This is a genomic window from Brachybacterium tyrofermentans (assembly GCF_039526165.1).
Lineage (GTDB): Bacteria > Actinomycetota > Actinomycetes > Actinomycetales > Dermabacteraceae > Brachybacterium > Brachybacterium tyrofermentans.
In genome coordinates this window covers 1-56,384 of record NZ_BAAAIR010000025.1, presented here as the reverse complement: position 1 = coordinate 56,384, position 56,384 = coordinate 1, and the positions used below count along the sequence as shown (strand labels likewise).

Below are 56,384 nucleotides of genomic sequence, written 5' to 3'. Positions count from 1 at the left end.
CAGGAGGGGCTGTCGTCGGGGTCATCGGGATCATCGGGTTCGTCGGGTGAGGGTCGGGGCCTCAGGGGTGGCAGGGGATTCCCCTCAAGGAACTTCTGTAGTGCTTCGTCGCTGTCCGCGCCGTGTGCTCGGTGTCCGGTGCGGCGCTGGTTCTCGAGACGGCGTTGTCCGATGATGCGGTCGCGGGTGGGGCGGGCGGCTTCGATCTCGGCGATCCGGGTCGCGTCGGCGTGGGCGCGCAGGTGCGTGTCCCAGGCCCGGTCCAGCGCAGCAGCCAGGACAGGGGTCAGCAGGTCGTGCTCCTCGTAGGTCGCGGTGCGCAGCTCGCCATCGATCGTCCACTGCGTCCGGGTGGGCTCGATGACCGGCCGACGGGGATCCGGGCGGGGAGGCAATGTGGCGGGTGGGAACCGGGGTGGATCTTCGGGGGTATTCCGGAGCGGTTCAAGCCTGGAACCGGACTCTGGATTGTGACCTGAGTCTGAATCGGTGTCTGTGTCGGGGTCGCGTTCGGGGTCGATCAGGCCCGCGGTTTTGATCGTGTGGTGCAGCCAGCAGAGTCGGTGAAGGTTCGCCAGCGAGGTCGGGCCACCCGAACCGGGGTTGGTGTGGTCGTATTCCTCGATGTGGTCGTCCTCCGACGCCAGCACCGTTGCCCTGGTGCAGCCGGGGGCGGCACACACGGGGTGGCGGAGGCGCAACTGGAGCCGCATCTGTGCGGTGGGGGTGTAGGTGTCGGCGGTGACGGGGAGGTAGGCGCCGGTGGTGGGGTCGGTGAGGATCCGCTGCCAGGTGGCCTGACCCGCGGCCAGGGCGCGGGCCTGTTCGGCGGGGACCGGGATCAGACCGTCGATCACCCCGGGCGCGTCGCTCTCACCCAGCAGCGTCATCGCCGGCACCGTGACCAGCAGCTTGTACGGGGAGGCAGGCTCGGGCACCGGGTCCGTCGTAAGCATCGACTGGGTCAGCACCGCATACCGCAGCGCCGCCAGCGACATCGCTCGGCCGCGTTGACGCAGCACCTCATCGAGATCGAACGGGATCGGGGTGTCGCTGTCCTGGTCGTTCAGGGCTTGGCGCTGGGCTTTCTGGATCGCCTGCGCCGCGACATCGAGACGGTGGGCGAGGGCCTTGATCTCCAGCGTCGGCCCCGTCACCGACAACGTCGCGATACCCCGGGTCGGGTCGGTGATCTCGAGATCCACACGCCGTTCCGATTCCGGGGTGAGAGGGATCGTGCCGGCAGTGACCAGGGTGATCAGCGAGTTCAGGTGGCGGGCGAACTGATCCCGGGAGATCGACGCCAGGTCCCAGCCGGCCACGTGCTCGTCGACGACCCGGACCTGGTCATCGGGCAGCGCCCGTACTTTGCGCAGCAACAACCGGTGGAAATCCTCGGGCAGGTCACCGGTACGCAGGACCTCGAACGTGCCAGGCATGAGCGTCACGGAGCGGTGGGCGTCACGGATCAGGCACTCCGCCCGATGCAGGGATGCCCGCAGACCGGTCGCGACCTTCAACGCCGAGATATCCGCCGAGTCGATGCACCCATCGGACTCCGGGTCCCGAGTCAGGAACGCCGTGAGCAGCTCCTGCTCGCGGGCATACAGCTTGGTGCGCTCACGCATGTTGTCGTGGATCGCCAGTGCCCGCGCCGCCAGTTCGCTCTCGGGCTCGGCCTCGCACGCCTCGATCACCCGCTGCGCGGTCAGCGCCCGCCGCGCACGCACCGGCCACACCGGCACTGGAGGAACTGCACCGGGATCGGAGGCGGCACCAGAAGGACCACCGGAGCGGTTCCCTGGAACGTTGCTCGCAGGCCTATCCTGCCCGCCACCGGACTGTGAATCCTGCTCGAACTCCTCACCCACGACAACCCCTCCTTCCCACCCCTGGAAAACACCGGCCCCACTGCCGACGACGTCACCCCAGCTTATCCCCTAGAAAGCCTTTTCGATAGACCCGAACGGCAATGTGGATCAAATTGTGGATAACCACCCACTGTGGAGGAAAGAATCGTTCCGGAAGGCACTCCGAGGGGATGCCCGAGGGGGGCGGCGGGGTGGATGCAGCACAGGGGCACACCGAAGATCCCACTCGCCGGCTCCCCGAATGGCGCGACCGAATGATGTGGCCGGGCCCAGTTGTCGGACCTACCCTTCAGGCGTCGCGGAGGAATACTGTTCGACAGCACAAGAATGCTGGATCTCGGGCAAATTACTACACCTCCTGACGCTCCGAACTGCACATTGTGGATAGCCACTATCTGTGGAGGAAAGAAGTACATCAGCCACGCAGACCTCTCCGTCCCCATCGGCCTACCCAGCCTCCACTCACCCCGGGAGAAGGGGGTCACGAGGAGCCCGCGAGGGTGCCTGCGGGGTGGTCCGCGGGGAGGTGCTGCCGCCTGGTGCGCCGACTGTCCCACCCCTCCCGCACACTCCGTACGTACGTTCGAAGTCACGACCTGCAGGGCTTGACTCGCCCTTCATGGCCAGGCGTAGAGTTCGAACAGAAGTTCGAGTAGAAGCAGTGCGCAGTTCCCGGCCGGAACGGAGCGGGATGGAGGTGGAACAGTGAGCATGCGTCTGCAGACGGCTTCTCGCGAGGCCGAGCCCGCGAACCGTGAGGATCGCCTCGCGCTGGCCCGCGCCACCCTGGGTGCCGCTGAGCGCAGCGCCTCCCGATGGGGAGGGCGGATCGATCGCACCGCCCTGCGCACCGCGACGACACCGGCAGCACCGACAACGACGACGGAACAGGCAGAGCAGGGCCTCGCCGACGACGGGATGGGTACCAGGGTTCCGGTGCCCGGGCCGCTTGCCGGACTGTTCCCGCGGGGCAGCCTGCGGGCGGGAAGCTCCGTCGCGATCACGGGCGCTGCCAGCACCTCGCTGCTGCTGTCCCTCGCGGTCGCCGCGGCGGGGGAGGACTCCTGGTGCGCGATCGCGGGCATGCCCGATCTGGGGCTGCGCTCCGCGGTCGATGCCGGCCTGGATCCCTGCCGACTCGCGCACGTGCCTGCGCACGGCGAGCAGCGTCCCCAGGTGCTCTCCGCCCTGGCCGATGGCGTGGATGTGCTCGTGCTCGGCCCCGATCTCGATCTCGCCCCCGTGCTGTGGCGCAGCCTGCTGGGTCGCGCCCGCACCGCCGACACCCTGGTCCTCGCCGCAGCCCCGCCCGGGCGCGCCGATCTCACCCTGCGCTCCACGACGCTGCGCTGGACCGGTCTCGGCGCAGGCTCGGGACGGCTGCGCACCCGTCGTCTCGAGGTCCTCGCGAGCGGCCGGGGGATTGCCGGGCAGCGGGAGGTCGAAGTGCTGCTGCCACAGGTCGGCGGCATGATCGCCTCGGCGCCGCAGCAGCGCAGCCGGCACGAGAACCTGGCCGCCCCGCCCCCGGTGCGCCTGCTCGAACCGGTGCGGAGGGCCGGGTGATGACCCTCGACACGAGCACCAGCACCAGCACCAGCACCAGCACCAGCACCAGCACCAGCACCAGCACCAGCACCAACCCTGCCAGCACAGCCACCCGCACGGTCGCCGTGACCGTCCCGGACTGGCCGCTGCTGGCCGCGCTGGACCGGCACCAGCGTCGGCTGGTCGAGGAGAGCCCCGACGGCGAGCCCGCTGCGATCGACCCGGCCGTCGTCCCGGTCATCCTGCTCGACCAGCATCGGGTCACGCACTCGAGCGCCGCCGCCCGGGAGGCGGGCGCGCTGCCCGGCATGAAGCGTCGTGCCGCGCGTGCCGCCTGCCCCGAGGCGCTCGTGCTGGAGGCGGACAGGGAGAACGAATCGGCCCTGTTCGAGCTGGTCGCGGCCGCGGTGGACACGATCGCCGCCGGGGTCGACGTGCTGCGCCCCGGAGTGCTGCTGATGTCGGCCCGCGGGCCGGCCCGCCACCAGGGCGGGGAGGCGCAGCTGGCCGAGCGGATCCTGGACGCGGTCGCCGAGCTCACCGGCTGGGACTGCTCCGTGGGGATCGCCGACGGGCCCTTCGCCGCGCTGCTCGCCTCCCCGCCGGGACGGATCGTGCGGGACGGGCGCAGCGCCGACTACCTCGCCCCGCATCCGATCACGACGCTGCGCAGCGCCCCCGTCGGCCCCGGCTGGGGGCATCGCGGGCAGCCCTCGGCGCGGCGCACCGAACGCCGCCTGGACCTCGCCGAGACCGTCGATCTGCTGCAGCGCCTGGGGATCACCACCCTGGGGGATCTGGCCGCGCTCCCGTCGGCCGCGGTCGCGGACCGCTTCGGTCCCGATGTCTCCACCTTGCACCTGCTGGCCCGCGGCGAGGAGCCCGCCCCGCCTGCCACGCACCATCCCACCCAGCCGATCCTGGCCGAGACCACGCTGGAGACCCCGCTGGTGCGCACCGACCAGGCGGCCTTCATCGCGCGCCCGCTGGCCGAGGAGCTGCACACGATGCTCGTCGCGAACGGCCTGGTGTGCACCCGGCTGCGGATCGTGGCCCGCACCGAGGGCGGCGAGGAGATGGAGCGCACCTGGCGGCACGACGGCGCACTCACGGTGGCCGATGTCGTGGACCGGATCCGCTGGCAGTGCGACGGCTGGATCACCCGCTCACGGCTCGGCGGCCCCTCGACCGGCGCGATCACCCGGATCGGCCTGCACCCGCTGCAGCTCGCCCCGGCGGGGGAGAGCGCCCCGGCCCTGTGGGGGAGCGCCGGGGAGGCCGCCCAACGGGCCTCGCGCGCCTTCGCCCGGGCGCAGGGCCTGGCGGGGGAGGACGCCGTCCAGGTCCCCGTCCGCGTCGGCGGGCGACTGCTGGCCGACGAGATGGTGCTCGTGCCGTGGCGCAGCGAGAAACCGGCCACCCACCCCGGGCCCTGGCCCGGCTCCCTGCCGCGGCCGGTGCCCACCACCGTGTTCCGGGACCCGCCGCCGGTGGCCCTCGAAGACGCCGACGGGAGGCCCGTGGTGGTCACCGCCCGGGGTCTGCTGAGCGCCGCGCCGGCGCGGCTGCTGGTCCTCGCGCCCGGGGCCCCGGTCCTGCAGCGCCTCGGCCTGCGCGCCGGCTCCTCGCATCCGGTGCTCGCCCATGGCGCGCCCACCGTGATCGACGAGCGGTGGTGGACGCCGCAGGGCGCCCGCTCCGCCCGGCTGCAGCTGGTGGTGCGCGGTGCGGGCGATGAGGAGACCGCGGTGCTGGCGCTGTCCCGGACCGGGAGCTGGACGCTGGAGGGGCTCTATGACTGATGATCGTTCGAGGGACGGGAGACGCTGATGGCCGGCTGGTTCCTGGGCCCACCCGCGTGGAAGGACATCGAGGCGATCCTCTCGGACCGTCCCGCCGAGCTGGTCGCCCCGCCGATCGTCATCGAGCACACCGGGAAGGTCGCCGACGACGCCTACCGGCCTGCGCGCACCGTCGACTACGCCGAGCTGCACGCCCATTCGCACTTCAGCTTCCTCGACGGCGCCTCGAGCCCCGAGGACATGGTGGAGCAGGCCGCCCGACTGGGGCTGGGCGCGATCACCCTGGTGGATCACGACGGTCTTCCCGGGGCGGTGCGCTTCGCCCGTGCGGCGGGGGAGGCGGGCATCGCCACCGTGTTCGGGGCCGAGCTCACCCTCGGGCTCGAGCCGGGGGCCGACGCCGCGAGCGCCACCCCGGTCGTCTCCGCGCCCCGCACCGGCATCCCCGACCCCGAGGGGGAGCACCTGCTGGTGCTGGTGCGCGACACGGACGGGTACCGGCAGCTCTCGGCCGCGATCGCCCGCGCCCACCTCGACAGCGGGGAGAAGGCGGTCCCGCGCTATCGGCTCGCGGAGCTCTCCCGGCTCGCCCGCGAGGGGCGCTGGCAGATCCTCACCGGCTGCCGCAAGGGGTCCGTGACCCGGGCGGCGGCCGCGCACCTGGCCGACGGTGACCTCGAGGCCGCCGCCCATGCCGCGGCGGGCGCCATCACCCGCCTGCTGGAGCTGTTCGGGGCCGGGAACGTCGCCGTCGAGCTGGTCGCCGGCGGCGGGGGAGAGGCGGATGAGCTCCACGACGCCCTCGCCCAGGGTGCCCGCCTGGTGCGCGAGGACCACGGCCTGGACGAGATCTCGCTGCCGCTGGTGGCGACGACGAATGCGCACTACGCGCGACCGGCCGACAAGCGCCTGGCCGACACCCATGCCGCGCTGCGCGCCGGGGTGCCCCTGGTCGACGCCGACCCGTACCTGTCCTCCCGGCCCGCGCACCTGCGCAGCGGGGAGGAGATGGCCGAGCTGCTGCCGCGCTATCCCGCCGCGATCGCCGCGGCCGCGCGGCTGGGCCGGGACTGCGCGCTGGACCTGCGCCTGCTCGCCCCGGACCTGCCGCCCTTCCCGGTGCCCACCGGGCACGACGAGGCGAGCTGGCTGGTGGAGCTGGTGGAGATCGAGGGCCGCGAGCGCTACGGGCCGAGGCCCGCCCCGGAGCGGCCCGAGCGGATCCCCGGGGCCTGGGCGCAGATCGACCACGAGCTGAGGGTCATCATCGACCTGCACTTCCCCGGCTACTTCCTCATCGTCCACGAGATCGTCGACTTCTGCGCCGGGGTGGGCATCCTCGCCCAGGGGCGCGGATCGGCCGCGAACAGCGCCGTCTGCTACGCGCTGGGGATCACCGCGGTCGAGCCCGTCGGCCACGATCTGCTGTTCGAACGGTTCCTGGCCCCGGAGCGGGACGGCCCGCCGGACATCGACATCGACATCGCCTCGGACCGGCGCGAGGAGGTCATCCAGCACGTCTACGCCCGCTACGGGCGGGAGAACGCCGCGCAGGTCGCCAACGTCATCACCTACCGGGCGAAGCTCGCGGTGCGCGACGCCGCCCGGGCGCTCGGCTACGACCCCGGCGCGCAGGACGCCTTCTCCAAGCGGATCGAGCGATCCTTCTCCTCGCTCGCCGACGCCGACATCCCCGCCGACGTCGTCGACCTCGCGAAGCAGCTGCGGGATGCCCCGCGCCACCTGGGCATCCATTCCGGTGGCATGGTGCTGTGCGACCGGCCGGTGATCGAGGTGTGCCCGGTGCAGTGGGCGGCGATGGCGGACCGCAGCGTGCTGCAGTGGGACAAGGAGGACTGCGCCGACGCCGGCCTGGTGAAGTTCGACCTGCTGGGGCTGGGGATGCTCACCGCCCTGGACCACGCGCTGCAGATCGTCGCCGAGCATCACGGGCAGCATTTCGAGCTGCGCACCCTGCCGCAGGAGGACGAGGCCGTGTACGACATGCTGTGCGAGGGGGACAGCGTGGGCGTGTTCCAGGTGGAGTCCCGCGCGCAGATCTCCACCCTGCCCCGGCTGCGGCCGCGCGTCTTCTACGACCTGGTGGTGGAGGTCGCGCTGATCCGGCCCGGCCCGATCCAGGGCGGATCCGTGCACCCCTACATCCGCCGCCGGAACAAGGAGGAGGAGGTCACCTTCCTCCACCCGCTGCTGGAGAAGTCCGTGGGCCGCACCCTGGGGATCCCGCTGTTCCAGGAGCAGCTGATGCAGATGGTGGTCGACGTCGCCGACTTCAGCCCTGCCCAGGCGGACCAGCTGCGGCGGGCGATGGGCTCCAAGCGCTCCACCCAGAAGATGCTCGAGCTCTCCGATGCACTGTTCACCGGGATGGCGAACCACGGCATCACAGGGGAGGACGCCGACGCGGTCCACCGCAAGCTGCTCGCCTTCGCCAACTACGGCTTCCCCGAGTCCCACGCTTACTCCTTCGCGTACCTGGTCTATGCGAGCTCGTACCTGAAGTGCCACTATCCGGCGGCGTTCACCGCGGCGCTGCTGCGCGCCCAGCCGATGGGCTTCTACTCGCCGCAGTCGCTCGTCGCCGATGCCCGCCGTCACGGCGTGCTCACCCGCGGGCCCGATGTGCTGCGCAGCAGGGCCCGCTCCGATCTGGAGACCGACGAGGAGCACGCCGGCTACCGAGTGGATCCGCCGCGCGCGCAGGTCCAGGGGGAGGCAGCCGCGCGGGGTCCGGCGATCCGGCTGGGTCTGGACCAGGTGCGGGGGATCAGCACGGAGACGGCCGACGGGATCATCGCCGAGCGCGAGCGGGGCGGTCCCTTCGTCTCGGTCCCGGACCTCGCCCGACGGGTGCGGCTGAGCGCCCGCCAGCTCGAGGCGCTGGCGACGGCCGGGGCGCTGGATGCGCTCGCGTCCTCGCGTCGGCAGGCGCTGTGGGCCGCGGGGGCCGCTGCTCAGGAGTCCCCGGACACGCTGCCTCACCTCGCCGTGGGCGCGCAGGCGCCGACGCTGCCGGGGATGGGCGAGGCGGAGCTCGCGACCGCCGACGCCTGGGCCACCGGGATCACCCTGGACGATCACCCCATGGTGCTGCTGCGCGAGGAGCTCACGGAGGGCGGGGTGCTCTCGATCCAGGGCACCCGGGAGGCGGAGGACTCCAGCCGGATCCGGGTGGGCGGCGTGATCACGCACCGGCAGCGTCCGGCGACCGCCGGGAACGTCACCTTCCTCAGCCTCGAGGACGAGACCGGGATCCTCAACGTGGTGTGCTCACAGGGGTTCTGGGTGCGCCACCGGGCCCTGCTGCGCACCGCCCGGGCGATCGTGCTGCGCGGCATCGTGGAGAACCGCAGCGGGGCGGTGAACCTCGTCGCCGACGACGTCGCGCCCCTGGACCTGGCCGCGGCGGGCCGGTCCAGGGACTTCCAGTGAGCAGGGACTTCCAGCAGATCAGGCGGCCGAGGGCACCGTGCCCGTCGCCCTCCGCTCGGGGGAGAGGTCCGCGCGGCGGGCCGAACGGGAGGCCACCAGGGTCACCACCAGCGAGATCGCCCCCCAGGCGAGGATCGCCAGCAGCGTGCTCGAGGTCGACACGAGCGAGCCGCCGAGAGCCGCGTGCACGAGCCCCTGGGTGACGATCGGCAGCGGCAGCAGGGCGCTGACGGACTGCAGCAGCGGGGGAGCGGTCGCGAGCGGCAGGATGCCCACCAGGGTCACCACCTGCAGCACCATCAGCACGATGGAGATGATGCGGCCGATGCGTTCGCCCAGCACGGTGATCAGCGCCTGGTGCAGGGCGGCGAACATCGCGGCGCCGGCGAGGGCGACCACGCCCACCGTCAGCGGGGACACCGGGGAGATGCCCACGGCGGTGAGCACGGCGAGCACCGCGATGGTCTGCACCACCGCGATGAGCAGTGCGGGGGCCAGGGAGCGCAGCACGACCTGGCCCATCGGCACGGCCCGGTCCAGCAGGCGCCGGGACAGGGCCGGCAGCAGCAGGAAGCTCGCGAAGGCGCCCAGCCACAGCGCGAGCGCCGCGACGAACGGGAAGGTGGCGGTGGAGGCGCCGTTGGCCTCGTTCTGCCGCGTCGCCTCGGTCTCCACCGGGTTCGAGGCCATCTCGGCCATGCGGGTCCGCTCGGACTCGGTGTAGGTGGGGACCCCGTCGGCACCGTCGCGCAGGCCGGTCGCGAGGTCATCGGTGCCGTCGGACAGCTCGGTGGTGCCGGAGGCGAGCTCCTCGCTGCCGTCGGCGAGGTCGCCGGTCCCGGTGGCGAGCTCGTCGCTGCCGTCGGCGAGCTGATCCGCCCCGGAGCCGAGCTCGGTGGCGCCGGCGGCGAGCTGGTCGTTGCCGTCGGCGAGATCGCCCGCGCCGTCGGCCGAGGTGCGGGTGCCGGCGGCCAGGTCGTCGAGCCCGGTGGCGAGGTCCCCGGCGCCGTCGGCGCTGGCCCGGGCGCCGGTGGCGAGGTCGTCGGCCCCGTCGGCGAGCTGGTCGACGCCGTCGGCGTACTGCTGGAGGCCGTCGCGCAGACCGGTCACCCCGGTCACCAGAGAGCCGGCGCCGTCCGCGCTGGCGCGGGCACCGGTGGCGAGCTGATCGGCGCCGGCCACGAGGCCGGGATTCTCGGAGCTGCCGTCGCCCGTGAACGCCGTCTCCACGCCCTCGGCGTAGGTGACCACGCCCTGCGTGCCCTGGACCAGGCCCGGCTGCTCCGGCGTGCCCTGGAGGCCGTCGGCGATCTGCTGGACCCCCTCGGCGGCGGCGCCTGCGCCGTCCCCGACGCCCTGGGCGGTGGGGACCAGGCCCGGGTTCTGGGCGGTGCCGTCGCCGGTGAGCGTGGTGTCCACGCCGTCGACGTAGCCCTGCATCCCGGCGACCTGCTGCTTCAGGGCGAGCGCGGTGGGATCCTCGGGATCCTCCGCGAGCAGGGAATCGGCGGTGGCGTCCATCTGGGCGGCGAGCTCGCGCATGCCGGGGTTCTCGGCGCTGCCGTCCCCCTCGAGGATGCCCTGCAGGCCGTCCGCGTACTGCACGACGCCGTCGGCGCCCTGGACGAGGCCGGGCTGCTCCGCGGTGCCGTCGAGGCCGTCCGCGGCCTGCTGAGCGCCGTCGCCGAGCTCCACCGCGCCGTCGGCCACGCTCTGCGCGGTCGGGACCAGGCCGGGGCTCTGCTCGGTGCCGTCGCCGGAGACGGCGGCTCCGGCCTGGGAGACGCCGTCGGCGAAGTCCTCGACGCCGGTGGCGAGCTGGTCGGAGCCGGCGACCAGGCCGGGGTTCTCGGCCGTGCCGTCGCCCTCGACGCCCGCGGCCAGCTGCTCCGCGCCGTCGAGGAGCCCGGGCTCGGCCTCGGTGCCGGTCATGCCGGTCTGCAGGCCGTCCACGCCGGTGGAGAGGTCCTCGGCGCCGGTGGCGAGCTGGTCGAGACCGGTCGCGAGGTCGCCGCCGCCCGTCGCCGCGTCATCGGTGCCGGTGGCGAGCTGGTCGAGGCCGTCGGCGAGCTGTCGGGAGCCGTCGGCCGACTGCCGGGTGCCGTCGGCGAGGCTCCAGACGCCGCCGGAGAACTCCTCGGCGCCGTCGGCGGCCAGGGTGGCGCCGTCGGCCAGCTCCCGGGTGCCGTCGGCGAGGCCCTGGGTGCCATCCTCGAGCTCCGTGGTGCCCTCGGCGAGCTGGTCGGCGCCGTCAGCGGCGTCGGAGAAGCCGTCGTGGAGGTCGTTGAAGCCCACGTAGAGTCCGTCGAGGTACTGCTTCGCCATCTGCCCGCCGGTGGTCGCGGCCGAGGCGTCGGCGACCGCGGTGCCGACCAGCGCGTTGATCTGTCCGCTCGCGTCGTTGGTGGTGACCTGGAGGATCGCCGGGGTGGCCTCCGTGGTCCCGATGGTGGTGAGCTCGGCGGAGAAGTCCTCCGGGATCACGACCACGGCGGAGTAGGAGCCGTCCGCGAGCCCCTGCTCCGCGTCATCGGCGGAGGTCAGCTGCCAGTCGAAGCCGGTAGTCTCCGGGGCGTCGGTGCCCTCGACGGTGCCGGGCTGGGTGAGGGAGCCGGCCAGCAGGCGGCCGAGCGGCACCGTCTGGGTCTCCCCGTCGGCGTCGGTGATCTCCGCGCCCTCGTCGAGGTTCACCACGGCGGCCGGCACGGTGTCGAGCCGGTCCACACGATCGCTGAGCGCCCACAGTCCGGCGCCGACCACCAGCAGGGGCAGGAGGAGCACCACGAGCAGGGTGCGGGGGTGGGTCAGGCGGGTCATGCGAGGGCTCCTTCGGGAACGGAGGCGGTGGAGCGCTGGACAGCGAGGGCCGAGAGACGGCGGGGGTCGCGCAGGGAGTCCCGGAGCAGGCGCTCGGCGTCGGAGACGTCGGGCCGACGGGAGCCCACGACGAGCGTGGCCCCGCTCTCGAGCAGGGCGTCGAGCCGCTCGACGAGGGTGTCGTCGATGCTGGTGGCGCTGTGGGCGAGATCCTCGAGGCGTTCGACGACGATCACGGCGGTGGACAGACGGCGGCCGGGGATCTCCCGCAGCCGGGCGGCGACGTCGGCCCCGGCGGGGATCCAGTGGGCGCGGCCCTGGATGGCCCCGAGGTCATCCGGGGCGAGCCGGTCGTGCACGGCCAGCAGGCCGGAGTCGGGCTCGAGCCGACCCGCGGCGAGGGCGAGGAAGGCGCCCCGGGCGGCGTCGTCGGCGCAGCGCACCACGAGCAGGGAGCCCGGGGGGATGGACCCCGTGAGCGGGCCGATCGTGCCCTTCTCGCCGACCACGGGAGCGACGGTGTCCTCGAGGCGCAGCGCGTGGGCTCCGTGCTCCTGGGTCCAGTGCCGGTGCTCGAGAACGGCGTGCAGGCCCTCGCCCTCGACATCGACCTTGGGCAGGGCGCGGTCCAGCCAGCCGGGGAGCCACCAGGCATGTGAACCCAGCAGCGCGAGGACCGCCGGGACCAGGGTCATGCGCACCACGAAGGCGTCCACCAGCACGCCGACGGCCAGGCCCACGGCGATCGGCTGCAGCATGAACCAGCCGGAGGTCACGAAGCCGGCGAAGACGGAGACCATGATCAGCGCGGCGGCGACCACCACGGGGGCGCTCGCGGTGAAGCCCTTCTCGATGGACGCGCGCGCGTCCCCGGTGCGGGTGAACTCCTCGCGCATCCGGGAGACGAGGAAGACCTCGTAGTCCATCGCGAGGCCGAAGAGCACACCCATGACCATGATCGGCATGAAGGCGACGACGGGGCCGTTGACGCTCACGGACAGCGGCGCGTTGAACCACCCGTACTCGAACACCATCGCGGTGACGCCGAAGGCGGCCGCCACCGAGAGCAGGTAGCCCAGCGAGGCCTTGATCGGCACCCACACGGAGCGGAACACCATCGCGAGCAGGATCAGGGAGAGGCCGACGACGAAGATGCCGAAGGGAAGAAGGGCCGTCGAGAGCTTGTCGGTCACGTCGATGCCCACCGCGGTGGCGCCGGTGACGGTGACGTCGGAGATCGAGTACTCCTCCTCCCATCCGGCGGCGCTGTCCCGCAGCTCGTGCACGAGGTCCTTGGTGGACTGGTCGGTGGGTCCGCCCTCGGGGATGACGACCACGACGGCCAGGTCGGCGCCCCGGTTCGGGGTCGCCATCTGGATCTCCTTGACGTGGTCCAGGCTTTCCACGTCGGCCTTCAGATCCTCGACCACGCCGAGCGGGTCGGTGGTGTTGATGATGTCGGCGGTCAGCAGCAGGGGACCGTTGTATCCGGGGCCGAACTCCTCGGCGACGAGGTCGTAGGTGTCGCGCGCGGGGGTGCCCGGCTGCTCGGTGCCGAGGTCCGGCAGGGCGAGCTCGAGGTCCTTGATCGGGATCGCGAGGGCGCCGACGCCGAGCACGACGAGCAGGATCGTGAGCGCGGGGACCTTCGTGACCACCCGCACCCAGAGGGTACCGAAGGAGCGCCGACGGGGCTGCTCGGGGTCCGGCTCGGGCAGCACGCCGTCGTTCTGGGCCATCAGGGCGCGGACCTTCCGGGGGCGCAGCCGCTCGCCGAGCACGCCCATGATGGCGGGCAGCATCGTCAGCGCCACGACCACGGAGAGGGCGACCGTCGCGGCGGCCGCGACGCCCATGATGGTGAGGAACGGGATGCCGGTGACGAACAGGCCCACCAGGGCCACGATCACCGTGAGGCCGGCGAAGATGACGGCGCTGCCGGAGGTGGCCAGGGCCCGACCGATGGACTCCCGGACGTCCTCCCCGGCGCTCAGCTGGTCGCGGTGGCGGGACAGGATGAACAGGGCGTAGTCGATGCCGACGGCGAGGCCGAGCATCGCGCCCAGAGCAGTGGTGACCGACGGGATCTCGACCCCGGCGGCGAGCGCCATCACGGCGAGCATGGAGATGCCGACGCCGACGAGCGCGGTGACGATCGGGATGACGGCGGGGACGAAGGAGCGGAAGACGATCGCGAGGATCAGCAGGGCGATGACGATGCCGACGACCTCGCCGGCGCCGAAGGGCACCTCGGAGCTCTGCAGCACCTGGCCGCCGATGTCTGCGCTCAGGTCAGCGCCGTCGGCAGAGTCGGCGGCGTCGACGAGCCCCTCGATCTCCTCGAGGGAGCCCTCGGGGAAGGTGCCGACCTGACCGTCCATCTGGAACTGGGCGATGATCGCCGAGTCGTCGTCGCTGCGGGTGCCGGGGGAGACGTCGTCGAAGGGGGAGGGGGCCGCGGCCACTCCGTCCACGTCGGCGATCTGCGCCATGAGGTCCTCGATCTCGTCGCGGTGCTCGCCGATCTCGGCACCGTCCTCGGATCCCAGGACGACCTGGCCGGAGGCACCGCCCATCTCGGGGAAGCGGTTGGCGAGGTTGTCGATGCCACGCTGCCCCTCGGTGCCGGGGATCTCGATGTCCGACGAGAACGTGCCGCCGAGCCCCACGGCGAGGGCGCCGAGGGCGATCAGCAGGATCATCCAGAGAGCGATGATCTTCCAGCGCAGGGAGGCCATGAGCAGACCGAGTCGGTACAGGGACGAGGACACGCGACCTCCAGGGCGGGCACAGCGGATGAGCGGCGAATGGTCGGGTCACGGACCATGAGAGACGATGCACTCGCGTATCCACGACGATCCCGTATTCGATACAACAGTGTATCGATGGCATACTGTGGAGTCACGCGAGGGCAAGACACGATGACGGGGAGCCGTGAGATCTTGACCACCCCACCGCCCTGACCGACGCCTGAGCCACCGAGGAACCATGACCGATCTGTTCGAGCCGCTGCCCGAGTCCGCGAGCACCCGGCGCAAGGAGAACACCCGTACCAAGCTGGTCCGGGCCTCGCTCGACGTCTTCGTCGAGAAGGGGATCGACGGCGTGACCGTCGACGACCTGGTGCGGGCGGCCGGGTTCACCCGGGGAGCCTTCTACTCGAACTTCTCCACCAAGGAGGAGGTCTTCTCGGCGCTGTTCGCCTCCGTCACCGAGGAGATGCTCGAGATCGCGAACACCTCCGTGGCCTCCGCGCTCGCGGCGGCCCACGCCGAGGGGAGCACGCCGGGAAGCCTCTCCGAGATCGACGACGCGACGATCATGGTCGCGGTGTTCGAGGGCATCCGACCGTTCGGCCGCCAGTGGTACCTCCTCTACTCCGACGCTATCGCGCGCTCCCTGCGCGACGAGGCGATGCGGGCCGAGCTGGCCGTGCAGCGGGAGCGCCTGCGCGACCAGATCGGCAAGCTCCTCAGCACCCGTATGGAGGAGAACGGCGACCGCCCCCTCCTGCCGCCCGAGGATCTCGCCCAGCTGCTCGTGGGAGTCTTCGTCGACCTCATGGTGCGCGAGCAGATGGACGGTCGCGACATCACCGAGCTCGCCGCGACGACGATCCTGGGCACGCTGCGCGCCTTCGTGGAGCCGCGCGCGCACTGATCGCGCGAGACACGCACGGGACCTGCGCCGCCGACGCGACCCTTCCGTCGGGCTTGTCCGTTTTGCCGCGACACGCCGCATTGGATAGGTGTCGACCCACGGAGAAAGGCGTCTCTGCGTACGGTGTGCGTGGTGTGGCGTCCGTCGCACTGTGCTTCCCTCTTCCCCAGGAGACACGTATGCGTCCCTACCGTGCACGCCATCTCGCCCCTCCTCCCGCCCCCGAATCGACTCCAGGCACCGCATCCGGTGCGTCGCGCCGTTCCGTCCTGCGCGGGGGTGTCCTCGGTGCCGCGGCACTGAGCACCGGCGCCGCCGCCCTCGCCACCCCGGCGGCCAACGCCGCGGGCCTCTACGGCCAGGACGTCTCCGGCTGGCAGGGAGAGATCGACTGGTCCGCCCAGGCCGAGCTCGGCTCCCGCTTCGCCTATGTGAAGGCCACCGAGGGTCGGTCCTACCGCAGCCCCGCCTTCAACCACCAGTACAGCGGCGCCGGCGGCGCCGGCCTGGTCCGCGGCGGCTACCACTTCGCCCGCCCCGACTCCGGCGGCCCCGAGGAGCAGGTCGACTTCTTCCTCAACAACGGCGGGGGATGGTCCGACGACGGCATCACGCTGCCGGGCATGGTCGACTTCGAGGCCTACTCCGGACTGCCTCGCGACTACGGGCTGAGCCAGCAGGAGATGCGGAACTGGATCATGGCGTTCTCCACTCGCTACCGGGACAGCGTCGGGCGTCGGCCCGTCCTCTACACGAACCTCCACTGGTGGAACGACGTGGTGGGGGACTGGACCCCGGTCAACTCCCCGCTGTTCCTCGCGTCCTACAGCAGCAGCGCGCCGACCACCCTGCCGGGCCGCTGGTGGGCCTACGAGATGTGGCAGTACTCGGATTCGGGTCCCTTCGCCGGTGACTCGAACCTCTGGCACGGCTCCGAGTCCCAGTTCGAGAGCTTCGTCTCCGACGGGGACTACCACGCGATCGGCATCTGAGCAGACCGCGCACCGCCTGATCCGCACAGGGCCGGGTCCTCGTCACGTCGACGAGGGCCCGGCCCTCTGCACGGCCTGCATTCTGTGTACCCTGCCCCGGTGAACACACCCAGAACATCCGCCCCCCGAACCGCCTCGACCTCTGGAGGCCCGGCCGGCGCCGTCTACGCCGACCGGGGAGCCTCTCACTTCGACATCCTCCTCGCCGCCATGGTCACCGTGGTCGTGCTGTCCGGGATCGGCGCTGCGAAGGGCGTCAGCTTCGGGACGGTTCCCGGCACCGGATTCGAGATCCTCACCGACGGCGGATTCTTCCTCTTCCCCCTCGCCTATGTGCTTGGGGACATCGTCACCGAGCTGTACGGCCCGCGCGCCGCTCGCCGCGCGATCCTCACCTCCTTCGCCGTGAGCATCCTGGCCTCGATCTGCTATCAGGTGATCATCGCCCTGCCGCCGTTCCCGGACGACTACGGCCTGGCCAAGCAGGAGGCCCTCGAGCTGGCCCTGGGGCCCGTCTGGATCGTGGTGCTCGCCGGCCTGGCCGGCTTCCTCGCCGGGCAGACCCTGAACTCCCTGGTGGTCAGCCGCATGAAGCGGCGCACGGGGGAGAGGGGGCTCATCGCCCGCCTGTTCACCTCGAGCGGCCTGGGCGAGCTGGTGGACACGATCATCTTCTGCTCCATCGCGGCGACCGCGATCGGCATCACGACCCTCGAGCAGTGGGCCGAGTACACGATCCTCGGCTTCGTCTACAAGGTCGCGGTGCAGTACGCGATGATCCCGGTGACCTCCGCCGTGATCCGGTGGCTCAAGCGCACGGATCCGACCTATCAGGCACGGCTGGCCGACGCGGCCACCGCCTGATCCGGGACGTGTCCGTCCCAGTCCGGGGCCGCCCCTTCCGTGAACGCTCACGACGTCCCTAGGATGGTCCGATCGAGCCGGGCGCGATCCGCGCGATCCGCCCGGCTCGATCCATGACCGCCTGAAAGGACCCCCGTGGCTCCCGCCGCACCAGATCCCCGACGCGATGACGATCGCGACGAACCCCTGACCTCCACCGGCTCCATCCCCACCCACACCGGTTCGATCCCCACCCAGACCGGTTCCATCCCCACCATCACCGGCGCCATCCCCGTGATGGAGGACCCCGCCGACCACGACTTCGCCCACCTCCCCACGGAGGAAGAGCTGCGCCGCACGCGCAGCAAGGTCACGGTGCTGGTGATCGTCGTGCTCACCACGCTCAGCGCGATCGGTCCGCTCGCGACCGACATGTACATCCCGGCGTTCCCTGAGGTCGCCGGAGATCTCGGCACCACCGCGTCGCGCATGCAGCTCACCATCACGGCCTTCTTCCTGGGCACCGCGAGCGGACAGATCGTCGCCGGCCCGCTCTCCGACAGGATGGGGCGACGCGCCCCGCTGCTGATCGGCATCGTGCTGTGCCTGCTGGCCTCGATCGGCTGCGCCCTTGCGCCGTCCGCCGAGATCCTGCTGGTGCTGCGGGTGATCCAGGGCATCGGCGGCGGCTTCGGCATGGTCCTGGGCCGCGCCGTCCTCATCGACCTCACCGATGGCCCCGAGCTCTTCCGGATCATGAACATCATGCAGGGCGTGGGCGGAGTCGCCCCGATCGTCGCGCCGCTGCTGGGCGGGATCATCCTGGTCTTCGGCCAATGGCGCGAGATCTTCCTCGTCATCGCCGTGATGTCGCTGATCTCCCTGATCGGGGTGATATTCCTGATCCCTGAATCGCTCCCGGTCTCCAGGCGCCATGCCGGGGGATTCCGCACCTTCCTGCGCAACGTCCGCACCCTGCTGCACCGGCGCACCTTCGTCGCGTACATGCTGGTCAACGCCTTCTCGGCGTTCGCGCTGATGGCCTACGTCTCGGCATCGTCCTTCGTGGTCCAGGAGATGCTCGGCTTCACCTCGACGGAGTACTCGGTGAGCTTCGCGATCAACTCCTGCGGCATGATGGCGCTCTCGCTGCTCTCGGCCCGCCTCACGCGCACGATCCATCCGCGCAAGCTCATCCGGGTGGGCCTGATCCTCGTGACGATCGCGAGCTTCTCGCTGCTGATCGGCAGCCTGTTCCTGGACACTCCGGCATGGATCGTGCTGCCGGCGTTCTTCTTCACGGTCGCGCCCCAGGGCATGATCTTCGGCAACGGCGGCGCCCTGGCCTCGGACCAGGCCCGTGAGTTCGCCGGCACCGGCTCGGCGATGCTGGGTCTGGGCTTCTCGTTCTCGGCCTCGATCGCCGCCCCGCTGGTGGGCATCGCCGGCACCCAGTCCTCGTTGCCGATGGCGGTCACGATGGTCGTGGGCGTGCTGATCTCGGGCACGTTCTTCGTCCTGGCAGGGCGGGGGAGCGGCACCCCGAACCCGCACACGGCTGCGGCCTGAGGGCCCTGGCGCCCGGTCTCATCGCGCTCATCGGAAAATCAGTTGCCGCCGCCGACGGAGCGCGATGAGATCAGGGCATGTCACCGCGCCTGAGCACCCCGTGTGCCGACGAGCTCCCGGAGGTCGTGCGCACGCTCGCGAGCTGGCAGACCGACGGCTCGCCGATGCAGCTCCACCCAGGAGACCTCGGCTGGCACCTGCAGCAGGGGTCCGACGCCACCGCTGCGGCGGTGCGCACCTGGAGCCTGGCCGGTGAGCTCCTGGCGATCGGGATGCTCGACGGGCCTGAGCTGCTGCGCCTGGCGATCGCTCCGACGGCGCAGCAGGACGACCACCTCACTCATGTACTGGTACAAGACCTGGGGGATCAGGGGAGCGGCGTGCTGGCCGGAACCTCAGCCTGCGTGGAGGTGCCGAACGGAGCTCGGCTCCGCGACGCGCTCCTGAGCTACGGATGGGCGACCGACGAGGCCTGGACTCCGTTGGAGAGGGATCTGGACGCGTCGATCGCCGATCCCGGGCTGCGCGTCGAGGTCGTCGGCCCGGAGCTCGCAGGAACGCGCGCCGCGGTGCACCGCCAATCATTCGACGGCTCACGATTCACCGAGGAGCACTGGCACACCATGCGGATCGCGCCGGGCGCCGGGGACTCACGTTGCCTGCTAGCGCTCGATGCGAAGGGAACAGCCGTCGCCGCAACGACGATCTGGTCGGCGGGTCTTCGGCAGGCCGGACTGATCGAGCCCTTGGGTGTGGGTCGTGAGTATCGGGGCCACGGATACGGCCCGGCGATCACACGAGCCGGGCTGGCGATGCTGCGCGAGCTCGGTGCCTCACGGGCTCTAGCTGCCACACCGAGCGCCAACGCCGCAGCGGTCGCGACCTATATATCGGCGGGATTCACGGCCTTGCCGCAGCGGTTGGATCTGCGTCGGCCGTCCTGACGGGATTGGTGTACCGGGTTATCGGCGTCGCGCGTCGAGGGCGCTGACTACCTCTGGGGCGTCATCGGCGGCGAACCGGATCTCGTGCACAACGCTGCTTCTGTCGCGTCCATTCGCGGTGAGAGCGATGCGGCGAGGAGAGGCCAGGCCGACGGCGACCTGGCATCCGTTCATCGTCGCCAGCCGCGCGATCCCGTCAGCGATCGTCGGGGCGACGACGGTCCCGTCCCGAACCGGGACGATGAAGCTGATGTCCCTATAGGGGATATCGGCGACGACGTGCGTACCGTTGCGCAGGACGAGCGACATGGACGTCGCGTAGTGCGGATGATCCCATCTCGAGGCGATCACTCCGAGCAGCAGGAGCAGCCCGTAGACGCTGATCAGCGTCAATGCCACAGAGAGAGTGGGCCAGGGGAGCACGAGGTGCAGAACAGCTACCTCGACGAGTGTGACGACGCCGAACGCGAGCGTGATCGCCAACGTTCCCTCCCGAGCCGGAAAGGCCTCAGCGCCGCTCGGTATCAGGGGTGGACGCCGCAGGGAGACTCGAGCGAGTGAGACCAGGCAGCCAACCTCGGCCGCGACGGCGCGACGAACCGGCCGTGGCGTCACGCTCTGCACGATGTCCCGCCAGCCGTCCAGCACCGGCACCCCACGGACATGCAGAAGGACGCTGACAGCAAGGATTCCGATCCACACGACGTCGGCCTCGAACAAGCCCAGGACGAGTGAGACGTCCTGACGCCCAACAGCGGCAGCTCCGGCGGCTGTCACGGCAAGAGTCGCCATGAGGCCGAGCAGGGCTCGCACACAGTTTGCTCCGGGAGCTGTCGCCGTCGTCATGTCAGCACCCTACAGATGGCCGAACCTCCCTCTCCGGGCAACGCCGATAATGTACGTTATGTAAAGTCGAGGAAGGATGGCTCAGCACGAGCCCTCTTCTCGGCTCCCCTCCCGCGGTCTACGCTCCGGGGCATGACCACACCGATCCGCTTCAGCGCCGTGACCATCGCCGCACCGGAGCCCGGACGCCTGGCCGAGTTCTACGCGGAGATCACCGACGGCGAGGTGATCACGGTCCTCGGGGACGCCTGGGCCGGCACGCAGAGCGCCGGTGGCCGTATCGATGTGATGGGCGTGGAGAACTATGAGCCGCCGAGGTGGCCGGAGGACTCCGCCCTGATCCATCTGGACTTCCTGGTGGAGGATCTCGAGCTCGCCGCCGCGAGGGTCGAGGAGGCCGGCGCGGTCCGGTTCGACTTCCAGCCCAACGCCGCTCACTGCCTGGTCTTCGCAGATCCCGTGGACCACCCGTTCTGCCTCACCCTCGTCGACGTCCCCGCCTGACAGGCGAAACGCACGCTCAGTACGCCGCGATGACGCCGTTCCCGTCGGCCCAGGTGGCGACGAGGCGCACCGTGCCGTCGAGGCCGCCGACGGTGCGAGAGATCGTGAAGGGTTCGCCGTCCAGCAGCTCGTCCGCGGACGGCGGCTGCTCCCCCTCGTCGACCTCGAGGCTGAGCGTCACGCTCTGAGGCCTGGTCTCGACCAGCTCGCCGTCGGGCGTGTGGATCTCGAGCTCCGCCTGCTCCTGCTCGCCGCAGATCGCGCGTCGGAAGCAGTCCAGGGCCACGTCGTCGGCGAGGCCGTCGTAGACGTAGCGCTCCCCCAGGACCGAATGATCCATCGTGCCGATGAAGCCCTCCGCCGCGCCCTCGACGGGCTCGGCGCGGTAGGCCAACGGCAGGTGGTACACCGTCTCCCCGACCCGTGCGAAGTGGCACTCGATGCCGACCTCGCCGTCGGGGTCGTCGAAGCGGTAGGCACCGAGCACCTCGAGCTCCCCCGTCTCGCCCCAGGAGCGAGATTCGAGGAATTGATGCAGGATCTCGGGCTTGGACGGGCTGAGCTCGGCCTGATAGATGATCGCCATGGGTCCAGGCTAGCGCGGGAGGCACCGCACCTCAGGAAGGCGCCTCAGGAGCGCAGCACGACCTTGACCGGACCGTCGCCGACCGGCGAGAACTGCAGCACGGCGGTGCCGGGGCTCAGCCGCGGGTCGCGCAGGTACTGCTCATACAGGCCGCGCTCCGCCGCCATGTCCCCCGCATCGGCCGCGATCAGGTGCTCGACGACCTCGTCGAGAACCGTGAGCAGCTCCTCGCCCATGGTCTCGCCGGGTGCCGGAATCGCGCCCCACCCGTCCCAGAGCAGCGTCTCGTCGCCGTAGCGATGGGCCAGCTCCCAGAACACCTCGGACAGCACGAAATCCTCGCCGCTGAGAGGGTGTCCGGGGGCCACACCGTACGAGGCGGCATCGAGCGTTCCCGCGCGCAGCGCACGGAACGCCTCCGCCGCGGAGAGGAACGGGGCACCGGGGCCCGTCTCCAGATCCAGCGGGTCGGGCAGCAGCCCCGACCCCTGCTCGACCTCCGTGTCGACGCGTCGCCAGCGGTTCCCGTCGTGCATCTCCACCACCACGTGGTCGCTGTGCCAGTCGGTCAGGAAATAGTCGGCGAAGCCGACCCGGCTGCGCGCCGGCACCCCGTGATGGCGCAGGATCGAGACGGCCAGCAGGGTGTGGTCCCGGCAGCAGCCCTGGAGGCGTTCGCCGATCTCCCGGTGAGCGGAGAGGGCCAGCCCGGGGTGGCGCTGCTGATCCACGGCGAGCATCTCCTCCACCCAGCGCAGGTCCACGTCGTGCCGGCTCGTGGCAGGAAGATCCTCCGCCTGAGCACGGTAATGGGCCAGCAGGGTGCGCACCACCGGCCCGATCTCCGCGTGATCAGGGTCGACGCCGTCCAGCAGCGTCGCGAACCTCCCCGGGTCGCTCGTGGGGGTGTGACGTGCCCAGTCGGCAGGGACGGGTGGGTCCGAGAGCATCATCACCATGGCGCCAGTATGGTCTGCGGGCGGCCGTCCGTCACCGGTCCGGCAGCGTGAGCAGCTCAGGGAGATGATCGATCTGCTCCGCGTCCCCGGCATCGAGCGCGACACCGGGGGTCCGCAGGAGAACCCCGCGCACACCCGCGGTCCGCGCCGCCGCGACATCTGCCGGGCGATCGCCGACGGCGAGGCACTCCCCCGGCTCCAGACGATGCCGCTCGAGCAGATCGTGCACCATGGCCGGATCCGGCTTCCGGGCGAATCCGTCGGGCGCGCAGACCAGATCGTCCACGGCCAGTGAGAGGGAGGCCAGGAGCGCCTCGGCGCTGTCGCGCTCACGATGGGTCGCCACCAGGTTCAGCCCGCCGGTCGCGCGCACGGCGGCCAGCACCTCCCGCGCTCCGTCCATGGCCGGAGGCGGCCGGTCGGCCCAGCGGGCCTTGGTGCCGTCATAGGCCGTGCGGAGATCGTGCTCGGGCAGGTCGTAGCGACGTGCGAGGGTGCTGATCGCCTCGCCGCTCGAGCGCCGCGTCAGCTGCGCGACCTCCTGGAGGAGGCTCTCCCCCGGCTCCGCGCTGATCACCGCGGCCAGTGCCCGGTCCACATCGGGATAGGTGTTCAGGAGGGTGCCCCCCAGGTCCCAGATCACCGCCTCCATGTCCGCCATTGTGACAGTCGGGCCCCGGATTCGTCGACGGGAGCGGCACCGGTGTTCACTGGTCCTGTGCCGCTGACCGACCAGCTCCTCGAGCTCTCCGTGCTGACCATCGTGCTGCTGATCGGCGCGGCCTTCGTCGCCGGCTGGGTGGACGCCGTCGTCGGCGGCGGCGGGCTGATCCAGCTGCCGGCGCTGCTCACCGCGCTCCCGGCGGACACCTCGACGTCGACCGTGCTGGGCACGAACAAGATCGCCTCCGCCGCCGGCACGGCGGTGTCCTCCTGGACCTACGTCCGACGGATCACGCCGATCGCGGCGACCGCGATCCCTCTCGTGCTCTGCGCCCTGGCGGGCAGCGCGCTCGGGGCGGGACTGGCGACGTTCGTCCCCAAGCCGTGGCTCTCCCCCATCGTGCTCGTCGCCCTGATCGCCGTGGGTCTGTACACCGTGCTGCGCCCGGCGATGGGTCTCGTGCACGAGCCCCGGCACCGCGGTCGTGCGCACGTGCTGCGCTCCGGTGGAATCGGCGCCGTGATCGGTGTGTACGACGGGGTGCTCGGGCCGGGAACCGGCTCCTTCTTCATCATCGCGATGGTGGCGCTGCTCGGGTACGGGTTCCTCGAGGCCAGCGTGCACGCGAAGCTCGCGAATCTGACCACCAACATCGGGGCGCTGCTGGTGTTCGGGCTGCAGGGCGAGGTGTGGTGGCTGCTCGGCGGGATCATGGCGGTGGCCAACGTGCTCGGCGGGTTCCTCGGAGCGCGTCTCGCGATCCGGCTCGGCTCCCGCTTCGTGCGGATCGTGTTCCTCATCGTCACCGGAGCCCTCGCCGTGCGCCTCGCGGCGGACTCAGTGGCGCTGTTCACCTGACCTGACAGCTCGCGGCGGGGAATAGTCCTCCGCCACAGGTCGTTGAAGAGTGAGTCATCCCCGCCGCCCCTGCCTGCGGCCCGTTGCCTGGAGGTCACCTTGGATCCGACGACCCTGTTCAGCTATGAGCACCATGTCGACTCGCGCTCGCTGCACGGACGCACCCTCCTGGTGAGCCTCGGGGCGTTCACCGATGCCGGGAACGCCCAGGACCTCATCGACGACCATCTGCTCAACACCCTCCCCAGCCGCGTCGTCGGGCGCCTGGACATGGACCAGGTGTACGACTATGCGGGCCACCGTCCCGAGGTCACCCTCGAGCTCGACCACTTCGACGGCTACGAGAAGCCCGAGATCCTGCTGCACGAGGTCACGGACTCCGACGGGGAGCCGTTCTTCCTGCTCACCGGACCGGAGCCGTCCTTCCAGTGGGAGCGCGTCGCGACCTCCCTGCAGATCATCGTCGAGCAGCTGGGCATCGAGCGGACCCTGCTCGTGCAGGGCTTCCCGGCACCGGTCCCCCACACCCGAGAGCTGCCGGTGACGCGCTTCGCCGGCGATCCGGACTCCATCGAGGTGCGCCGCACGATGCCCGGGACGTTCCGCCTCCGCGCCCCGTTCACCTCGCTCCTGACCCTGCGCCTGGCCGACGCCGGCCACGACGTCGTCGGGCTCGTGGTCCACGTGCCGCAGTATCTCCACGAGATGTCCTATCCCGACGCCGCGATCGCCCTGCTCACCGCCATCGGTCAGGAGAAGGGCCCGATGATCCCGGTCGAGGGGCTCGAAGCACTGGCCGGGCCCGTGCGAGAGGCCGTCGCCGCCCAGATCGACTCGCAGGAGCAGCTCCAGGAGATGGTCTCCGGCCTCGAGCAGCGCTATGACCGGATGATCACCTCGGGAGCCGCCACCGAGGTCCCGACCGCCGATGACATCGCGGCGGAGGTCGAGCACTACCTGGCAGAGATCGCCGAGGACGGGACGGTCGACGACGCGCCCGAGGACGGGCAGGAGCCGCCCGCGCAGGGCTGAGCCGCTGACGGGTCAGCGCAGAGTGACCGCTGCGCCGACGTGCTCGGCAGGAAGCTCCGGGTCCGCCACGGCGGTCACCTGGATGCCGGTGAGGAGGACGTTCCCGGCCAGGGTGGTCATGAACGCCGTGTCCGCGGCGTCCTGCCCGGTCGCGATGCGCACCATCGAGCTGCGCGGGGCGAGATGGGTGGAGTCCACGGCCGTCCAGGCCTCGTCGACCATCGCCTCGACCACCAGGTGGAAGTCCATCGGGCTGAGCCCGGGGGCGTAGACGGAGGAGCAGCGGGCGGGGATCCCGCCGGCGCGCAGCAGCGTGGCGGTGAGGTGGGCGTAGTCCCGGCACACACCCTGGCGCGCGACGTACGTGCTCCGTGCGGAGTCCGTGATCGTGCTGGATCCCGGCACGTAGTCGAGGTGCTCGTGCACCCACTGCACGACAGCGTCGACCGCCTCGATCCCGGAGCGCCCGTCGAGGACCTCCTCCGCGATCTTCGTGAACTCATCGACCTCGCAGTAGCGCGAGGGCCGCAGATGCAGCACCGCATCAGCCTCGCTCGCACTCGGACTCCGCGCGGCGGTGACGTCGCGAGCCTCGTAGGTGATCTCGACCCTCCCCTCCGGCAGGCCTGTGACCAGGTGCATCCTGCTGCCGAAGCGGTCGCGGGTCTCTGTGCTCGGGTGCGCCCGGCCACCGGCGATCACGGTCAGGGACTCGTGCTGGGCAGGGGCATCGGACACCGCGATCAGCAGCGCCACGTCGGTGCCTTCGGCGACATCGGCCGTCATCCACGCGCGTACTTGTCTCTTCACATCCTCAGTGTGGCATCCACCGCCGGGCCGAGGCCCGGACGCCTTTGCCGCAGGGTGATCCGCGGCATAGGCTTGTGACCCAGTCGTCATCGTCGACACGGTCCCCTTCCGGACCTGCTCGACCCCCGTGGCGAACAGCGCCGATCCCCGGATCCCTGGCGCGATGCGACGGACGTCGACCTCGTATTCCACCGACCCAGCACTCCAGGAGAACCTTCATGACCCGATCCACAGGACCCGTCGGCGTCGGCATCATCGGGGCCGGGGTGATCTCCGGCCAGTATCTCGACCAGCTCACCACCTACCCGGACATCGAGCTGCGTGCCATCGGCGATCTGCGGCCCGAGGCGGCCGCCGCCCGGGCGGAGGAGTACGGCATCGCGGTGCACGGACCGGCCGAGGTCGTGCTGGAGGACCCGGAGATCGAGATCGTGGTCAACCTGACCATCCCTGCTGCTCACTACGAGGTCTCCCTCAGCATCCTCGAGGCCGGCAAGCACGTCTGGACCGAGAAGCCACTGGTCACCACGCGTGAGGATGCCCGTGCTCTGCTCGCCGCCGCGCGGGAGAAGGGGTTGCGCGTCGGCGGTGCCCCGGACACGGTTCTCGGCGCCGGGGTGCAGACGGGCCTGCGGGCGCTGCGCAACGGCGAGATCGGCGAGCCCCGCTCCGCCCTCGCGCAGTTCCGCTCCCCCGGCCCGGAGTCCTGGCATCCCAATCCCGACTTCCTGTTCCAGATCGGCGCGGGCCCGCTCTTCGACATGGGTCCCTACTACCTGACCAGCCTCGTGCTCGCCTTCGGCCCCGTCGTCTCGGTCTCCGCGGTCGGGTCGCAGTCCGTGCCCGCCCGCACCATCGGCTCCGGCCCGCGCGCCGGGGAGACCTTCGAGGTCGAGGTGCCCACCCGGGTGCAGGGCCTGCTGCGCTTCGCGAGCGGCGCCGTCGCCGCCGTCGAGTTCTCCTTCGACGACGCCACCGGGCAGCCCCACGTGCTGGAGCTCGCGGGCTCTGCCGGCTCCCTGTCCCTGCCCGACCCCAACGGTTTCGTCGGTGAGACCGGCATGGCCGAGCGCGGCGACGAGGACTGGACGGAGCGCGAGGCGGTCGGCGCGGTCGGCGGCCGAGGGCTCGGCACCCTTGAGATGGCCCGGGCCCTGCGCGCGGATCGTCCGCACCGCCTCACGGGAGACCTGGCCGGGCATGTCCTGGACATCATGATCGGTCTGGACGAGGCCTCCCGCGGCGACGGCTCCGCAGCGATCGACTCGAGCGTCGAGGTCCCGGAGCTGCTGCCCGCGGACTTCGACCCTCTCGCCGTGACCCTCTGACGATCTGACCGACTGACCGACTGACCGACCGACCAACTGACCGACCATTTCCCGAGTCCAGGAGACCGATGTGGCGACCGTGCCTCACCTTCCAGCAGACCGTCCGCTCGGCGTCGCCCTGATCGGCTACGCGTTCATGGGTCGCGCCCACTCCCAGGCCTGGCGCACCGTCGGCGCCGCCTTCGACGTCCCCGACATCGCCCGCCGGGTGATCGTGGGCCGGGATGAGGAGGCCGTCGCCACGGCGGCCCATCGCCTGGACTGGGAGGAGCACGCCACCGACTGGCGCGAGGTCATCAGCCGCGACGACATCGACATCGTCGACATCTGCACCCCCGGCTTCCTGCACGCCGAGATCGCGATCGCGGCCCTCGAGGCGGGCAAGCACGTTCTGTGCGAGAAACCGCTGGCCAACGACACCGCGGAGGCGCAGGCCATGGTCGAGGCCGCCGAGAAGGCCACCGCGCGGGGACAGGTCGCCGCCCTCGGCTTCACCTACCGCCGCGTCCCGGCCCTCGCCCTGGCCCGGCAGTTCGTGGCCGACGGCAAGCTGGGCACGATCCGCCAGGCGAAGGCCGCGTACCTGCAGGACTGGCTGGTCGACGAGGAGGCCGGCATGTCCTGGCGGCTGCGCCGGGAGACCGCCGGTTCCGGCGCGCTCGGCGACATCGCCTCCCACGCGATCGACCAGATCCAGTTCCTCACCGGCCAGCGGACCACCGCCGTGCGCGGTCGCCTGGCCACGATGGTCCCCCAGCGGCCGGGCGAGGACGGGCTCGAGGACGTCACCGTCGACGACGCCGCCTGGGCGACCCTCGAGCTGGACGGCGGGGCGATCGGCTCCGTCGAGGTCTCCCGGATGGCGACCGGCGCGAAGAACCGGTTGACCGTGGAACTCTTCGGGACGAGTGGCGCACTGCGCTTCGATCTCGAGAACCCCAACGAGCTCTGGTACCTCGACGCCACCGTCCCGGTCACCGAGCAGGGCTTCACGCGGGTGCTGGTCACCGAGCCCGAGCATCCGTATCTCGAGGCCTGGTGGCCGCAGGGGCACGTGCTGGGCTGGGAGAACGCCTTCACCAACCAGGCCCGCGACCTGCTGCTCGCGATCCGCGACGAGGACGCCGCCTACGCGCCCGACTTCGCCGACGGGCTCGCCCTGCAGCGCGTGCTCGACGCGGTGATCGCGTCCGACGCCGCGGACGGAGCCGGCGTCACCCTCTGAACCGCACCACCCACCCCTCACTGCTGAGAAGGAGCATCTCCACCATGTCCCACCCGCACACCCTGTTCACCGGGCAGTGGCTCGACCTCACCCTCGACGAGGTCGCCGCCCATGCCGCGTCCATCGGCTACGACGGACTCGAGATCTGCGTGGGCGGCGAGCACCTCGACGCCGCCCGCTGGGACGACGAGTCGTACATCGCCGAGCGTCTGGGGATCCTCGAGAAGCACGGCCTGAAGTGCTGGGCGATCTCGAACCACTTCAAGGGTCAGGCGATCTGCGACGATCCGATCGACTTCCGCCACCAGGCGATCGTCGGCTCCGCGATCTGGGGCGACGGTGAACCCGAGGGCGTGCGCGAGCGCGCCACCGAGGACATGAAGAACACCGCCCGTCTCGCGCAGAAGCTCGGGGTCGACACCGTCATCGGCTTCACCGGCTCGAAGATCTGGAAGTACGTCGCGATGTTCCCGCCGGTGTCCCAGGAGGTCATCGATGAGGGCTACCAGGATTTCGCGGACCGCTGGAACCCGATCCTCGATGTCTTCGACGAGTGCGGCGTGCGCTTCGCCCACGAGGTGCACCCCTCCGAGATCGCCTACGACTACTGGACCACCCGGCGCACCCTCGAGGCGATCGGTCACCGTCCCGCGTTCGGCCTGAACTGGGACCCGTCCCACTTCATGTGGCAGGACATCGACCCCGTCTCGTTCATCACCGACTTCGCCGACCGCATCTACCACGTGGACTGCAAGGACATCCGGGTGCGCATCACAGGGCGCAACACGCGCCTGGGCTCGCACCTGGCCTGGGGAGATCCCCGGCGCGGCTGGGACTTCGTCTCCTTCGGGCGCGGGGACGTGCCGTGGGACGCCGCATTCCGGGCGCTGCGGCACATCGGCTACGAGGGCCCCATCTCGATCGAGTGGGAGGATGCCGGCATGGACCGTCTCCACGGGGCGAAGGAAGCCCTGGCCGTGCTCGAGGGCCTCGACTATCCCGTCGCCCAGGGCTCCTTCGACGACGCCTTCAGCAACCAGGAGTGATCGCATGAGCGCAGCAGGTGCCCAGGAACGTGCAGAGTTCGCCGCGAGCTTCCTCGAGCTCGGTCCCGACGCGCCGACGATCCTGCCGGGATGGGACGCTCCGGATCTCCTGGAGCACCTGCTGCTGCGGGAGAGCCTCCCCCACCTCATGGTCGGCTCGGCGCTGCCCGGTCCGCTCGGCCGGCGCGCCGGCCGAGCCCGTTAGGATCTGCGCGCCGCGCCCTGGGAGCAGCTCGTAGAGCAGTTCCGCAACGGTCCCGGGCCCCTCTCCCCCGCGGGGACCATGGATTCCCTCAGCGGAGACGGCGAGCTCCTGATCCATCATGAGGATCTGCGGCGTGCCCAGGACGGATGGGAGCCCCGGCGGCTCTCCGCCGCGCAGGATGCGTCGGCCTGGAAGGCCCTCGGGCTGCTGTCCCGAGTGGTCCTGCGCGTTCCGGTCGACGTCACATTCGTCTCACCGCGCGGCGGGATGCGGCGGCGAGCACGGCGCTCGACCGGCAGCGTGCGGGTGCACGGCGAGCCGATCGAGCTGCTCCTGTGGGCCTCCGGTCGCGATGACGTGGCGCGGGTGAGGATCCACGGCGACGAGAGGGGACAGCAGGCCCTGCACAGCGGCCGCCGAGGCCTCTGACGCTCCGACGGCTCAGTCGCGCTCGAGCAGGAACAGGCGAGGGTGGTGCCCCTTCTGGAAGAAGCGGTGCTCGTCGATCAGGCGCCACTCGCTGTCGGCCTCCTCCAGCACCCGCTGCATCCGGGTGATCTCATGCGTGAGCACCCCGAGCCGGGCCTGCGGGGCGGCCAGCTGAGCAGCCCTCGCGAGGAGGTCGACGAGCAGCTGCTCATTGCTCTCGTGCTCGCCATGGAGGGTTCCCCAGGGCGGGTTGGTGAGGAACCGGGTGAAGCCGGGGTCGATCTCTGCGGTCAGGACGTCCCCGGTGATCCAGTCGATGCGTCCCTTGCGGCGGGCGGCACGCTGGTGCTGCTGCGCGGCCTCGATGGCGGACGGGTCCAGATCCACGCCGAGCGCCCGGGCGGGTGCCACGTCGTGGAGCTGCTCGATCAGGAACGTCCCGGATCCGCAGGTCATGTCGAGCACGCTGTCCTCACTCCCCACCTCGAGCAGGTCCAGAACGGTCGCGGCGATGGTGCCGTTGACCGCACCGGGGTAGTTGACCGTGCGCCAGGTCCGGGTCGACAGGGGGCGCGGGGTGGTCCGCAGCAGGATCTGCCAGGTGTGCTCAGGGATGCCGCGGCGCACCCGCACCACCAGGTCGCCGTCCTCCGAGACCTCCACACCGGCCAGCTCCGCGATCGCCTCCGCGATCCGGCGCATGTCCGGGGTCTGTGAGCCCGCCGCTTCGAGCCGGAGCCCGTGGAAGCGCTGGCGAGGCCGTTGCCGGCCCAGATCCTCCAGGAGCTCCCCCAGCTGCTGCTGCACGGAGGTCTCGAGCAGCTCCCGCGGCCGTCGAGCGGGGACGGTGAGCCCGGAGGAGGCGGCCACGACCCGGCGCAGGCCTCGCACGGCGTCGAGGTCGTCCGTGCTGAGGGACAGCTCCGTGGGGGTGATCTGCCGGGCTGGGCCCAGCCGGCCGGCCTCCCGCAGGGCGCTGTCCCCGCAGCCGTCGAGCACCTCCAGCACGAGCTCATGCGTGATCTGCGACATCGTCTCCTCCTCCTCGGCGCGTTCTGCACACGATTCACGCAGGTTACCGCCCGTGGCGTGCTCGGTGATCAGGCTCGGGTCGGTAGACTCTCCGTGTGTTCATCGTGAGTGTGTGTTCCCTGAAGGGCGGCGTCGGCAAGACGTCCGTGACCCTGGGCCTGGCTTCTGCCGCCCTCCATCAGGAGGTGAACACTCTCGTCATCGACCTCGACCCTCAAGGCGACTCGACGCTGGGGCTGCTGGGCGAGCCTGCCTCCACCGTCGACATCGCCGAGGTGCTCTCCTCGCCGCGCACCGAGACCATCGACCGGTCGATCCTGCCCACGCCCTGGTCCGCCGGTGCGGCATCGCATCTGGACATGATCCCCGGATCGAGCCGCTCCTCGGTGATGGACTCCCCCGCACCGAATGCGAAGGACGTGCGGCGTCTGCATGAGGCGCTGGACAAGCGCACCCACCAGTACGACCTGGTGCTGATCGACTGCCCGCCCTCCCTGAACGGCCTCACCCAGATGGCGCTCGCGGCCTCGGATCGCGCCCTCGTGGTCGCCGAGCCCGGGTTCTTCGCGGTCACCGCCGCTGATCGCGCGCTCAAGCTCGCCACCGAGATGCATGATGCCGGCACCGCTCCCCGGCTGCAGCCCCTCGGGCTCGTGGTCAATCGCTATCGTCCGCGGTCGGTCGAGCACCAGTACCGTCTGGCAGAGCTCAGGGATCTCTTCGGGGACACCGTGCTGGAGCCGGTCATCGAGGAGCGCGTGGGCCTGCAGCAGGCGCAGGGCGGCGCCGTTCCGCTCCACCGGTACGAAGGTGCCTCCGGCAAGCGGCTGACCCAGGACTTCGACGCACTGCTGCAGACAGTGCTGGAATCTCGCCAGCACTCCTGAGCTGCACGGCACTCCTGAACGTCTGAGTGCGGCGGCGGTCGACGTCCTCGCCGCACCGGACTTCCGGGGCACGCACCAGACTCCGAGGCGCAGAGACACAGAAACGGCGAGTCCCTTCCCGGGGCTCGCCGTCGTGCTGTGTGGAGGAGGAGGTTCGGTCAGCCGGCCTGGCGGGAACGGCGGCGGGCCGCCAGCTCGTCCTGCAGGGCGAGAGCGGCGTCGTCCGCGGGATTCACGCCGGGCAGCACGGCCAGGTCGTTCTCGACCTCGCGCCAGACACGGCCCACGGCGATGCCGAACACGCCCTGCCCGCCCTGGACCAGGTCGAAGACGTCCTCGGCGGACGTGCACTCGTAGACGGAGGCGCCATCACTCATGAGGGTGATCCCGGCGAGGTCGTCGCTGCCTCGCTCGCGCAGAGCATTCACGGCCACCCGGATCTGCTGGAGGGAGACGCCGGTGTCGAGGAGGCGCTTGACCACCTTCAGCACGAGGATGTCACGGAAGCCGTAGAGGCGCTGGCTGCCAGAGCCGGACGCCGCCCGGACGCCGGGCTCGACCAGCCCGGTGCGGGCCCAGTAGTCCAGCTGGCGGTAGGTGATGCCGGCGGCCTTGCAGGCGGCCGGACCGCGGTACCCGAGCTCACCGGGGGTGTCCACGACGTCGTCGAAGAGAACACCCTGAGCGGGTTCAGCGGGCACGGTCGATTGTCCGGTGCGATCCTCACCAGGTGAGACGTTCACAGCTACCTCCGGGTTCCGGCTCTCCGAGGGGGAAGGTGAGAGCACTCCCCCCACAGTAGCGTGTCCCTGCCGTCGGCCGGCCTCAACGCGCCGCCCGAAGGTCACGGATAGATTGCGCCCGCTGCCGGGACCCGCCGTCCGCCCTGCTCAGGAATCCCGGAGCTTCGTGCGCAGCACGGCGCTGTGCAGGGCGATCATCGACTCGCCGAGATCCCGGGCGAAATCCTCGGCCTCACCCCGGGCGGCGGAGTCGCCGGACCGCGAGCGCGGCCTGGCCACCGAGCCGATCATGTGCGCCTCGCGCTCCGCCGAGGTGCGCAGCATGACCAGGTGCCGCGGGTGGAGGCCCTCCTCCGCGAGGTCGCGGGCCGAGGTGACGATCTCCAGCTCGGCGGAGCCGTAGAAGAGGAGACCTTCCGCCAGAAGGCCGTACTGCTCGAGCTCCTCGAGGAAGCCCTCCTCGACGGCGGCCCGGCGTGCGAGCCCTCGGCGATCGAGCCGCACGGCCTGGATCGTGGAGGTCGGCCCGGGGCGCGAGGCGATCGAGGTGACCTCGGAGTCCACGCCATGCTCGAACAGATGCTCCTTGATGACCTTGAGCGGCCAGAAGCGGTCGCGCTGGGCGCGCAGCACGAACATCAGCCTGTCGACGTCGTCGCGCGTGTACTTGCGATATCCCGCCGGGGTGCGCTCCGGGGTGATCAGCCCCTCGGACTCGAGGTAATGCAGTTTGGAGTGCGCGAGGTCCGGGAACTCGTCCTGCAGGGAGGCGAGCACCTGACCGATGCTCAGCCGTGCGATGCCGGACGAGTTCGGCCTGCGCTCTGCGGAGGCCGCCATCGGGTCAGGCCGTCCCGTGGAAGGGGTGGTAGGTGAGGCGGTACTTGCCGATCTGCACGTCCTGGCCGGGCTGGAGGCGCACCTCGTCGACGCGGTCCTTGCCCACATAGGTGCCGTTGAGGGACCCCAGGTCCCGCACGAGGAAGCCGTCCCCGTCACGGACGAAGGCGGCATGCTTGCGAGAGACGGTGACGTCGTCGAGGAAGATCTCGCTGTTGGGGTGCCGCCCGGCGAGAGTGGTCTCGGAGTCCAGCAGGAAGCGAGCACCGAGGTTCGGGCCCTTGCGCACCATCAGCAGCGCGCTGTGCGGGGGCAGGTTCTCGATCGCGCGACGATCCTGTGAGGAGAGACCGGGCTCGCCGTCCTCCACCGGATCACTGGGCGAGATCGCGCTCAGCTTCGATGTGTGGTCGAGATTCTCGTCGTTCCACGCGGTGTTACCGGACACTCCGCACCCCTTCCTGGCAAGCGGTGGACCCCGCTCTATGAACGATCAGGATCCAGCCCGCCCATCCTCGCACGCTCGACGCGCCCGTTGCACTGATCCACACCGCCCTGGAGAGGATTTGACGATCACTTGACCACCTCCGAGTGTTCGGGTTCGTCCAGCTCGACCGTCGCCGTGACCTCGACGTCCTGCTCTGCGGCGATCGCGAGGGTGCCGCCATCGGCCGCGACGGAGTCAGCGGCACCGCCGGGGATCCGAAGCGCCGGTTCCATGACCTCGGGATCGCCGATGACGCGCACGGTGTACGGGGCGGCGATGACGGTGCCGTCGACCAGGAGCCGGCCGCTGGGGTCCGTCGTGATCGAGGTGGACGCCACCACGCGGACCGTGCCCAGCTGGATCACCTCGGCCCCGGCATTGCGCAGCTCCTGGATGACGCCCAGCAGAGTGGAGGCGCGCACCCCGCTCGCCGGATCCGCGATCGACACGACGATCCCGCGGCCGTGCGCCGGCGAGGTGCCCGCGATGATCTCGAGGTTGGCGAGGCGCTCCTCGGCAGCGGTCCGTGCCTCAGCGTCATCCCCCTGCCCCGAGCGCAGCGATTCCAGCGTGCGATCCAGCTCGGCGTTCTCCACCTCGAGGCCCGCGGCATGCCGGCCCGACTCGTCCAGGAGCCGTAGGAGCTCCTGCTGGGAGGCGCCCTCGAGCGAGTCGTCCGTCTGCCGCAGCTGAGCGGCGATCGCGAGTCCCAGCAGCACGCACAGCAGACCCACGATCAGCTGCGACCAGGTGGCCTGCGGTCGCAGGGTGTCCCGCAGGCGATGCCAGACGGCCTTCTGCTGCTCCGGGCTCTCCGGGATACGGGTGCCGTCGCTCATGAGCGGAACAGCAGCCGACGGATCGCGGCCGCGTTGGAGAAGATCCGGATCCCGAGCACCACGATCACCGCGGTGGACAGCTGCGCGCCGACGCCCAGCTGGTCGCCGAGGAACACGAGGAACGCCGCGATCAGGACGTTGAACAGGAACGAGGTGATGAAGACGTGGGCGTCGAAGGCTCCGTCGAGGCTCGCACGCAGGCCGCCGGCGAGAGTGTCCAGCGCGGCGACCACCGCGATCGGGAGATAGGGCTGGAGCACGACCGGGACGTCGGGCTGGACGACGATGCCCAGGACGACGCCCACGATGAGGCCGATGATGGCGATCATTGGTGGTCCTTCATTCGGAGTCCTTCCGGGCATCGTCCTGCGAGGCCGTGCCGGCTGCTGGGTCGCTGGGATCGAGCGGGGACGCCTCGCGCAGCGTGCCGAGCGCTCGGGCGGGGACGCTGAGCTCCGTGCCGGTCGTCCAGGAGGTGCGGATGCCGAAGCGGGTGGAGAGCTCGGAGAGGTAGTCGCCGCTCTCCGCCGCCTCGACGCCGGCCTGCAGTGCCTCGGGGTCGCCGAGCGCGGTGATCTCGTAGGGCGGGGACAGGGGCCGGAAGTCGACGAGCACCGCGGACCCGGCCGTGCGGATCGCACTGGTGGCGCTCAGCCGCTGACCGTTGATGGAGACCGCCTCGGCCCCCGCCGCCCAGAGCCCGTTCACCGCGATCTGCAGATCCCCGTCGGTCACGCGGTTGATCGTCCCCTCCTTCACCCCGGGACTCGCGGGCAGCGGGACGGAGTCCTCGAGGGAGAGCACCACGCCGGTGCCGCTGAGCACCGTTCCGGCCGCAGCCACCTCGTGGACCCGCAGCCGCTGCGCGGACTCGGAGTCGGTGTCGTCCAGGACGGTCTCCTGGGCTGCCGCGATGTCGCCCTCGAGACTCCCCTGCCTCGCGTCGAGCGCATCGATGTCCTCACGGCTGTTCAGCACCTCCTGCTCCAGGAGCGCGCGCGGATTGTCGTCCGCCGCGGCATCTCGTCGCAGGTCCGCGACGGAGACGGCGACCGCGAAGCCCAGCAGGAGTGCGAGCAGGACGGTGATGGTGCGGGTGATCCGGTTGTCCGGCGGAGTCTCCTCCGCCCAGGACGGGTCCTCCTCGCGCAGGGTGTCCACGTCATAGGGGTTCGCGGTCAGCGCGCGCAGCAGAGAGGTCGGCGAGTAGGGGGTCTCGCCGTGGGGTGTCGACCGCCGCGGAGCACGCATATCAGCAGGGTAGTGCCGAGGGCCCCGGTCAGCGATCAGACCCGCGGGATCTCGGGCATCGGGTCGGATCGGCCGATGAGATCCGCGAAGTCGGTGCGCCCGACGTCGGGGGCGTCCGGGGCCCGGGCGAGGACGAGGAATCTGCTGGTGCTCAGGGAGAGCGGCCCGATCTGCAGCTGCTGGGCCAGCGCGTCGAGCTCGCGTCGATGATGATCCGGATCGAGCCCGCCCGACCCGTCGCAGCCGTCGACCCCGTGCCACGCCACGTGACGGAGGTAGCCCAGCAGGCTCGCCATGTCGCCGAACCGGGCGGTGCCGTGGAAGGCGTCGGAGCGCTCCACGGTCAGGCCGGCTCGCGTGAGGTCGTGCACCGCGTTCTCCAGGGTGACCTCGGGAGAGGGCAGGTCGATGCCGAAGGCGCTGTCGAGCTCGCGCAGGTCGTCCCCGCCGATCCGCTCGGTGAGGAAGGAGCCGCCGGGCGCGAGCACGCGGGCCACGTCGTGCGCGTCATAGGTCCCGTGCCGGGACAGGACGAGATCGAAGGTCCCGTCGGGGAACGGCAGGTGCGCGCCGGGACGGTCGGCGCCGTGCTCGTGGACCGCGATCCCCAGCGGTACCAGTCGCGCTCGGGCGGCGGCGAGGGCCGGAGACCGACCCGCGGTGGCGACGGTCCCCTCCGGCAGCACGTCGGTCAGGGACGCGAGTGTCTCCCCTCCCCCGGTGCCGAGGTCGAGGACCCGATCCGACATCGGGGCGAGGTTGCCCACCAGCGTGGCCCAGCTCCAGGGCGGCTCCTGCTTCTGCTCCTGGACATCGGACCCGGTGACATCGGCGGACATCGATCGCCTCCTGCAGTTCACCCGCGACACCGCTGTGGCGCCGGTCACTTCCCACTCTGCCACGTGGCGCCGCCTCTGAGCCCTCCGCGACGCGTGCAATCGAGCCCGATCCGTGAAGTGCCGCAGGTCACGCCCGTCTCGATTGGCTCCAGGGGCATGGGGCGGGGTAGGGTTATCCACGGTCCTCCGGTGACGGAGGGTTTCGGGCTGTGGCGCAGCTTGGTAGCGCACCTGACTGGGGGTCAGGGGGTCGCAGGTTNACGACCGAAGGCCGTCGATCCGCATCTGCGGATCGACGGCCTTCGTCGTGTGCGGATCAGCCTCACGAGCGCACCGGACCCACCCAGATCTGCTGGGCGTTGGTGAACTCGCGGATCCCGTGCGGACCCAGCTCGCGGCCGTAGCCCGAGCGCTTGATGCCGCCCGAGGGCAGGCGCGGATCGGACTTCACGATGCCGTTCACGCTGACCTGGCCCGCCTCGATCCTCCGGGCGAGCTCGACCCCGCGCTCCGTCTCCGTCCAGATCGCGGCGCCCAGACCGTAGGGCGTGTCGTTCGCGAGCGCGAGCGCGTGCTCCGCGTCCTCGGCCGCCATCACCACGGCCAGCGGTCCGAAGGTCTCCTCCGTGCAGGCGGTCATCCCCGGCTCGACGCCGGTGAGCAGGGTGACCGGATAGAAGAATCCCTCCCCCTGCGGCATCATGCCGCCGAGGACGAGGGTGGCCCCGGCCTCGAGGCTGGTGGTGACCTGCCGGTGGAGGTTCTCGCGCAATTCCTGCCGGGCGATGGGGCCCACCTTCGTGGCCTCGTCCCGGGGATCGCCGACCACGAGGTCCTTCAGCTGCGCGGTGAGCAGCTCGACGAACTCGTCGTGCACGGAGCGCTCGACGATCACCCGCTTGGCGGCGATGCACGACTGTCCGGCATTGATGATCCGCGAGAGGGCGGAGACCTCGGCTGCTCGGGCGAGGTTCGCGTCGGCCAGCACGATGCAGGGGTCGGAGCCGCCCAGCTCGAGCACCGCGGGTTTGATCTCGCTCGCGGCGATCGCAGCGACCTTCGCGCCGGCCCGGTCCGAGCCGGTGAAGGAGACGGCCTGGATCCTCGGATCGCGGATCGCCTGCTCGACATCCTCGGTACGGGCCTGGAGGGTCTGGAAGATCCCTTCCGGGGCACCCGCTGCACGGAACACCTCCTCGAGCGCGGCCGCACAACCGGGCACATGCGGATCATGCTTCATGACACAGGTGTTCCCGGCCATGAGCGCCGGGGCGCAGAAGCGGAAGGCGACCCAGAAGGGGGCGTTCCAGGGCAGGATCCCCAGCACCGGTCCGAGCGGCAGATACTGGACGTACGAGCTGGTCGCGTCGGAGGCAAGGTGCTCGTCGGCGAGATACTCCGCGGCATGCTCGGCGTAGTGCTCGGCGGCCCACGCGGACTTGATGACCTCGCCGCGGGACTCCCCGATCGGCTTGCCCATCTCCTGCGTCATCACCGGTGCGAGCTCGTCGACGTGCTCGCGCATGTAGTCGGCGACCCGGCGCATCATCGCGGCGCGCTCCTCGATCCCGGTGTCCCTCCAGGCGGGATAGGCCTGCTGGGCCCGGTCGATGATCGCCGTGATCTCCTCGGGGGTCGCGGCGGGCACCTCGTGCACGGCGGCGCCGGTGGTGGGATCGATGGCTGTCAGCATGGTCATGAAGCAGCTCCTCTCAGAAGCTCGGCGCGACGACGGCAGAGGCGCGGAATGAACGGGCGGAGCTCTCGTGGACGGTGAAGTCCTCGGGCAGCGTGAAGAACGACTCGCAGCCGTCCGCGGTGACGTGGACGGTGTCCGAGATGCCGACGGTCTTGTTCCCGTCCACACCCCACATCCACGGGAGCAGGTGGAAGGTCATGCCCTCCTCGAGCGGACGCTCGTCCCCCTCCAGCAGGGAGATGATGTACCCCTCGTCCCAGGACGGCGGGAAGGCGATCCCGATCGAGTAGCCGGCGCGGGTGACGAGCTGCGCCCCCACATCGTTGCTCTCGATGCGGGAGCGTGTGAGCTCCGCGATCTCGGAGACGGTCACCCCCGGCTTCATGAGGCTGCGCAGCTCCGCGAGCGTCTGCTTCATGAGCTCCTGGGCGGAGTGCATCGACTCCGAGAGCGCCCCGTTGACCGCGGTGCGCATCATGGCCGTGTGATATCTCCGGTAGCAGCCTCCGACCTCGAGGAACACATGCTCCCCGGGCCGGATCATGCGTCCCTCCCAGGTGGAGTGTCCGATCATCGTCCGGGGCCCGGAGGCGACATACGGGACCACCGCCGGGAACTCGCCGCCGGCACGGAACATCGCGGAGGTGATCGCCGCGGCCACATCGTTCTCGGTGGCACCGGCCATCGCGGCGCGCAGGCCCGCGGCCATCCCCGCCTCCCCGGCGTAGGCGGCGAGCTGCATCACCTCGATCTCGGCCGGGGACTTGCGGATCCGGCCCTCCTCGACGATGCCGAAGCAGTCCACCAGCCCTTCGCCGAAGGCATCGTGGAAGCGATCCTGCTGGTAGGCGGGGAAGTAGTAGCTGTTGCGCTCGTATCCCACCTGGGCGTCACCGAGGCGCAGGTCGCGCAGGGTGCTGACCAGTTCGAGGATCGCGTCCCCGCTGTCGGGATAGGCCCGCGAATGCTCCAGCCAGGTCCGCGCGATCACGTTGGACTCCTCGAGCGCGCGGGTGATCATCACCGAGTCCGTCTCCAGCGGCACGATCAGGGCCTGGAAGAAGGAGTATCCGGTGGTCTGGTAGTCGGTGAGGTACATCAGGTTCTCGGGATCGGTGATGATCACCGCGTCGAGCCCCCGCTCCGCCATCCGCTGCCGTAGCTCCGAGAGCCTTCGCTCGTACTCCTCAGGGGCGAAGGTCATATCGGACCGGCGGCGCATCAGTCCGCGTCCGATGCGGCGGTGAGGGCACCCTCGAGCAGGTCGAGGCCGGCGGCGAGATCGTCCTCGGGGATCGTCAGCGGCGGGATCAGCTTGATCACCCGCCCCTCGCTCCCGCAGGGGCCGATCAGCAGGCCGGCCTCGAAGGCCGCCTGCTGGACCCGTTTGGCGAACGCACCGTCGTGCGTGTCCAGCGCCTGCATCATGCCGCGCCCGCGCACCTCCCAGCCCCGGTCGGGATTCTTCGCGGCGATGCTCTCGAGCCTGTCCCGCATCCGCTGCCCCTTGGCGAGGACCTCGGCGAGGAAGGCCTCGTCGGTGAAGTAGTCCAGTGCCACGGTGCCGGCGACGAAGGACAGCCCCTGCCCGCGGAAGGTGCCCGTATGCGCACCCGGCGACCAGTGGGCGTCGACCTCGGGCTTGTTGAGGTTCATGGCGATCGGGGTGCCGAAGCCTCCCAGGCCCTTGGCGAGCGTGATGATGTCCGGGTCCAGCCCCATCCCGTCGAAGGAGAAGTAGCCGCCGGTGCGCCCCACCCCCGCCTGGATGTCGTCGATGATGAACAGGGCGCCGACCTCGTGGGCGAGGTCCTGGACCTCGTGCAGCCACTCCGTGCTGGCGACGTTCACGCCGCCCTCGGCCTGGACCGCCTCCACGAGGAAGGCGGCCGGGGGTCGCATACCGCTCGAGGGATCCCGCAGCGCTGCGGCGTAGTCGGCGATGGCGGACTCGCCGCCCGGGGCGGTCTCGAAGGGGAGCCGCTGAATGTTCTCCAGGGGCACGCCGGCCCACTGGCGGAACGCATGGTTGGCGGTGGCCGCCAGGGAGCCCAGCGTCATGCCGTGGAATCCGTGGCTGAAGGCCACGATCTCCCGTCGGCCCGTGGCGAGCCGGGCGAGCTTCATCGCCGCCTCGACCGCGTTGGACCCCGTGGGGCCCATGAACTGCATCTTGTGGTCCATCCCCCGCGGCTCCAGGACCACCTCCTGGAAGCGTGCGATGAAGTCGCGCTTGGTGGTGGTGTAGGTGTCCAGGCTGTGGGCGACGCCGTCGGCCTGGAGGAACGCGATCAGTGCGTCCTTCATGCGCGGGTTGTTGTGCCCGAAGTTGAGCACTCCGGCCCCGGCGAAGAAGTCCAGGTAGGACTTCCCGTCCTCGTCGACCTGCCGCGCATTGGACGCGGAGGCGAACACCGTGGGGTAGTTGCGGCAGTAGCCGCGGATGGTGGATTCGTGGGACTCGAAGACTGTGGCGTCCATGGGAGACCTCTCTTCATCACGGGGGCGATCCCGATCTCCATGACCGGCTCCCATAGCGAAGATCGCCCCATCTGGCAAGTGTGAGCCGGTATGCAGACCATCACCCGGGGGTGAGCACCGCGTCAAGCCGCCCATCAACCCCTATCGATCCCGCTATTCGCGATGCAGGTCACAGGCCCGACCATCTGGTAGTTCACGACTTCTGCCGCCCCTTCGGCGGGGAGTTCCAGCACAGGGCATCGGCGCGCAGCGCGTCGTGGACCCGCGCCACGTCGGGATTGGATCGGGAGCCCGGCCGCCGCACCAGGAAGAGGGTGTTCAACGGCCCGTCACAGGGGTCGTCCAGCTGCACCAGACGGCCTGCGGCCAGATGGTCGGAGCAGAGGGACCGGGGGACCACGCTGTAGCCGGCACCACGAGTCAGGGCGGCCACCACATCATGCAGGTTCGGCACCGTGAGCGCCGGTCCGATCGGAGGATGCTGCCTGCCGAACACTGTCCGCCAGTACCGCCTCACGATCGGCATGTCCTCCGCATAGCTGACCAGGGGCACCTCCTTCAGCGCGGTGCACAGCTCCTGGTCGCCGCGCTCCTGCGCGATCCATCGCGCCCACTGCGGCGAGGCGACCAGCAGGTACTCCTCGTCGGCCAGGGGGGTCGATTCGAAAGACCGGCCGCGCGGGCGGCGGGTCGTGACGACCAGATCGTGCCGACCCTCACGCAGGCCGTCGATCAGCTCCTCGGGCACGCCGTGCTCCAGCCGCACGTGCACCCCCTCGGCCACCAGCGGCGCCACAGCGGGCAGGAGCCTCGTGCAGAGCAGTTCGGCGGGGCCGGCGAGATGGACGGGCGCCGCCCGCCCGCCGGAGGCGCAGACGGCGTCGTCGACGTCCGCCAGCGAGTCGAGCGCCTCGGCGACCCTGGAGGCGAGGCCGCTGGCATAGGCGGTCGGCTCCACCCCGCGCGGACCGCGGTCGAACAGCCGATGACCGGTGTGCTTCTCGAGCGCCTTGATCTGCGAGGTCACTGTGGGCTGGGACAGGCCGAGCAGCGGCGCGGCCGCCGTGAACGTCCCGGCCCGATAGACGGCGAGGAAGGTGCGCAGCAGGTTCAGATCCGCACTGCCGGCACCGGACCGGGCGGGCTGAACCGACGACGCCGGGCTGCTCGGTGCGATCGGACGTGAGGTGAGCGGAGTCGTGGACATCGCTCCATGGTAGGTCAGGGGCGATCACGATCGTGATACCCGACATCGAGGTCGCTATTGGTCAGCCGATATCTCCGGGCGTAGCTTCGTCGCATGACCCACGCACTCTTCACCCCCATCACCCTGCGCAGCCTCGAGATCCGCAATCGGATCTGGGTGCCGCCCATGTGCCAGTACTCCGTCGACACCCTCGACGGGGTCCCCGCCCCCTGGCATCTCATGCATTACGGATCGCTCGCCCGCGGCGGCGCCGGAGCGATCATCGTCGAGGCCACCGGAGTGGTCCCCGAAGGTCGCATCTCCCCCACGGACCTCGGGCTCTGGAACGACGCCCAGCGCGACGCGCTCGCACCGATCGTCGACCTGGCCCACAGCCAGGGAGCCGCCATGGGCATCCAGCTCGCCCACGCGGGCCGCAAGGCCTCCACCCACCCCGAGTGGGGCACCGAGGGCTCGGGCAGCCTGACCCCGGAGGAGGGCGGCTGGGAGACCGTCGGCCCCTCCGAGACCCCCTTCCCCGGGCTGGCAGCGCCCCGCGCGCTGGACGCCGCCGGGATCGACGTGGTCGTCCGCGCCTTCGTCGCATCGGCCCGCCGAGCGGTCGAGGCCGGCTTCGACCTGATCGAGCTCCATGGAGCCCACGGCTACCTGCTGCACGAGTTCCTCTCCCCGCTATCGAACCACCGCGAGGACGAGTACGGCGGCTCGCTCGAGAACCGCAGCCGCCTGCTGCTGGAGATCGTCGATGCCGTGCGTGCCGAGATCGGCGACGGGATGCCGCTGCTCGTGCGCCTGTCTGGAACGGACTGGCTCGAGGACGGGCTCCGCGTCGACGAGGTGGGCCAGGTCGGCGCCTGGCTCAAGGAGCACGGCGTCGATCTGCTGGACATCTCCAGCGGCGGCAACCAGTCCCCCGCCCCGATCCCCGTCGGTCCCGGCTACCAGGTGCCGCTGGCGACCGCGGTCAGGGCAGCGAGCGGGCTCCCCACCGGCGCCGTCGGCATGATCGACGAGCCCTTCCAGGCTGAGCAGATCGTCGCGACCGGCCTGGCGGACGTGGTGCTCGTGGGCCGGGAGATGCTCCGCGATCCGAACTTCCCGCTGCGCGCCGCGCACGCGGTGCGCTATGACGCGGCACCCATCCCGCCGCAGTACGCGCGCGCCCACCGCTGAGGGATCCGAGAGATCGACCACCGGGCGCCGCGGTGCTCCTCAGGAGCCCGCGGCGCCCGTGGGTCCAGCTGTGCCCCCGCTATCCGCTGCGCCCTCTGCGTCTGCGACGTGAGCAGGGTGCTCGGCCCAGTCGATCCCCTCGATGGAGATCTCCGCGGCCATGTCCTCCAGGAACCGGGTCACGGTCTCCCGCTCCTGAGGATCGAGACGCCGCACCACATGGACCCGACGTGCCTGCTGCGCACCGACCGTGCGCAGCGCGGCCGCGCGGGTAGTCGGCTCGATGGTGACGACGATCGCACGCCGGTCCGTGGGATGACGCCCTCGCCGCACATGACCGGCCCGCTCCAGCCGATCGATGAGCTTCGTCGTCGAGGCGCTGGAGATCCCCAGCGACTCCGCCATCACCCCAGGGGTGGCCAGGGAGCCGGCGTTCTCGCTCACGATCAGGAGATGCAGCGCCCGCATGTCCGTCTCCCCCAGCTCCATATAGCGCAAGGATGCCTCCGCCAGGCGCTTCTCCGCCGCCCGCAGATGCACGAGGGCCGCCATCACCTCGTCGATCTGCACGAGGTCGACCGGGCTCAGCCCGCTGCGATCCACGAGTTCCCCGTGCGGATCGCTCCCCGCGAGGGAGTAGACGCTGGGCAGGTCCCTCTGCTCCCCCGCCTGCTCTCCTGGGGTGTCGGTGTCCTGTCGTGTCATCCGTGAATCGTACTGGGCCAGTATCTCGAACGGAGAGTTACTAGCCAAGCTAACGATGTATGCGACACTGGTCGTCAGTCACCACCGGAAGGTCACCCCCATGAGCGAGTCACGCCTGCTGCGGCCCCTGCGTATCGTGCTTCCCGCCCTGCTGATCCTGGGATGGATCGCTCTCGCCGGGATCGGCGGCCCCTACTTCGGGCGGGTCGACGAGGTCTCCTCCAACGACCGCACCGCGTACCTCCCGGACTCGGCGGAGGCCACCCAGGTCCAGGCGCTCGCCGAGGGCTTCCTCGGATCCGAGGCGATCCCCGCCATCCTCGTCGTGACCTCCGACGAGGAGCTCACCGACGAGCAGCTGTCCGCCCTCACCGAGTCGGCCCGGTCGCTCTCCTCCGTGGACGGTGTGGTCGACGACGTCTCCCCGCCGATCCCCTCCGAGGACGGTCTCGCGGTGCAGGTCGTCGTCCCGGTCGACGCCGATGCCGACATCGGCACCATCGTCGGCGAGCTCGATGCGCAGCTGTCGGCCGATCTGCCGACGGGACTCAGCGCCCACGTGACCGGGCCGGCCGGCTTCTCCGCGGATCTGGGCGCCGCCTTCGCCGGCATCGACGGCCTCCTGCTGGGCGTGGCGCTCGCGGCGGTGTTCATCATCCTCGTCATCGTCTACCGGTCCCTGCTGCTGCCGCTGATCGTGCTGTCCACCAGCATGTTCGCCCTCTGCGTGGCGCTGCTGACGATCTGGCACCTCGCGGCCGCCGATCTGCTGCTGCTGAGCGGGCAGACCCAGGGCATCCTGTTCATCCTGGTCATCGGGGCGGCGACCGACTATTCGCTGCTGTACGTCTCCCGCTATCGCGACGAGCTGCGCCGGCAGGAGAGGAGATGGGCGGCCACCATCTCCGCCCTGCGCGGCACCGTGGAACCGGTGATCGCCTCCGGCGGCACCGTGATCGCCGGGCTGCTCTGCCTGCTCCTGTCGGATCTGAAGTCCAACAGCACCCTGGGGCCCGTCGCGGCGATCGGCATCGTGTTCGCGATGCTCGCGGCCCTCACCTTCCTGCCCGCCCTGCTCTATGTCGCCGGTCGAGCGGCCTTCTGGCCGCGCCGCCCGCGCTTCGACCCGGCCTCCTCCCGGAGCACCTCGTCCGCAGCCGATCACGGCCTCTGGGGGAAGGTCGCCACCGCCGTGTCGCGCCGTCCGCGGCCGGTCTGGATCCTCACCGCGGTGCTGCTCGCCGTGGGCTGCGTGGGCGCGCTCCAGCTGGACGCCGACGGCGTCCCCCAGTCCGACCTCGTCCTCGGAGCCTCCTCCGCGCGCGACGGCCAGGTCGCGCTCGGGGAGCACTTCCCGGCCGGTGCCGGCAGCCCCGTCGAGGTCATCGTCGCCGAGGACGACCTCCAGGCCACGACCGACGTGCTCCTCGCGGACGACGGCATCGACGCCGTCTCCGTCGTCGCCGCGGACTCCCCGAGCGGCTCCGCGACGGTGAGCACCGAGGGCATCCAGGCCCAGGGGCCTCCCGGGACGCCCGCTCCAGCACCCACCGTGGTCGACGGCAGGGTGCTCGTCCAGGGCACCCTCACCGACGCCCCGGACTCCTCCGCGGCGGAGCAGACCGTGCGCGATCTGCGTGCCGCGCTGGATGAGGAGGATTTCGCGGAGATCGTGGGCGGGGCGACGGCCACATCGATCGACACCAATGACGCGTCCGCCCATGACCGGGCGCTGATCATCCCCGTCGTGCTGGTGGTGATCCTGCTGATCCTCATGCTCCTGCTGCGCTCGGTCCTGGCTCCGGTGCTGCTCGTGGCCACCACGGTGCTGTCCTTCGGCACGGCCCTGGGCGTGGCCGCTCTGGTGTTCAACCACCTCCTCGACTTCCCGGGCGCCGATCCGGCGGTGCCGTTGTTCGGCTTCGTCTTCCTCGTCGCACTGGGCATCGACTACAACATCTTCCTCATGACCCGGGTCCGGGAAGAGGCCCTGCAGCACGGGACGCGGGAGGGGGTGGTGCGCGGACTGGCCGTCACCGGCGGCGTGATCACCTCGGCCGGCCTGGTGCTCGCGGCGACCTTCGCCGCCCTCGCGGTCATCCCGATCCTGTTCCTCGCCCAGATCGCGTTCATCGTCGCCTTCGGCGTGCTGCTGGACACCTTCGTGGTCCGCACGCTCCTGGTCCCGGCCCTGGCGCACGACCTCGGCAGGGTCATCTGGTGGCCCTCGGCGCTGTGGCGCGACGGCCGGCGGTGAGCGCGAGCCTCCCGACGCCGTGACGTCGGCCCCATTCCGAGGCCCCGTCATGCGGGCGGTCATCGCCCCGCGTCCCGTCCCCTTCTAGACTTCCGGGCATGAGCAGTCCGATCGCCGCCACCGGTGTCCCGTCCCCCACCGTCGAGTACGTCCTGACCTTCGTGTGCGAGGACCGTCCCGGCATCGTCCATGCCGTCACCGGGGCCATCGTCGAGGTGGGCGGGAACATCACGGAGAGCCGCCAGTTCGAGAGCGGCAGCTCGCATCGCTTCTACATGCGCCTCCAGCTGACCACCACGGCGACCGCCGAGGAGATCGCCGCGGCGCTGACTCCCGTCGTCGAACGGTTCGGCATCGAGCACCGGCTCGACGTGGTCGGACGGCCGGTGCGCACCCTCGTGCTCGGCTCCACCGCCAAGCACTGCGTGAACGACCTGCTGTTCCAGGTCGACGCCGGCCACCTGCCCATCGAGGTGCCGCTGATCCTGGCCAACCACCCCACCCTCGAGCCCCTCGCGAGCTTCCACGGGATCCCCTTCGAGCACCTGCCCACCAAGGGCGAGGGCGCCAAGGCCGCCTTCGAGGACCGGGTGCGCGCGGCGATCGACGAGCACGACATCGAGCTCGTGGTCCTGGCCCGCTACATGCAGATCGTCTCGCCCGAGCTGTGCGCGGAGCTCGCCGGGCGCTGCATCAACATCCACCACTCGTTCCTGCCGGGGTTCAAGGGCGCGAACCCCTACCGCCAGGCCCATGCCCGCGGCGTCAAGCAGATCGGGGCGACCGCCCACTTCGTCACGAGCGATCTCGACGAGGGCCCGATCATCGAGCAGGACGTGATCCGCGTGGACCACACCCGCTCCCCCCAGGAGCTCATGGCCATCGGGCAGGACGCCGAGGTGCGCACCCTGCGGCAGGCGGTCACCTGGTTCGCCCAGTCCCGCGTCCTGCTGGACGGGACCCGCACGATCATCTTCCGCTGACGCTCAGAAGACGGGGCGGCCGCCGGTGACGCCGAGCACGGTGCCCGAGACGTAGCTCGCCTCGGCGGGGCAGGCCAGGAACACGAAGGCACCGGCGCACTCCGCCGGCTGGCCCGCGCGGCCCAGCGGCGTGTTGCCCCCGAACTCGACGTAGTCGTCGCTGGTGCGGGTCGCGACGTTCAGCGGGGTCCAGATCGGCCCCGGGGCGACGGCGTTGACACGGATCCCCCGCGGCCCCAGATCCGCCGCCAGATTCACGGTCACGTTGTTGATCGCCGCCTTGGTGGCCGCATAGTCCATCAGCGGCACCGACGGGTCGTAGGACTGGATCGAGGAGCAGTTGATCACCGACGCGCCCTCGCCGAGATGCCGGGCCGCCTCCTGGGTGATCCAGAACAGCGCTTCGAGGTTCGTGGTCAGCGTGCGGTGCAGCCGCAGGGAATCGATGCCGTCGAGGCCCTGCGGCTCGGCGCGACCCCACTGGAAGGCGGCATTGTTGACGAGCACGTCGAGGCCGCCGTGCTCGGCGACCGTCTGCGTCACCAGCGACCGGGCGGTGCTCTCCTCGCGGATGTCGCCAGGCAGCAGCAGGGCCCGGCGTCCCGCCTCCCGGATCCACCGGCCGGTCTCCTCGGCGTCCTCCTGCTCCTCGGGGAGGTAGGAGATCGCGACGTCGGCGCCCTCGCGGGCGTAGGCGATCGCCACGGCGCGGCCGATCCCGGAATCCCCACCGGTGATGAGGGCGGACAGACCCTTCAGACGTCCATGGCCGACGTAGCTGTGCTCGCCATGGTCGGGCACGGGATCCATGGGCGCGGTCAGCCCTGGCGGCTGCTGGTCCTGCTCGGCGAACGACGGGCGGCCATCGACGGTGGCGAGATCGCGTGCACGCCGAGCGACGACCGGTGACAAGGTGCTCTCGGGATCTCGGGGCGACTCGGTGGACGAGGACTGGCTCATCACGACTCCTTCAGGGACGGATCGGGCGGTGACTGGTCGGGTGGCCCCACCGTAAGGCGGCGGCGCGCCGCGACGCCCGGATCCCGTCCGAACGGTCGCTCAGACCAGCCCGAGCTCCCAGGCCGTGCGGACCGCGGAGGCCCGGTCGCCGACGCCGAGCTTCTCGTAGACGTGCATCAGGTGCGTCTTCACGGTCGCCTCGCCGATGCCGAGCCGTGAGGCGGCGGCGCGGTTCGTGCAGCCGTCCGCGACCAGGCGCAGCACCTCCGCCTCCCGACCGCTGAGGGCGATGCGGGCCCCGGGTGCACCGGTCAGGGCCGCGAGGGCGGCCGGGGCGAGGACGGCACGGCCCGCGACGAGGTCGTGCACGGCGCGGATGACGTCCTCGCGGCGCGTGTCCTTGAGCAGGTAGCCGTCGGCCCCCGCCTCGAGCGCGCTGCGGATGTCCCGATCCGTGTCATAGGTAGTGAGGACCAGGATCCGCGGCCGCTTCCGACCACCGCCACGCAGGGCCCGGATCGCGTCGACGCCGTGGCCTCCCGGCATCCGCAGGTCCATGAGCACGACGTCCGGCGCGGAGGAGCCGATCACCACGAGAGCCTCCACCCCGTCCTGCGCGGTGCCGACCACCTCGAGGCCCGGCTCCGCCCCGAGCATCGCCACGAGCCCGTCGCGCACCACCGGATGGTCGTCGACGACCACCACCCGCACCGGATCCGTCCCTGTCATCGGGGCACCCTCGCCGTCACGGTGCAGCCCCGGCCCGTGCGGGCGTCGACACCGAGGTCCCCGCCGGCCTCGAGGGCGCGGGTCCGCATGTTCTCCAGGCCGTGACCCCGAGGCACCGTCTCCGGGTCGAAGCCGATGCCGTCGTCCACGATCCGCAGGATCTGGTCGCGGTCGTCCCCGGTCAGCGTCACGCTCACGGCGCCGGCCTCCGCATGGCGGGCGATGTTCGCCAGCGCCTCCTGCGCGATGCGCACCAGCACCTCCGCGTGCCGGCCGTCGCGGGGTGCGTCGTCGCCGTCGAATCCGGCGACCACCCGATGGGTCCGTGCCCAGCGGGCGACGAGGGCGGACAGCGCCTCGACGACGTCGCCGTCGTGCAGCTGGTGCGGCCCGAGCGCCTCGACCGCACGGCGGGCCTCGAGCAGGCAGTCACGGGCGGCCTCCTCCGCCACGGTCACGCGATGCCGCGCGGCCTCGTCGATCCCCGGACCCACGGCCTCCAGCTGCCGGATCACGCCCACCAGGCCCTGCGCGACGGTGTCGTGGATCTCGCGCGAGAGCCGGGTCCGCTCCTCCCCCGCTCCTGCGCGCCGCGCCCCGGCCATCAGCTGCTCGTGAAGCCGGGAGTTCTCCTCGTTCACCCGGGAGATCTCGGCCAGCGAACGCTCGCGCTGCACGAGGAGCCCCTCCCGCTCGCGCGCCAGGTGCATCATGCCGAGCGCGATCAGGAGGTTCACCGCGGCGAGCCCGGCGAAGAACCAGGTCTCCTCGAGGACCACCCGGAATCCGCCCACCTGGCCGACCGCGCACAGCAGCGCGGTCGCCACGACGACGGCCCTCTCCCGTGCGCCACCGAGGAAACGACCGGAATCGAGGTACCCGCAGAAGGCATAGATGCAGGTCAGCGGATTGAGGACGAGCGCAACGAGGACCAGCACGAGATGCAGACCGTAAGCCGCGATGAGCTGGGGTGAATCAGGGCCGGTGCGTCGCAGCGTGCGCTCCAGCACGACCCGCAGGGCCAGGAGGGCCGCAGTGGGCACGAGCGCCCACGTCACCGGCTCGCCCACCATCCAGGTGTGCGCCGCGATCCATCCCACGATCCAGGACACGATCAGCAGGGCAGGAGGGATCCACCGCTCGATCACCGCGCCGAGCGGGCCCGGTGCCAGGTCGGGCTCGACATCGGGACGCTCGAGAGTTGGGCCCTCGAGCTCGGGGCCGTCGCCGACGGACCCGTCCCGGACCCGCCGCGCGGTCGTCGCGGGAAGAATCGCCATACCGAGCAGTCTCGCCGCAGATGCTCGCCCGCGCCAGGGTGGCGGCATCCACTGATCGGTGGAGGGCCCTGATCCCGATCGGGCGAGGCGGCGAGCCTCCCGCTCCCCTAGCGTCGTTCCCATGTCCTCGCACCCTGTCCCTGCCGCGCCGACTCCCGGCTCCTCGGCTCCGCCGTCCCCGGCCCCCACCGCACCCGGCGCCTCGCCGCGCCTGCACCATCTCGACGCGCTGCGCGGTGGAGCGCTCCTGCTCGGGGTGCTCCTGCACGCGCTGATGCCCTTCCTGCCCGGCGGGTACTGGCTGGTCGATGACGTCCACGAGTCCGGCATCGCTCTCGGCGCCGTCGGCGTGATCCATCTGTTCCGGATGGTCCTGTTCATGATGCTCGCGGGGTACTTCGGGCACATGGTGCTGCATCGACGGGGCGCGGGGTCCTATGTGCGCGATCGGCTGCTGCGCATCGGGCTCCCGCTCCCCACCCTCGGGCCGGTCCTGTTCGTGCTGATGGTCGGCGCCTTGGTCCTCAACGACGTGGTGCGTGATCTCGGTCCCCTCTCCGCTCCGCCGACAGATCCGGGAGCTCCGACCGGTTTCCTGGGCCTGCCGACGATGCACCTGTGGTTCCTGCTGCTCCTGGTGGAGATCGCGCTCGTGGTGGTGGCGGTGCGGGCCGTGCTGGTGCGGGTGCTGGGGGCCGACCGGGCCGGGAGGCTCTCCAGCCGGATCGGAGATCTGCTCGCGTCCCGGGCGGGCCTCGTCGTGGTCGCGGTGCCGTATGCGCTGGGGCTGATCGTGCAGGGCGGCGGCATGGCGAGCATCACCGAGCCGTACACGCTGGTCCCCGTGGCCGGCGCGAGCATCGCCTACAGCGGCGCCTTCCTGGCCGGATGGTTCCTGCGCTCCCGGCCGGATGCGCTGACCCGCGTGGAACGCCGATGGGTGCTCCACCTGGGCATCGCCCTGGTCCTCACCCCGGTGACTCTCCTGCTGTCGCCGATGCTGCCCGGGGCCGTCGTGGCCCTCACCGCGGCGCTCGCCGGCTGGGCCTGGGTCTACGGGCTCCTGGGCCTGTGCGCGCGCCTGGTGCGTCGCGAGATCCCGTGGGTGCGCTACCTCGCAGATTCCTCCTACTGGGTCTATCTCCTGCACTTCCCGCTGCTGCTGCTGGCGGCGGTGCCGCTCGCCGATCTGGGGCTGCCCGTGCTCGTCAAGCTGGTGCTCACCCTCGGCGTCGTGATGGCGGTGCTGCTGCTGAGCTACGACCTGATGGTGCGCCCCAGCTGGATCGGGAAGTGGCTGAACGGGCACCGTCGGCCGTCGGCGCTCCTCGCCCGTCGGGGCACCTGGCGCACCCGGCGCGAGCCCTCCGTCGCGTGAGGCGACCTGCATGACGGCGGCGCCGATCCACCTGGATCGGCGCCGCCCGGCGGATCAGCCCTTGACGCCGCCGGCGGCCGCGAAGCCCTTGCCCAGGTTGCGGCCCAGGAACAGGTAGAGGGCGACGACCGGCAGCGAGTAGAAGATCGAGAAGGCCGCGAGCTGGCCGTAGGCGACCTGCCCGTACTGCGAGGAGAAGGTGTACAGCGTGACCGCCGCCGGCAGGTTCTCCGGGCTCAGCAGAAGCATGAACGGGACGAAGAAGTTGCCCCACATGCTCACGAACGTGAAGATCGTGGCGACGGCGAGGCCCGAGCGCATCAGCGGGATCACCACGGACCACAGGGCACGCAGCACTCCGGCGCCCTCGGTCCAGGCGGACTCCTCGATCTCGATCGGCACGCCGTCCATGAACCCCTTGGTCAGGAAGATCGCGTAGGGCAGCGAGCTGGCCCCCAGGAACAGGATCGCCCCGAACATCGAGTCGATGAGGTTCACCTGCACGAACAGCGAGTACACCGGGATCATGATCGCGGTGATCGGCAGGCCGGTGGAGAAGATGATCGTCAGCAGCAGCGAGCGCTTGGCCCTGAAGCGGAACCGGGACATCGGGTAGGCGCACAGGATCGCCGCGCACATCGTCACCACGGTCGCGCCGCCGCACAGGATCAGCGAGTTCAGCAGGGGCCGGAAGGTGGTCTCCGCGTTCCAGATCGCGGAGAAGTTGCCCAGGCTCCAGCGGTCGGGCCAGGCCACGGACAGCGAAGCCTCGGTGTCGAAGGACGCCAGCACGACCCACAGCAGCGGAACCAGGAACGCGAGACCGATGACGATCATCACCACGGTGCTGGCGACATGGGCGCTGCGGGCTCGGGAGCCCTGCTTGGACACCTTCGCGGTGGGTGCATCGCCCTGCGGGCGGGTACGGGTGGTCGCGCTCATCGCTTGTCCTCCTCGGGCAGCAGGCGCAGGTACACCAGCGAGGCGACGGCCCCGATCAGGAGCAGCAGCAGGGCCACGGCGGTGCCGTACCCGAGCTGTCCGTAGGAGAACGCCTGCTCGTACATGTACAGGGGCAGGGTCTGGCTCTGTCGGGCCGGACCACCGCCGGTCATGATGAAGATGAGCCCGAAGACGGAGAGGGTCTGGAGGGTGGTCAGCATCAGGTTGGTCGCGATCGCCGGGCGCATCAGCGGCAGGGTCACGGAGACGAAGCGGCGCACGGGGCCGGCGCCGTCCAGGGCCGCCGACTCGTAGATGTCGCCGGGCACCGAGCTCAGGGCCGCCGAGTAGACCAGCATCGAGAAGGCTGTGCCGCGCCAGATGTTCGCGAAGGAGACCGCGATGATCGGGGCCGTGAAGAGCATGTCCTGACCGGGCAGACCGATCGAGGTGAGGATCGTGTTGAGGCTGCCCTCGGCCGCGAAGAACGTGTACAGCAGGTAACCGGCCACGACCTCCGGGAGGATCCAGGCGGCGATCACCACCGAGGTGACCACGAAGGTGATGATCCGGTTGGCGCGCTCCATGAGCTGCGCCAGCAGCATGCCCATCACGTTCTGGCCGATCACGGCGGAGACCACGGTGAAGATCAGCGTCAGGGCGACGGAGTTCCAGAAGTCGGCGTCGGTGAAGGCGTCGACGAAGTTGTCGAAGCCCACGAAGCTGGTCTCGGAGGCGCCGTCGCCGCGGATGGCGCTGTCGGTGAAGGCGAGGTACAGCGAGTAGATGATCGGGCCGAGCATGAAGCCGACCAGCAGCACCCCGGCAGGCACCATCGGCAGGGCCCGGGAGAGGGTGAGCCCGTCACCCAGCGTGCCGTGACGTCGGCGCGGGGCCGGGGCGGTGCGCCCGGGAACAGGTGGGGCGTCGGTGGTCATGCGGAGGCCTCCTGCACGTTCTCGGGGCCGACGATGTCGGTGACTGTGGCGTCGTAGGCGGCGGCTGCGGCGTCCGGGCTGGTCCCGGTCATGACCGCCTCCATCGCCTCCTGGATCGCGGAGGACACCTCGGGATAGGCCGGCAGGGCCGGACGGTAGTAGGCGGTCTCCAGCAGATCCGTGAAGTACTCGACCGCCGGGGAGTAGCTGAGGTACTCCTCCTTGTCCGCGACGTCGGCGCGCACCGTGATGTGGTTGTCGGCGATCGCGTACTGCACGAGGGTCTGCGTGGAGACGAGCTTCTCGAGGAAGCGGTAGGCCACGTCCCGGTCGGTGACGTACTCGGGGATCGACAGTCCCCAGCCGCCGGCCAGAGTGATCGTGCCGGTCCCGCCGCCGTCCTGCGTGGGCATGTCCGCCAGGCCGACCACATCGGGCCACTCGGGCCAGGGGCGGGCCGCCGTCTCCGTCCAGTTCTGCGAGATCCAGGAGCCGTCCACGAGCATCCCGAGCTTGCCGTCGGGCAGCAGCGAGGAGTAGATGGTCTCGGAGATGTTGGGGTCGAGGTGCTGACCGAGGGTCGCCGTGAGCTCTTCGTCGAAGAGGGTCTTGAGGAAGGTCAGGGAGTCCACGAATCCGGGGCTGCCCAGGATCCACTTCTTGGTCTCGGCGTCGTACAGCCCGCTCCCATCCCCGGTTCCGTACAGGAGCATCTCGAAGCCCTGCATCGAGGCCTTCTCCCCCTGCGGCGTGCCGGCGAAGAGGAAGAACGGGATCGCCTCGCTGTCGGAGTCGCGGATCGCGCGCGCCGCTTCGAGGATGTCCTCCCAGCTCCCCGGCTGCCAGTCCGGCGGCAGGCCCGCCTGCTCGAAGACGTCGCGGTGGAACCAGATCGCCCGGGTGTCCGTGGTGATGGGGACGCCGTAGGCCTCGCCGTCCTCACTGGTGACGGCCTTCTTCGATGCCTCCGCGATGTCGTCCCAGTGCTCGAATCCCTCGACCAGGTCGGTGATCGGCTGCAGATAGTCCGCCCCGACGTCGGAGAGCAGGATGAAGGAGTCCTCGTACACGAGGTCGGGGCTGGTGCGGGGTGAGCTCATGAGCAGCTCGTTCTTGGTGAAGTAGTCGTTCTCGGAGGCGACGATCGGCACCAGCTCGACCGTGAGCTCCGGGTTCTCGGCGGAGAACTCCTGTGCGGCAGTGGTGATCCATTCCTGCTTGATCGTGCCGGAGCCGAACTGCTGGAAGGCGATCCGGATCGAGTTCGGATCTCGCGAGCTGCCGGAGCATCCGGCCAGGGCGGTCAGCGGGAGAACGGCGGCCGCGCCCGCGGTGAAGCGCAGGAACGTGCGGCGGTCGGTCAGGGGCGGGTGGTGCGGTCGTGGGGGCACGGGGACCTCTTCGTCGTGGTCGATCACGAGCAGAGACCCTATACGGTGCGGCGCACATCACAAGTCCGGAGCCAGGGCGTGGACAACCGCTCGGTCAGGGACGCTGGCGGGCCCGTCCCACACCCTGCGCCTGCTCAGCGTCGGAATACCGCATCCCGACCGGCACCTCGGCGAGCTCGAACCAGCGGGCGGCGTGGGGCAGCAGGCGCACATCGTGCCAGGGCAGCTCGAAGCCCGGATCCTGCCACAGCGTGAGGGCGATATCAGCCCGGCGTCCCGCGGCGACGAGCACCAGACGGCGCAGGCGGGACAGCGGGTGGGCGGAGGCGCGAGCCGTCGGGGGGATCGCGACCACTCCGCCGAGATCGAGGGGCCAGACCGTCTCGCCCCAGTGCAGCTGAGCCTGCTCGCCGTCGCCGGCGATCACCGCAGGCGGGCGGAGATCCACGGCACCGACGCGGACCGGGGCGAGGGGCGTGCCCCGGTCGAGGACCTCCCGCTGGACCCAGGCGCCGGGGAGCACGAGCCGTCCGTCGACCGAGACATCGACCAGCAGGGAATCGGCGAAGGGAAGCAGCGGCGTCCCGAGGCGCCCGGCACGGGCCATGTCCCGGCGGGGCGCGGCGATCACCCGGACGACGGCCAGGTCTCCCGGGGCGTCGGTCAGCGGGATGGTCACGCGGGTGCCGGGCAGGGGGTCGGACGGTCCGCCCCGGTCGCGCGGACGGGACGGTGGGGAGAGCGGGGTCATCGACGGAACCGGGCCTCGGGCCGGTCGGCCCGGATGAGCTCGAGCTGCTCGAGGAACCGGTCGTTCATCGGGGGCGGCGCATCGATCGGGAACCACTGCGCCTGGGTGTTCTCGCCGTCGGCCGGGTACGGCTCTCCCCCGTCGTGCTCGCACAGGAAGCACAGATCGAGGTACTGCGCGACGTCGCCGTTGGCGTAGGTGATCGGCGCATGCGTGCGCACGTCGACGAGGCGCAGCGCCGTGCAGTCGACACCGGCCTCCTCGGCGACCTCACGGACCGCAGCGGTGGCCGGCTCCTCGCCGGGGTCGATGATGCCGGTGACCGGGGTCCAGGCACCGGTGTCGGCGCGACGCACGGCGAGCATCCGGGTGCGAGCGGGATCGAGCACGAACGCGGTGACCCCGGACAGCCAGAGCGGGGCGTGGCCGACGTGCTCCCGGAGGGCGAGCACGAACTCGGGCGTGGCCATGGTCCTCCTTCTGCGAGGGGTGGATGCTGTACGGGTCAGCCGCCCAGGATGACGGCTCTTCGCGGTTCGTGGTGAATGACCCTGCTGTGGCGGGTATTCACGCTACGGTTCTCGCGGCGCTGGTGAGCAGG

General features: G+C 70.8%; 50 protein-coding genes (1 of these 50 running past the window's edge). 21 read left to right on the top strand and 29 right to left on the bottom strand.

Annotated elements, in window-relative coordinates:
* Window positions 1-1,730, bottom strand: partial view of an HNH endonuclease gene (locus tag ABD093_RS04555; RefSeq protein ID WP_343922729.1) — the 5' portion only. Its footprint begins 1 nt before the window's first position; the window shows 1,730 of its 1,731 coding nt (coding positions 1-1,730); the start codon lies at window positions 1,728-1,730; the stop codon is cut by the window's left edge — 2 of its three bases fall inside, at window positions 1-2.
* Window positions 1,731-2,582: 852 nt separating this feature from the next.
* Between ABD093_RS04555 and ABD093_RS04550 the strand changes: the two genes are divergently transcribed.
* The 3 genes from ABD093_RS04550 to ABD093_RS04540 are packed head-to-tail and all read left to right on the top strand — an operon-like array spanning window position 2,583 to window position 8,674.
* The gene (locus ABD093_RS04550; RefSeq protein ID WP_226849909.1) at window positions 2,583-3,437 is read left to right on the top strand and encodes a hypothetical protein; all 855 of its coding nucleotides are present in this window, start codon (window positions 2,583-2,585) and stop codon (window positions 3,435-3,437) included.
* Window positions 3,437-5,221 (top strand): DNA polymerase Y family protein, encoded by a 1,785-nt coding sequence (locus tag ABD093_RS04545; RefSeq protein ID WP_343922727.1) that lies wholly within the window; start codon window positions 3,437-3,439, stop codon window positions 5,219-5,221. The genes ABD093_RS04550 and ABD093_RS04545 overlap by 1 nt, the downstream gene beginning before the upstream one ends.
* Window positions 5,222-5,248: 27 nt before the next feature.
* The gene (locus tag ABD093_RS04540) at window positions 5,249-8,674 is read left to right on the top strand and encodes an error-prone DNA polymerase (protein WP_343922725.1); all 3,426 of its coding nucleotides are present in this window, start codon (window positions 5,249-5,251) and stop codon (window positions 8,672-8,674) included.
* A gap of 18 nt (window positions 8,675-8,692) precedes the next feature.
* Here ABD093_RS04540 and ABD093_RS04535 read toward each other — a convergent pair whose 3' ends face one another.
* Together ABD093_RS04535 and ABD093_RS04530 are read right to left on the bottom strand one after the other, a co-directional pair.
* Window positions 8,693-11,491, bottom strand: coding sequence for a YhgE/Pip family protein (locus ABD093_RS04535; protein ID WP_343922723.1), 2,799 nt, complete (start codon window positions 11,489-11,491; stop codon window positions 8,693-8,695).
* The gene (locus ABD093_RS04530; RefSeq protein ID WP_193117169.1) at window positions 11,488-14,262 is read right to left on the bottom strand and encodes an MMPL family transporter; all 2,775 of its coding nucleotides are present in this window, start codon (window positions 14,260-14,262) and stop codon (window positions 11,488-11,490) included. Before ABD093_RS04530 ends, ABD093_RS04535 begins: the two co-directional genes overlap by 4 nt.
* Before the next feature lie 217 nt (window positions 14,263-14,479).
* Here ABD093_RS04530 and ABD093_RS04525 point away from each other — a divergent pair, with 217 nt between their 5' ends.
* From ABD093_RS04525 to ABD093_RS04505, 5 genes are all read left to right on the top strand, one after another.
* Window positions 14,480-15,151 carry a TetR/AcrR family transcriptional regulator gene (locus ABD093_RS04525; RefSeq protein ID WP_193117170.1) on the top strand — a complete coding sequence of 224 codons (672 nt, stop codon included), beginning with the start codon at window positions 14,480-14,482 and terminating at the stop codon, window positions 15,149-15,151.
* Between the two features lie 179 nt (window positions 15,152-15,330).
* Window positions 15,331-16,143, top strand: a complete 813-nt coding sequence (locus tag ABD093_RS04520; RefSeq protein WP_343922721.1) for a GH25 family lysozyme — start codon at window positions 15,331-15,333, stop codon at window positions 16,141-16,143.
* Between the two features lie 99 nt (window positions 16,144-16,242).
* A complete protein-coding gene (locus ABD093_RS04515) occupies window positions 16,243-17,007 on the top strand; it encodes a queuosine precursor transporter (RefSeq protein ID WP_193117172.1) in 765 nt (254 codons plus the stop codon).
* 135 nt (window positions 17,008-17,142) lie between these two features.
* The gene (locus tag ABD093_RS04510; protein ID WP_343922719.1) at window positions 17,143-18,555 is read left to right on the top strand and encodes a multidrug effflux MFS transporter; all 1,413 of its coding nucleotides are present in this window, start codon (window positions 17,143-17,145) and stop codon (window positions 18,553-18,555) included.
* A 77-nt stretch (window positions 18,556-18,632) separates the two neighbouring features.
* A complete protein-coding gene (locus ABD093_RS04505) occupies window positions 18,633-19,499 on the top strand; it encodes a GNAT family N-acetyltransferase (RefSeq protein ID WP_193117173.1) in 867 nt (288 codons plus the stop codon).
* A gap of 18 nt (window positions 19,500-19,517) precedes the next feature.
* On the opposite strand, the gene ABD093_RS04500 is transcribed toward ABD093_RS04505, so the two are convergent.
* Window positions 19,518-20,345, bottom strand: coding sequence for a hypothetical protein (locus ABD093_RS04500; RefSeq protein WP_193117174.1), 828 nt, complete (start codon window positions 20,343-20,345; stop codon window positions 19,518-19,520).
* 132 nt (window positions 20,346-20,477) lie between these two features.
* Here ABD093_RS04500 and ABD093_RS04495 point away from each other — a divergent pair, with 132 nt between their 5' ends.
* Window positions 20,478-20,849, top strand: a complete 372-nt coding sequence (locus ABD093_RS04495; RefSeq protein WP_343922716.1) for a VOC family protein — start codon at window positions 20,478-20,480, stop codon at window positions 20,847-20,849.
* Between the two features lie 16 nt (window positions 20,850-20,865).
* Here the strand turns inward: ABD093_RS04495 and ABD093_RS04490 are convergent, their stop codons facing one another.
* Genes ABD093_RS04490 through ABD093_RS04480 form a run of 3 tightly spaced genes read right to left on the bottom strand, consistent with a single transcriptional unit; the run spans window position 20,866 to window position 23,046 of the window.
* Window positions 20,866-21,435: a maltokinase N-terminal cap-like domain-containing protein gene (locus tag ABD093_RS04490; RefSeq protein ID WP_343922714.1), complete on the bottom strand. Its 570-nt coding sequence runs from the start codon at window positions 21,433-21,435 to the stop codon at window positions 20,866-20,868.
* Window positions 21,436-21,479: 44 nt separating this feature from the next.
* The gene (locus ABD093_RS04485) at window positions 21,480-22,394 is read right to left on the bottom strand and encodes a transglutaminase family protein (protein ID WP_193117176.1); all 915 of its coding nucleotides are present in this window, start codon (window positions 22,392-22,394) and stop codon (window positions 21,480-21,482) included.
* Between the two features lie 31 nt (window positions 22,395-22,425).
* On the bottom strand, window positions 22,426-23,046 hold the full coding sequence (locus ABD093_RS04480) for an HAD-IA family hydrolase (RefSeq protein WP_343922712.1): 621 nt from the start codon (window positions 23,044-23,046) through the stop codon (window positions 22,426-22,428).
* Between the two features lie 66 nt (window positions 23,047-23,112).
* Between ABD093_RS04480 and ABD093_RS04475 the strand changes: the two genes are divergently transcribed.
* The gene (locus tag ABD093_RS04475; RefSeq protein WP_193117178.1) at window positions 23,113-23,916 is read left to right on the top strand and encodes a TSUP family transporter; all 804 of its coding nucleotides are present in this window, start codon (window positions 23,113-23,115) and stop codon (window positions 23,914-23,916) included.
* A gap of 99 nt (window positions 23,917-24,015) precedes the next feature.
* The gene (locus ABD093_RS04470) at window positions 24,016-24,948 is read left to right on the top strand and encodes a PAC2 family protein (RefSeq protein ID WP_343922710.1); all 933 of its coding nucleotides are present in this window, start codon (window positions 24,016-24,018) and stop codon (window positions 24,946-24,948) included.
* A gap of 12 nt (window positions 24,949-24,960) precedes the next feature.
* Here the strand turns inward: ABD093_RS04470 and ABD093_RS04465 are convergent, their stop codons facing one another.
* Entirely contained in the window at window positions 24,961-25,758 is a 798-nt protein-coding gene (locus ABD093_RS04465) for a transglutaminase-like domain-containing protein (protein ID WP_343922708.1), read from the bottom strand.
* A gap of 218 nt (window positions 25,759-25,976) precedes the next feature.
* Between ABD093_RS04465 and ABD093_RS04460 the strand changes: the two genes are divergently transcribed.
* From ABD093_RS04460 to ABD093_RS04440, 5 genes are all read left to right on the top strand, one after another.
* Entirely contained in the window at window positions 25,977-27,086 is a 1,110-nt protein-coding gene (locus ABD093_RS04460) for a Gfo/Idh/MocA family protein (protein ID WP_343922706.1), read from the top strand.
* A 79-nt stretch (window positions 27,087-27,165) separates the two neighbouring features.
* Window positions 27,166-28,311, top strand: a complete 1,146-nt coding sequence (locus tag ABD093_RS04455) for a Gfo/Idh/MocA family protein (RefSeq protein WP_343922902.1) — start codon at window positions 27,166-27,168, stop codon at window positions 28,309-28,311.
* A 44-nt stretch (window positions 28,312-28,355) separates the two neighbouring features.
* Window positions 28,356-29,357 (top strand): sugar phosphate isomerase/epimerase family protein, encoded by a 1,002-nt coding sequence (locus ABD093_RS04450; protein ID WP_193117181.1) that lies wholly within the window; start codon window positions 28,356-28,358, stop codon window positions 29,355-29,357.
* 4 nt (window positions 29,358-29,361) lie between these two features.
* The gene (locus ABD093_RS04445; protein WP_343922704.1) at window positions 29,362-29,562 is read left to right on the top strand and encodes a hypothetical protein; all 201 of its coding nucleotides are present in this window, start codon (window positions 29,362-29,364) and stop codon (window positions 29,560-29,562) included.
* Between the two features lie 78 nt (window positions 29,563-29,640).
* Window positions 29,641-29,991: a hypothetical protein gene (locus tag ABD093_RS04440; protein WP_343922703.1), complete on the top strand. Its 351-nt coding sequence runs from the start codon at window positions 29,641-29,643 to the stop codon at window positions 29,989-29,991.
* A gap of 12 nt (window positions 29,992-30,003) precedes the next feature.
* Here ABD093_RS04440 and ABD093_RS04435 read toward each other — a convergent pair whose 3' ends face one another.
* Window positions 30,004-31,023, bottom strand: coding sequence for a methyltransferase (locus ABD093_RS04435; protein ID WP_193117183.1), 1,020 nt, complete (start codon window positions 31,021-31,023; stop codon window positions 30,004-30,006).
* 95 nt (window positions 31,024-31,118) lie between these two features.
* Here ABD093_RS04435 and ABD093_RS04430 point away from each other — a divergent pair, with 95 nt between their 5' ends.
* Entirely contained in the window at window positions 31,119-31,910 is a 792-nt protein-coding gene (locus tag ABD093_RS04430) for a ParA family protein (protein WP_193117184.1), read from the top strand.
* 158 nt (window positions 31,911-32,068) lie between these two features.
* Here ABD093_RS04430 and ABD093_RS04425 read toward each other — a convergent pair whose 3' ends face one another.
* The 11 genes from ABD093_RS04425 to ABD093_RS04375 all read right to left on the bottom strand — a co-directional run bounded on the left by ABD093_RS04425 (window position 32,069) and on the right by ABD093_RS04375 (window position 42,296).
* On the bottom strand, window positions 32,069-32,653 hold the full coding sequence (locus tag ABD093_RS04425) for a MerR family transcriptional regulator (protein WP_193117185.1): 585 nt from the start codon (window positions 32,651-32,653) through the stop codon (window positions 32,069-32,071).
* 147 nt (window positions 32,654-32,800) lie between these two features.
* Entirely contained in the window at window positions 32,801-33,493 is a 693-nt protein-coding gene (gene ftsR / locus ABD093_RS04420) for a transcriptional regulator FtsR (protein ID WP_193117186.1), read from the bottom strand.
* Between the two features lie 4 nt (window positions 33,494-33,497).
* Window positions 33,498-33,941, bottom strand: a complete 444-nt coding sequence (locus tag ABD093_RS04415; protein ID WP_193117187.1) for an FHA domain-containing protein — start codon at window positions 33,939-33,941, stop codon at window positions 33,498-33,500.
* 125 nt (window positions 33,942-34,066) lie between these two features.
* Complete coding sequence (locus ABD093_RS04410; protein WP_193117188.1) at window positions 34,067-34,819, bottom strand: DUF881 domain-containing protein; 753 nt, start codon at window positions 34,817-34,819, stop codon at window positions 34,067-34,069.
* The gene (locus tag ABD093_RS04405) at window positions 34,816-35,148 is read right to left on the bottom strand and encodes a small basic family protein (RefSeq protein ID WP_193117189.1); all 333 of its coding nucleotides are present in this window, start codon (window positions 35,146-35,148) and stop codon (window positions 34,816-34,818) included. Before ABD093_RS04405 ends, ABD093_RS04410 begins: the two co-directional genes overlap by 4 nt.
* A 10-nt stretch (window positions 35,149-35,158) precedes the next feature.
* On the bottom strand, window positions 35,159-36,070 hold the full coding sequence (locus tag ABD093_RS04400; protein ID WP_343922696.1) for a DUF881 domain-containing protein: 912 nt from the start codon (window positions 36,068-36,070) through the stop codon (window positions 35,159-35,161).
* Between the two features lie 35 nt (window positions 36,071-36,105).
* Complete coding sequence (locus tag ABD093_RS04395; protein ID WP_343922694.1) at window positions 36,106-36,909, bottom strand: methyltransferase domain-containing protein; 804 nt, start codon at window positions 36,907-36,909, stop codon at window positions 36,106-36,108.
* A 322-nt stretch (window positions 36,910-37,231) separates the two neighbouring features.
* Window positions 37,232-38,608 carry an NAD-dependent succinate-semialdehyde dehydrogenase gene (locus ABD093_RS04390; RefSeq protein ID WP_343922692.1) on the bottom strand — a complete coding sequence of 459 codons (1,377 nt, stop codon included), beginning with the start codon at window positions 38,606-38,608 and terminating at the stop codon, window positions 37,232-37,234.
* 13 nt (window positions 38,609-38,621) lie between these two features.
* Window positions 38,622-39,830: an ectoine hydrolase gene (gene doeA / locus ABD093_RS04385; protein WP_343922690.1), complete on the bottom strand. Its 1,209-nt coding sequence runs from the start codon at window positions 39,828-39,830 to the stop codon at window positions 38,622-38,624.
* Complete coding sequence (locus tag ABD093_RS04380; protein WP_343922688.1) at window positions 39,830-41,089, bottom strand: aspartate aminotransferase family protein; 1,260 nt, start codon at window positions 41,087-41,089, stop codon at window positions 39,830-39,832. Before ABD093_RS04380 ends, doeA begins: the two co-directional genes overlap by 1 nt.
* A 193-nt stretch (window positions 41,090-41,282) precedes the next feature.
* Window positions 41,283-42,296: a LysR family transcriptional regulator gene (locus ABD093_RS04375; protein ID WP_343922686.1), complete on the bottom strand. Its 1,014-nt coding sequence runs from the start codon at window positions 42,294-42,296 to the stop codon at window positions 41,283-41,285.
* A gap of 93 nt (window positions 42,297-42,389) precedes the next feature.
* On the opposite strand from ABD093_RS04375, the gene ABD093_RS04370 reads away from it, so the two are divergent.
* Window positions 42,390-43,469 carry an NADH:flavin oxidoreductase/NADH oxidase gene (locus ABD093_RS04370; protein WP_343922684.1) on the top strand — a complete coding sequence of 360 codons (1,080 nt, stop codon included), beginning with the start codon at window positions 42,390-42,392 and terminating at the stop codon, window positions 43,467-43,469.
* Between the two features lie 39 nt (window positions 43,470-43,508).
* Here the strand turns inward: ABD093_RS04370 and ABD093_RS04365 are convergent, their stop codons facing one another.
* Entirely contained in the window at window positions 43,509-44,174 is a 666-nt protein-coding gene (locus ABD093_RS04365) for a MarR family winged helix-turn-helix transcriptional regulator (protein ID WP_343922682.1), read from the bottom strand.
* Between the two features lie 100 nt (window positions 44,175-44,274).
* Between ABD093_RS04365 and ABD093_RS04360 the strand changes: the two genes are divergently transcribed.
* Together ABD093_RS04360 and ABD093_RS04355 are read left to right on the top strand one after the other, a co-directional pair.
* Window positions 44,275-46,431, top strand: a complete 2,157-nt coding sequence (locus ABD093_RS04360; protein WP_343922680.1) for an MMPL family transporter — start codon at window positions 44,275-44,277, stop codon at window positions 46,429-46,431.
* A gap of 98 nt (window positions 46,432-46,529) precedes the next feature.
* Complete coding sequence (locus tag ABD093_RS04355; protein WP_343922678.1) at window positions 46,530-47,414, top strand: formyltetrahydrofolate deformylase; 885 nt, start codon at window positions 46,530-46,532, stop codon at window positions 47,412-47,414.
* A gap of 3 nt (window positions 47,415-47,417) precedes the next feature.
* Here the strand turns inward: ABD093_RS04355 and ABD093_RS04350 are convergent, their stop codons facing one another.
* The 3 genes from ABD093_RS04350 to ABD093_RS04340 all read right to left on the bottom strand — a co-directional run bounded on the left by ABD093_RS04350 (window position 47,418) and on the right by ABD093_RS04340 (window position 50,383).
* Window positions 47,418-48,374, bottom strand: a complete 957-nt coding sequence (locus ABD093_RS04350) for an SDR family oxidoreductase (RefSeq protein ID WP_343922676.1) — start codon at window positions 48,372-48,374, stop codon at window positions 47,418-47,420.
* Window positions 48,375-48,473: 99 nt separating this feature from the next.
* On the bottom strand, window positions 48,474-49,103 hold the full coding sequence (locus ABD093_RS04345; protein ID WP_193117220.1) for a response regulator: 630 nt from the start codon (window positions 49,101-49,103) through the stop codon (window positions 48,474-48,476).
* Window positions 49,100-50,383: a sensor histidine kinase gene (locus tag ABD093_RS04340; RefSeq protein WP_343922674.1), complete on the bottom strand. Its 1,284-nt coding sequence runs from the start codon at window positions 50,381-50,383 to the stop codon at window positions 49,100-49,102. The genes ABD093_RS04345 and ABD093_RS04340 overlap by 4 nt, the downstream gene beginning before the upstream one ends.
* 121 nt (window positions 50,384-50,504) lie before the next feature.
* On the opposite strand from ABD093_RS04340, the gene ABD093_RS04335 reads away from it, so the two are divergent.
* Window positions 50,505-51,761: an acyltransferase family protein gene (locus ABD093_RS04335; protein WP_343922672.1), complete on the top strand. Its 1,257-nt coding sequence runs from the start codon at window positions 50,505-50,507 to the stop codon at window positions 51,759-51,761.
* 54 nt (window positions 51,762-51,815) lie between these two features.
* On the opposite strand, the gene ABD093_RS04330 is transcribed toward ABD093_RS04335, so the two are convergent.
* The 5 genes from ABD093_RS04330 to ABD093_RS04310 form a co-directional block, all read right to left on the bottom strand.
* Window positions 51,816-52,703 carry a carbohydrate ABC transporter permease gene (locus tag ABD093_RS04330; protein ID WP_193117223.1) on the bottom strand — a complete coding sequence of 296 codons (888 nt, stop codon included), beginning with the start codon at window positions 52,701-52,703 and terminating at the stop codon, window positions 51,816-51,818.
* Window positions 52,700-53,641 (bottom strand): carbohydrate ABC transporter permease, encoded by a 942-nt coding sequence (locus ABD093_RS04325; protein WP_193117224.1) that lies wholly within the window; start codon window positions 53,639-53,641, stop codon window positions 52,700-52,702. The genes ABD093_RS04330 and ABD093_RS04325 overlap by 4 nt, the downstream gene beginning before the upstream one ends.
* Window positions 53,638-55,059 carry a substrate-binding domain-containing protein gene (locus tag ABD093_RS04320; protein ID WP_319021552.1) on the bottom strand — a complete coding sequence of 474 codons (1,422 nt, stop codon included), beginning with the start codon at window positions 55,057-55,059 and terminating at the stop codon, window positions 53,638-53,640. The genes ABD093_RS04325 and ABD093_RS04320 overlap by 4 nt, the downstream gene beginning before the upstream one ends.
* 67 nt (window positions 55,060-55,126) lie before the next feature.
* A complete protein-coding gene (locus tag ABD093_RS04315) occupies window positions 55,127-55,783 on the bottom strand; it encodes a hypothetical protein (protein ID WP_193117225.1) in 657 nt (218 codons plus the stop codon).
* Window positions 55,780-56,253 carry an NUDIX hydrolase gene (locus tag ABD093_RS04310; RefSeq protein ID WP_193117226.1) on the bottom strand — a complete coding sequence of 158 codons (474 nt, stop codon included), beginning with the start codon at window positions 56,251-56,253 and terminating at the stop codon, window positions 55,780-55,782. Before ABD093_RS04310 ends, ABD093_RS04315 begins: the two co-directional genes overlap by 4 nt.
* Between the last annotated feature and the right edge of the window lie 131 nt (window positions 56,254-56,384).

What these genes read in the sequence shown, in the direction of transcription:
- ABD093_RS04355 (WP_343922678.1), top strand. Translation starts at nt 46,530, where the DNA reads ATGAGCAGTCCGATCGCCGCCACCGGTGTCCCGTCCCCCACCGTCGAG.
- ABD093_RS04520 (WP_343922721.1), top strand. Translation starts at nt 15,331, where the DNA reads ATGCGTCCCTACCGTGCACGCCATCTCGCCCCTCCTCCCGCCCCCGAA.
- ABD093_RS04460 (WP_343922706.1), top strand. Translation starts at nt 25,977, where the DNA reads ATGACCCGATCCACAGGACCCGTCGGCGTCGGCATCATCGGGGCCGGG.
- ABD093_RS04315 (WP_193117225.1), bottom strand. Translation starts at nt 55,783, where the DNA reads ATGACCCCGCTCTCCCCACCGTCCCGTCCGCGCGACCGGGGCGGACCG.
- ABD093_RS04550 (WP_226849909.1), top strand. Translation starts at nt 2,583, where the DNA reads ATGCGTCTGCAGACGGCTTCTCGCGAGGCCGAGCCCGCGAACCGTGAG.
- ABD093_RS04535 (WP_343922723.1), bottom strand. Translation starts at nt 11,491, where the DNA reads ATGACCCGCCTGACCCACCCCCGCACCCTGCTCGTGGTGCTCCTCCTG.
- ABD093_RS04340 (WP_343922674.1), bottom strand. Translation starts at nt 50,383, where the DNA reads ATGGCGATTCTTCCCGCGACGACCGCGCGGCGGGTCCGGGACGGGTCC.
- ABD093_RS04335 (WP_343922672.1), top strand. Translation starts at nt 50,505, where the DNA reads ATGTCCTCGCACCCTGTCCCTGCCGCGCCGACTCCCGGCTCCTCGGCT.
- ABD093_RS04325 (WP_193117224.1), bottom strand. Translation starts at nt 53,641, where the DNA reads ATGACCACCGACGCCCCACCTGTTCCCGGGCGCACCGCCCCGGCCCCG.
- ABD093_RS04545 (WP_343922727.1), top strand. Translation starts at nt 3,437, where the DNA reads ATGACCCTCGACACGAGCACCAGCACCAGCACCAGCACCAGCACCAGC.
- ABD093_RS04445 (WP_343922704.1), top strand. Translation starts at nt 29,362, where the DNA reads ATGAGCGCAGCAGGTGCCCAGGAACGTGCAGAGTTCGCCGCGAGCTTC.
- ABD093_RS04395 (WP_343922694.1), bottom strand. Translation starts at nt 36,909, where the DNA reads ATGTCCGCCGATGTCACCGGGTCCGATGTCCAGGAGCAGAAGCAGGAG.
- ABD093_RS04500 (WP_193117174.1), bottom strand. Translation starts at nt 20,345, where the DNA reads ATGACGACGGCGACAGCTCCCGGAGCAAACTGTGTGCGAGCCCTGCTC.
- ABD093_RS04480 (WP_343922712.1), bottom strand. Translation starts at nt 23,046, where the DNA reads ATGGAGGCGGTGATCTGGGACCTGGGGGGCACCCTCCTGAACACCTAT.
- ABD093_RS04350 (WP_343922676.1), bottom strand. Translation starts at nt 48,374, where the DNA reads ATGAGCCAGTCCTCGTCCACCGAGTCGCCCCGAGATCCCGAGAGCACC.
- ABD093_RS04490 (WP_343922714.1), bottom strand. Translation starts at nt 21,435, where the DNA reads ATGGCGATCATCTATCAGGCCGAGCTCAGCCCGTCCAAGCCCGAGATC.
- ABD093_RS04365 (WP_343922682.1), bottom strand. Translation starts at nt 44,174, where the DNA reads ATGACACGACAGGACACCGACACCCCAGGAGAGCAGGCGGGGGAGCAG.
- ABD093_RS04410 (WP_193117188.1), bottom strand. Translation starts at nt 34,819, where the DNA reads ATGAGCGACGGCACCCGTATCCCGGAGAGCCCGGAGCAGCAGAAGGCC.
- ABD093_RS04495 (WP_343922716.1), top strand. Translation starts at nt 20,478, where the DNA reads ATGACCACACCGATCCGCTTCAGCGCCGTGACCATCGCCGCACCGGAG.
- ftsR (WP_193117186.1), bottom strand. Translation starts at nt 33,493, where the DNA reads ATGGCGGCCTCCGCAGAGCGCAGGCCGAACTCGTCCGGCATCGCACGG.
- ABD093_RS04525 (WP_193117170.1), top strand. Translation starts at nt 14,480, where the DNA reads ATGACCGATCTGTTCGAGCCGCTGCCCGAGTCCGCGAGCACCCGGCGC.
- ABD093_RS04360 (WP_343922680.1), top strand. Translation starts at nt 44,275, where the DNA reads ATGAGCGAGTCACGCCTGCTGCGGCCCCTGCGTATCGTGCTTCCCGCC.
- ABD093_RS04380 (WP_343922688.1), bottom strand. Translation starts at nt 41,089, where the DNA reads ATGGACGCCACAGTCTTCGAGTCCCACGAATCCACCATCCGCGGCTAC.
- ABD093_RS04400 (WP_343922696.1), bottom strand. Translation starts at nt 36,070, where the DNA reads ATGCGTGCTCCGCGGCGGTCGACACCCCACGGCGAGACCCCCTACTCG.
- ABD093_RS04390 (WP_343922692.1), bottom strand. Translation starts at nt 38,608, where the DNA reads ATGACCATGCTGACAGCCATCGATCCCACCACCGGCGCCGCCGTGCAC.
- ABD093_RS04345 (WP_193117220.1), bottom strand. Translation starts at nt 49,103, where the DNA reads ATGACAGGGACGGATCCGGTGCGGGTGGTGGTCGTCGACGACCATCCG.
- ABD093_RS04310 (WP_193117226.1), bottom strand. Translation starts at nt 56,253, where the DNA reads ATGGCCACGCCCGAGTTCGTGCTCGCCCTCCGGGAGCACGTCGGCCAC.
- ABD093_RS04450 (WP_193117181.1), top strand. Translation starts at nt 28,356, where the DNA reads ATGTCCCACCCGCACACCCTGTTCACCGGGCAGTGGCTCGACCTCACC.
- ABD093_RS04405 (WP_193117189.1), bottom strand. Translation starts at nt 35,148, where the DNA reads ATGATCGCCATCATCGGCCTCATCGTGGGCGTCGTCCTGGGCATCGTC.
- doeA (WP_343922690.1), bottom strand. Translation starts at nt 39,830, where the DNA reads ATGCGCCGCCGGTCCGATATGACCTTCGCCCCTGAGGAGTACGAGCGA.
- ABD093_RS04375 (WP_343922686.1), bottom strand. Translation starts at nt 42,296, where the DNA reads ATGTCCACGACTCCGCTCACCTCACGTCCGATCGCACCGAGCAGCCCG.
- ABD093_RS04485 (WP_193117176.1), bottom strand. Translation starts at nt 22,394, where the DNA reads ATGGTGATGATGCTCTCGGACCCACCCGTCCCTGCCGACTGGGCACGT.
- ABD093_RS04435 (WP_193117183.1), bottom strand. Translation starts at nt 31,023, where the DNA reads ATGTCGCAGATCACGCATGAGCTCGTGCTGGAGGTGCTCGACGGCTGC.
- ABD093_RS04370 (WP_343922684.1), top strand. Translation starts at nt 42,390, where the DNA reads ATGACCCACGCACTCTTCACCCCCATCACCCTGCGCAGCCTCGAGATC.
- ABD093_RS04540 (WP_343922725.1), top strand. Translation starts at nt 5,249, where the DNA reads ATGGCCGGCTGGTTCCTGGGCCCACCCGCGTGGAAGGACATCGAGGCG.
- ABD093_RS04440 (WP_343922703.1), top strand. Translation starts at nt 29,641, where the DNA reads ATGGATTCCCTCAGCGGAGACGGCGAGCTCCTGATCCATCATGAGGAT.
- ABD093_RS04330 (WP_193117223.1), bottom strand. Translation starts at nt 52,703, where the DNA reads ATGAGCGCGACCACCCGTACCCGCCCGCAGGGCGATGCACCCACCGCG.
- ABD093_RS04505 (WP_193117173.1), top strand. Translation starts at nt 18,633, where the DNA reads ATGTCACCGCGCCTGAGCACCCCGTGTGCCGACGAGCTCCCGGAGGTC.